At 32.4% G+C, this 57,671-nt stretch carries 45 protein-coding genes and 1 tRNA gene (1 of these 46 running past the window's edge); 31 read left to right on the top strand and 15 right to left on the bottom strand.

Annotated elements, in window-relative coordinates; genetic code table 11:
• The first annotated feature begins 335 nt into the window (after nt 1-335).
• Nucleotides 336-5,180 (top strand): RecQ family ATP-dependent DNA helicase, encoded by a 4,845-nt coding sequence (locus NLJ00_RS10190; protein WP_256637469.1) that lies wholly within the window; start codon nt 336-338, stop codon nt 5,178-5,180.
• Nucleotides 5,181-5,207: 27 nt separating this feature from the next.
• Here NLJ00_RS10190 and NLJ00_RS10185 read toward each other — a convergent pair whose 3' ends face one another.
• Nucleotides 5,208-5,525, bottom strand: a complete 318-nt coding sequence (locus NLJ00_RS10185; protein WP_256637099.1) for a hypothetical protein — start codon at nt 5,523-5,525, stop codon at nt 5,208-5,210.
• A 70-nt stretch (nt 5,526-5,595) separates the two neighbouring features.
• Nucleotides 5,596-6,069 carry an inner membrane protein YiaA gene (gene yiaA, locus NLJ00_RS10180; protein ID WP_256637098.1) on the bottom strand — a complete coding sequence of 158 codons (474 nt, stop codon included), beginning with the start codon at nt 6,067-6,069 and terminating at the stop codon, nt 5,596-5,598.
• Nucleotides 6,070-6,196: 127 nt separating this feature from the next.
• Between yiaA and NLJ00_RS10175 the strand changes: the two genes are divergently transcribed.
• The 4 genes from NLJ00_RS10175 to NLJ00_RS10160 all read left to right on the top strand — a co-directional run bounded on the left by NLJ00_RS10175 (nt 6,197) and on the right by NLJ00_RS10160 (nt 9,347).
• Nucleotides 6,197-7,708: a tetratricopeptide repeat protein gene (locus NLJ00_RS10175; RefSeq protein WP_256637097.1), complete on the top strand. Its 1,512-nt coding sequence runs from the start codon at nt 6,197-6,199 to the stop codon at nt 7,706-7,708.
• A 90-nt stretch (nt 7,709-7,798) separates the two neighbouring features.
• Nucleotides 7,799-8,563 (top strand): ThuA domain-containing protein, encoded by a 765-nt coding sequence (locus NLJ00_RS10170; protein ID WP_256637096.1) that lies wholly within the window; start codon nt 7,799-7,801, stop codon nt 8,561-8,563.
• 27 nt (nt 8,564-8,590) lie between these two features.
• Nucleotides 8,591-9,121, top strand: coding sequence for a hypothetical protein (locus tag NLJ00_RS10165; RefSeq protein ID WP_053470569.1), 531 nt, complete (start codon nt 8,591-8,593; stop codon nt 9,119-9,121).
• A 154-nt stretch (nt 9,122-9,275) separates the two neighbouring features.
• Nucleotides 9,276-9,347: transfer RNA gene (locus NLJ00_RS10160), tRNA-Glu, on the top strand.
• A 48-nt stretch (nt 9,348-9,395) separates the two neighbouring features.
• Here the strand turns inward: NLJ00_RS10160 and NLJ00_RS10155 are convergent.
• From NLJ00_RS10155 to NLJ00_RS10105, 11 genes are all read right to left on the bottom strand, one after another.
• Nucleotides 9,396-10,682: an HlyD family secretion protein gene (locus tag NLJ00_RS10155; protein WP_053470570.1), complete on the bottom strand. Its 1,287-nt coding sequence runs from the start codon at nt 10,680-10,682 to the stop codon at nt 9,396-9,398.
• Nucleotide 10,683: 1 nt separating this feature from the next.
• Nucleotides 10,684-12,876, bottom strand: a complete 2,193-nt coding sequence (locus NLJ00_RS10150) for a peptidase domain-containing ABC transporter (RefSeq protein WP_053470571.1) — start codon at nt 12,874-12,876, stop codon at nt 10,684-10,686.
• A gap of 42 nt (nt 12,877-12,918) precedes the next feature.
• Nucleotides 12,919-13,722 (bottom strand): tetratricopeptide repeat protein, encoded by an 804-nt coding sequence (locus tag NLJ00_RS10145; RefSeq protein ID WP_053470572.1) that lies wholly within the window; start codon nt 13,720-13,722, stop codon nt 12,919-12,921.
• Nucleotides 13,722-14,870: a hypothetical protein gene (locus NLJ00_RS10140; RefSeq protein WP_053470573.1), complete on the bottom strand. Its 1,149-nt coding sequence runs from the start codon at nt 14,868-14,870 to the stop codon at nt 13,722-13,724. The genes NLJ00_RS10145 and NLJ00_RS10140 overlap by 1 nt, the downstream gene beginning before the upstream one ends.
• Before the next feature lie 52 nt (nt 14,871-14,922).
• Nucleotides 14,923-15,063 carry a hypothetical protein gene (locus NLJ00_RS10135; RefSeq protein WP_165590666.1) on the bottom strand — a complete coding sequence of 47 codons (141 nt, stop codon included), beginning with the start codon at nt 15,061-15,063 and terminating at the stop codon, nt 14,923-14,925.
• A 7-nt stretch (nt 15,064-15,070) separates the two neighbouring features.
• Nucleotides 15,071-15,208: a hypothetical protein gene (locus tag NLJ00_RS10130; RefSeq protein ID WP_165590667.1), complete on the bottom strand. Its 138-nt coding sequence runs from the start codon at nt 15,206-15,208 to the stop codon at nt 15,071-15,073.
• Between the two features lie 18 nt (nt 15,209-15,226).
• Complete coding sequence (locus NLJ00_RS10125) at nt 15,227-15,367, bottom strand: hypothetical protein (RefSeq protein ID WP_165590668.1); 141 nt, start codon at nt 15,365-15,367, stop codon at nt 15,227-15,229.
• Nucleotides 15,368-15,398: 31 nt separating this feature from the next.
• Nucleotides 15,399-15,560, bottom strand: coding sequence for a hypothetical protein (locus NLJ00_RS10120; RefSeq protein WP_165590669.1), 162 nt, complete (start codon nt 15,558-15,560; stop codon nt 15,399-15,401).
• Nucleotides 15,561-16,461: 901 nt separating this feature from the next.
• On the bottom strand, nt 16,462-17,115 hold the full coding sequence (locus NLJ00_RS10115; protein ID WP_123959147.1) for a hypothetical protein: 654 nt from the start codon (nt 17,113-17,115) through the stop codon (nt 16,462-16,464).
• Nucleotide 17,116: 1 nt separating this feature from the next.
• Nucleotides 17,117-17,659 carry a hypothetical protein gene (locus NLJ00_RS10110; RefSeq protein ID WP_053470575.1) on the bottom strand — a complete coding sequence of 181 codons (543 nt, stop codon included), beginning with the start codon at nt 17,657-17,659 and terminating at the stop codon, nt 17,117-17,119.
• 12 nt (nt 17,660-17,671) lie between these two features.
• Nucleotides 17,672-19,291 carry a hypothetical protein gene (locus tag NLJ00_RS10105; protein ID WP_180860439.1) on the bottom strand — a complete coding sequence of 540 codons (1,620 nt, stop codon included), beginning with the start codon at nt 19,289-19,291 and terminating at the stop codon, nt 17,672-17,674.
• Between the two features lie 576 nt (nt 19,292-19,867).
• Here NLJ00_RS10105 and NLJ00_RS10100 point away from each other — a divergent pair.
• The 26 genes from NLJ00_RS10100 (at nt 19,868) to NLJ00_RS09975 (ending at nt 56,636) form a co-directional block, all read left to right on the top strand.
• Nucleotides 19,868-21,583, top strand: a complete 1,716-nt coding sequence (locus NLJ00_RS10100; protein ID WP_256637095.1) for a helix-turn-helix domain-containing protein — start codon at nt 19,868-19,870, stop codon at nt 21,581-21,583.
• 134 nt (nt 21,584-21,717) lie between these two features.
• Nucleotides 21,718-21,873 carry a hypothetical protein gene (locus NLJ00_RS10095; RefSeq protein ID WP_165590670.1) on the top strand — a complete coding sequence of 52 codons (156 nt, stop codon included), beginning with the start codon at nt 21,718-21,720 and terminating at the stop codon, nt 21,871-21,873.
• 19 nt (nt 21,874-21,892) lie between these two features.
• Nucleotides 21,893-23,596 (top strand): S8 family serine peptidase, encoded by a 1,704-nt coding sequence (locus NLJ00_RS10090; protein ID WP_082356374.1) that lies wholly within the window; start codon nt 21,893-21,895, stop codon nt 23,594-23,596.
• Nucleotides 23,593-25,797, top strand: a complete 2,205-nt coding sequence (locus tag NLJ00_RS10085) for a lantibiotic dehydratase family protein (protein WP_053470579.1) — start codon at nt 23,593-23,595, stop codon at nt 25,795-25,797. Before NLJ00_RS10090 ends, NLJ00_RS10085 begins: the two co-directional genes overlap by 4 nt.
• A 2-nt stretch (nt 25,798-25,799) precedes the next feature.
• Entirely contained in the window at nt 25,800-26,666 is an 867-nt protein-coding gene (locus NLJ00_RS10080; protein ID WP_053470580.1) for a thiopeptide-type bacteriocin biosynthesis protein, read from the top strand.
• A 394-nt stretch (nt 26,667-27,060) separates the two neighbouring features.
• Nucleotides 27,061-27,663: a DUF4255 domain-containing protein gene (locus NLJ00_RS10075; RefSeq protein WP_256637094.1), complete on the top strand. Its 603-nt coding sequence runs from the start codon at nt 27,061-27,063 to the stop codon at nt 27,661-27,663.
• Nucleotides 27,660-28,496 (top strand): hypothetical protein, encoded by an 837-nt coding sequence (locus NLJ00_RS10070; RefSeq protein WP_256637093.1) that lies wholly within the window; start codon nt 27,660-27,662, stop codon nt 28,494-28,496. The genes NLJ00_RS10075 and NLJ00_RS10070 overlap by 4 nt, the downstream gene beginning before the upstream one ends.
• 21 nt (nt 28,497-28,517) lie before the next feature.
• Nucleotides 28,518-30,614, top strand: a complete 2,097-nt coding sequence (locus NLJ00_RS10065; RefSeq protein ID WP_053470583.1) for a phage tail sheath C-terminal domain-containing protein — start codon at nt 28,518-28,520, stop codon at nt 30,612-30,614.
• Nucleotides 30,615-30,642: 28 nt separating this feature from the next.
• The gene (locus NLJ00_RS10060; protein WP_007806487.1) at nt 30,643-31,071 is read left to right on the top strand and encodes a phage tail protein; all 429 of its coding nucleotides are present in this window, start codon (nt 30,643-30,645) and stop codon (nt 31,069-31,071) included.
• 2 nt (nt 31,072-31,073) lie between these two features.
• Nucleotides 31,074-31,520: a phage tail protein gene (locus NLJ00_RS10055; protein ID WP_007806489.1), complete on the top strand. Its 447-nt coding sequence runs from the start codon at nt 31,074-31,076 to the stop codon at nt 31,518-31,520.
• A gap of 7 nt (nt 31,521-31,527) precedes the next feature.
• Complete coding sequence (locus NLJ00_RS10050) at nt 31,528-31,689, top strand: DUF5908 family protein (RefSeq protein WP_256637092.1); 162 nt, start codon at nt 31,528-31,530, stop codon at nt 31,687-31,689.
• Between the two features lies 1 nt (nt 31,690).
• On the top strand, nt 31,691-32,386 hold the full coding sequence (locus tag NLJ00_RS10045; protein WP_256637091.1) for a CIS tube protein: 696 nt from the start codon (nt 31,691-31,693) through the stop codon (nt 32,384-32,386).
• Nucleotides 32,387-34,132, top strand: coding sequence for a type VI secretion system tip protein VgrG (gene vgrG, locus NLJ00_RS10040; protein WP_256637090.1), 1,746 nt, complete (start codon nt 32,387-32,389; stop codon nt 34,130-34,132). It abuts the gene before it with no gap.
• A 204-nt stretch (nt 34,133-34,336) separates the two neighbouring features.
• Nucleotides 34,337-34,627: a PAAR domain-containing protein gene (locus tag NLJ00_RS10035; RefSeq protein WP_053470586.1), complete on the top strand. Its 291-nt coding sequence runs from the start codon at nt 34,337-34,339 to the stop codon at nt 34,625-34,627.
• Between the two features lie 2 nt (nt 34,628-34,629).
• Nucleotides 34,630-35,040, top strand: a complete 411-nt coding sequence (locus NLJ00_RS10030) for a GPW/gp25 family protein (RefSeq protein WP_053470587.1) — start codon at nt 34,630-34,632, stop codon at nt 35,038-35,040.
• A 13-nt stretch (nt 35,041-35,053) separates the two neighbouring features.
• Nucleotides 35,054-38,464, top strand: a complete 3,411-nt coding sequence (locus NLJ00_RS10025) for a baseplate J/gp47 family protein (protein ID WP_256637089.1) — start codon at nt 35,054-35,056, stop codon at nt 38,462-38,464.
• Entirely contained in the window at nt 38,452-41,154 is a 2,703-nt protein-coding gene (locus NLJ00_RS10020; RefSeq protein ID WP_256637088.1) for a hypothetical protein, read from the top strand. Before NLJ00_RS10025 ends, NLJ00_RS10020 begins: the two co-directional genes overlap by 13 nt.
• Before the next feature lie 11 nt (nt 41,155-41,165).
• Complete coding sequence (locus tag NLJ00_RS10015) at nt 41,166-44,618, top strand: hypothetical protein (RefSeq protein ID WP_256637087.1); 3,453 nt, start codon at nt 41,166-41,168, stop codon at nt 44,616-44,618.
• Entirely contained in the window at nt 44,602-46,353 is a 1,752-nt protein-coding gene (locus tag NLJ00_RS10010; RefSeq protein ID WP_256637086.1) for a contractile injection system tape measure protein, read from the top strand. The genes NLJ00_RS10015 and NLJ00_RS10010 overlap by 17 nt, the downstream gene beginning before the upstream one ends.
• Nucleotides 46,354-46,364: 11 nt before the next feature.
• Entirely contained in the window at nt 46,365-46,943 is a 579-nt protein-coding gene (locus NLJ00_RS10005; protein ID WP_180860407.1) for a hypothetical protein, read from the top strand.
• On the top strand, nt 46,940-47,767 hold the full coding sequence (locus tag NLJ00_RS10000) for a DUF6734 family protein (protein WP_256637085.1): 828 nt from the start codon (nt 46,940-46,942) through the stop codon (nt 47,765-47,767). The genes NLJ00_RS10005 and NLJ00_RS10000 overlap by 4 nt, the downstream gene beginning before the upstream one ends.
• A 19-nt stretch (nt 47,768-47,786) precedes the next feature.
• Entirely contained in the window at nt 47,787-48,647 is an 861-nt protein-coding gene (locus NLJ00_RS09995; protein ID WP_180860401.1) for a DUF6734 family protein, read from the top strand.
• Nucleotides 48,648-48,687: 40 nt separating this feature from the next.
• Nucleotides 48,688-50,220: an eCIS core domain-containing protein gene (locus tag NLJ00_RS09990; protein ID WP_235992110.1), complete on the top strand. Its 1,533-nt coding sequence runs from the start codon at nt 48,688-48,690 to the stop codon at nt 50,218-50,220.
• Nucleotides 50,221-50,229: 9 nt separating this feature from the next.
• Entirely contained in the window at nt 50,230-54,486 is a 4,257-nt protein-coding gene (locus NLJ00_RS09985) for an eCIS core domain-containing protein (protein WP_256637084.1), read from the top strand.
• 11 nt (nt 54,487-54,497) lie between these two features.
• Nucleotides 54,498-55,205 carry a hypothetical protein gene (locus tag NLJ00_RS09980; protein ID WP_256637083.1) on the top strand — a complete coding sequence of 236 codons (708 nt, stop codon included), beginning with the start codon at nt 54,498-54,500 and terminating at the stop codon, nt 55,203-55,205.
• A 126-nt stretch (nt 55,206-55,331) separates the two neighbouring features.
• On the top strand, nt 55,332-56,636 hold the full coding sequence (locus tag NLJ00_RS09975; RefSeq protein ID WP_256637082.1) for an ATP-binding protein: 1,305 nt from the start codon (nt 55,332-55,334) through the stop codon (nt 56,634-56,636).
• 5 nt (nt 56,637-56,641) lie between these two features.
• Here the strand turns inward: NLJ00_RS09975 and NLJ00_RS09970 are convergent, their stop codons facing one another.
• A complete protein-coding gene (locus tag NLJ00_RS09970) occupies nt 56,642-57,337 on the bottom strand; it encodes an XAC2610-related protein (RefSeq protein ID WP_256637081.1) in 696 nt (231 codons plus the stop codon).
• Nucleotides 57,338-57,380: 43 nt separating this feature from the next.
• On the bottom strand, nt 57,381-57,671 hold the 3' end of the coding sequence (locus NLJ00_RS09965) for a hypothetical protein (RefSeq protein WP_256637080.1). The gene runs 435 nt beyond the window's last position; 291 of the gene's 726 nt are visible here — the last part of the coding sequence; its start codon lies off the right edge, out of view — the gene reads right to left on this strand; the stop codon is at nt 57,381-57,383.

Below are 57,671 nucleotides of genomic sequence, written 5' to 3'. Positions count from 1 at the left end.
ATCTAGATGATTTCTATTAAAATGAACTGAAAAAGTTTGAAGGCAACTATTTTAATTTTAGAAGAACAATATACGAATTCAGTTTTTAATTCTAAAGTTTTTGTCATAATGGTTCCTGCAATAAAAAAGCTCCAGATTTCTCTGAAGCTTTTTATTTTACTTATTATTGAGAGGACCTATATCCATCTCTTAAATCCATTTAACATAAAAAATCTTATTTAAACTATTTCAAATTTAGAAATTAAACCCTAAATTAGCTATCTATCATCCTCGCCTTTAAATATTTGCGTCTTTACATCTTAATAAAAAACCAAAACATAATCTTATTGAGTTTAATGCTAATAGATGAACAAAATAATACCCGTTTAATTACCTTCATTGATACCGAAATTGAACCAGTAAAGGGCAAAATCCTTGATATAGGAGCAATTAAAGATAACGGTAATCAATTTCATAAAGCATCTTTAGGGGATTTTGTCCAATTCCTCAAAGGTGACGATTATATATGCGGACATAACATTTTAAATCACGATATAAAATATATAGGCAAAGCAATTTATGATGCTGGTATTAACCCTTCAAACATAATTGACACTTTACATTTATCTCCTTTGTTATTTCCAACTAAGCCTTACCATTCCTTATTAAAAGATGATAAACTTCAGACTGAAGACACAAACAACCCGTTAAACGATTCTATTAAAGCAAGAGATTTATTCAATAGTGAAGTTGCCGCTTTTTGGCAAACGGATAAAACACTTAAAGAAATTTTTTATCTCCTTTTAAATCGTACAAAAGAATTTGGAGCTTTTTTTCGGTTTGTAAATTATAAAAATATAAGCTCTGATCCAGAAGCTGAGATTAGATTAAAATTCCGTGGTGAAATTTGTGAACAGTCGGATTTAGCTAAAATAATTTCTGAAAATCCTATCGAACTGGCATATTGCCTGTCTCTGATTAATTCATTTATAATCCATAAAAAAGTTCATTCCATTACACCTCCATGGGTTCTTAAAAATTACCCCGATGTGGAACGTGTAATGCTATTATTACGGAGCAAACCTTGTGTAATTGGCTGTATTTACTGCAACAACGCGCTTGACATCTATAAAGGATTAAAAAAGTTCTTTGGTTTTGATTTTTACCGAACTTATGGTGGCGAACCGCTTCAGGAAAAAGCCGTTAAGGCTGCTGTTAACAACAAGTCTGTACTGGCTGTTTTCCCAACTGGCGGTGGAAAATCAATTACATTTCAGGTTCCGGCACTTATGAGTGCTGAAAACTCTAAAGGGTTAACTATCGTAATTTCTCCGCTTCAGTCGTTAATGAAAGATCAGGTTGACAATCTTGAAAAAAACGGAATAACGGAAGCAGTTACCATTAATGGCCTATTAGACCCTATTGAAAGAGCTAAATCATTTGAAAGAATTGAAGATGGTTCTGCCTCTATTTTATATATTTCACCTGAATCTCTCCGTTCAAAAACTATCGAAAAACTAATTTTAGGCCGAAAAGTTGCCCGTTTCGTAATTGATGAAGCACACTGTTTTTCATCATGGGGACAAGATTTCAGGGTTGACTATTTATATATTGGTGATTTTATAAAGTTAATTCAGGAAAAGAAAAATCTTGAAGATGCCATACCGGTGTCCTGTTTTACAGCAACGGCAAAACAAAAGGTAATTGAAGATATCCGGGATTATTTTAGCGAAAAACTATCGCTGGATCTTGAAGTGTTCACTTCAAAAGCCTCAAGGACTAATCTTCACTATAAGGTTTTTGAAAAGCAAAATGAAGATGAAAAATATCAGACCGTCAGAGATTTAATTGAAGAGAAAAACTGTCCGACAATTATCTATGTATCCAGAACACTCAAAGCTTATAAACTTGCCGAACAGCTGGCAAAAGACGGTTTTAATGCAAAACCATACCATGGAAAAATGGATAAGCAGGAGAAAACCGAGAATCAAAATTCCTTTTTAGGTGGTGAAACACAAATTATGGTAGCCACTTCTGCATTTGGTATGGGAGTAGACAAAAAAGATGTGGGTTTGGTCATTCATTATGAAATTTCAGATTCACTTGAAAACTATGTGCAGGAAGCTGGGCGTGCAGGCAGGGATGAAAATATTTCAGCTGATTGTTTTGTACTTTTTAACGAAGAAGATCTTAGTAAGCATTTTATTCTGCTAAATCAGACCAAACTCTCCATTAAAGAAATCCAGCAGGTGTGGAAAGCGATAAAGAACATTACAAGATTTCGTTCTAAAGTATCCAATTCAGCATTGGAAATCGCCCGCAAGGCAGGTTGGGACGATAGTGTTTTAGAAATAGAAACACGTGTAACTACTGCAATTGCTGCCCTTGAAGATGCAGGATATTTAAAACGCGGACAGAATATGCCGAAGGTTTTTGCCAACAGTATTTTATCCAAAAATACCCAGGAAGCTATTGATAAAATAAACTCTTCTGGAAGATTTGAAGAAAAGCAAAAAGACCAAGGTGTACGTATTATCAAGAAACTCTTTTCAAGTAAAAGCAGAAAACAAATCAACAACGAAACTCCAGAATCAAGAGTAGACTATATTAGCGATCATTTGGGCATTGTAAAAGAAGAAGTCATTAATGTGATAAACTTGATGCGTGAGGAAAATATCCTGGCAGATGCTAAGGATTTGACTGCCTTTATAAAGAATGCAGATAATAAAAACCGCTCTCTTTCAGTAGTCGAGTCATACAGCAAAATTGAAAACTTTTTACTCTCGGTTTTTAAAGAAGAAGAAAGTATTTTTCATTTGAAAGAATTAAATGAGCAGGCTGAAAAAAACGGCTGTGACGATATAAACACCAATAAACTAAAAACGATAATTAACTTTTGGTCTATTAAAAACTGGATTAAAAGAAAAAACTTAGACCATGCCAGAAATCATATTGCTGTTCTCTGCCTTCAAAACAAAGAGTTATTAAAAGATAAACTTGAAAAGCGGCATGAACTTGCAGCATTTATCATTGATTTTTTTTATGATAAAACTATCACCGAAACACCAAAAGACCAGATGGATAAAGATGAAAGTTTGGTTGAGTTTTCTGTACATGAACTAAAAACTGCATATGATACTAGCTTAAGCCTTTTCAAAAAAGAAATAAGCATTTATGATATTGAAGATACGTTGTTCTATCTTTCGCGAATTGAGGCAATAAAGATAGAAGGCGGTTTTCTTGTAGTTTATAATAGCTTAACGATTGAGCGAACGGAACAAGATAATAAGAAAAGATATACTAAAGACGATTATCAAAAGCTCAACCAGTTTTACGAGAGCAAAGTCCAGCAAATTCACATTGTAGGCGAATATGCCCAAAGAATGATTACCGATTACAGAAACGCGCTTCAGTTTGTAGAAGATTATTTCCAACTGAATTATGGTTCATTTTTGAACAAATATTTTAAAGGCAGCAGACAAAATGAGATTAAGCGGAATATTACACCGGCAAAATTCAGACAACTTTTTGGTGAGCTCTCCCCTACACAATTGAAGATTATTAATGATAATGAAACACAACATATAGTTGTTGCTGCCGGTCCCGGAAGTGGAAAAACAAAGGTATTAGTGCATAAACTGGCTTCGCTACTTTTAATGGAAGATGTTAAGCATGAGCAGTTACTGATGCTGACATTTTCAAGAGCTGCTGCTGTCGAATTTAAAAAACGCTTATTAAAACTGATTGGTAATGCAGCGAACTTTATTGAAATTAAAACATTTCATTCTTACTGTTTTGATCTTTTGGGAAAGGTTGGCACTTTAGAAAAATCGGCGGATATTTTAAACACAACGGTTGAAAGAATTAAAAATGGTGATGTTGAGGCTAATAAAATTACGAAGACTGTTTTAGTAATTGACGAAGCACAAGATATGAATGCAGATGAGTTTGCTCTTATAAACGCATTGATGGAACAGAATGAAGAAATGAGAGTTATTGCTGTAGGAGATGATGACCAAAATATTTATGATTTCAGGGGAGCAAGTTCCAAATATATTGAACAATTCATTTATGATAACAAGGCCGTAAAACATGAGTTAGTCGAAAATTACCGCAGTAAAAGTAATCTGGTTGCATTTTCGAATCAATTTGTCCAGCAAATTCAACACCGCCTAAAAGAAACACCAATCATTGCTAATCAAACAGATAATGGAAAAATCAAAGTTGTTAAATATCAAAGCAGCAATTTGATTATGCCTCTTGTAACTGATATCGTTAACGCAGATCTTTCCGGAACTACATGCGTACTCACAAAAACTAACGAAGAGGCGATAAAAGTTACAGGGATGCTTTTAAAAAATGGCATCAAGGCAAAATTAATTCAATCTAACGATGATTTTAGTTTATACAATCTTGTTGAAGTTCGATTTTTACTAGATAAAATAAATGTTGGTGCTGATATTTACATCATCAGTGATGAAGTTTGGGACAATGCTAAACAAGAGCTAATTAACACCTTCCGTAACAGTAACAAATTAGAGATTTGCCAGAATATCATCAAAGACTTTGAAAGCACTAATCCTAATAAGAAGTACAAATCTGATTTAGAAGTTTTAATTCGGGAATCTAAATTAGAGGATTTTTATAATGAAAATGGTGAAACAATTTTTGTATCAACCATTCATAAAGCCAAAGGAAAAGAGTTTGATAATGTATTTCTTTTACTTGAGAACTTTAATCTGGCTGCAGATGAAGCTAAACGACAAGTATACGTAGCAATGACCAGAGCTAAACGCAATTTAAATATTCACTTAAATGCAAATAATCTCAATCATTTGACTGTAGAAAATCTGGAACAAATAGACAATTTTGAATTTTACACTGCTCCTGATAAAATTGCTGTACATGCCACTTTTAAAGATATCTGGTTAGACTATTTTATTAACAGACAAATTTTAGTTTCTCAACTAGCGTGTGGAGAAACGTTATATGTTAAGGATGATGAATGCTTAAATTCAAATGGACAATCTGTGTTGAAATTCTCAAAGTTATTTATTAAGAAAATTGAGGAAATGAAATCAAAACACTATGAACTAAAAAATATAAAGGTAAATTTCATATTGTACTGGCATAAGGAAGGAGCTTCTCAGGAAACCAAAATAATCTTACCTGAACTTTATTTTGAAATTAGTGAACAATAAGGTGAAAACTTATTAAAAAAACAGCTATTACATCAAAGAAAATATACCCCATCCAAAAAGAATGAAAGCGATTACCATCAAAATTTTAGACGTCTTTTTTATATAACCTCCCTTTTTAAATTTAAAAAAGATAATTGCAGCAATTCCCGATGCGATTATATCAATAATAGTCAAGTAAAAACCATTAGCAATAAACTTAGGAAACAAAATGAGATAAGCTGTCTTGGTTTCTTCAAATTCCGTGTATTTCGTGCAAATATATATCCAGCAAATTTTATTTAAGATGCTAATTATTAGCAGCAATACACCAAAAATATAAATAAGTGATTTGTATTTAGATTTCATATACATAGGTTTTAAAAGTTAGAAAACCTCAAAACTGCACAATTTGTGACAGTAATGAGGCCCGCTAAAACTATAGGTTAGTCGATTCAAATTGTTTGAGATCTCTGGTATTTTTTTGTACTGCAAGAGCTGAAAACAGTCCTAATACAAACGACATTCCGAAAAATCCCTTTTCACTGAGTAATAAACTGGCATTCCAAAGTCCGATTATTAATAATACTATAGAAGCAATAGTACTAAACCAGCTTATACTGTAATATAAATCGGTTACGGGGATTCCTTCCAATCTGTCTCGCACGCTTTTTTGTACTGATATCACAGAGAAAAGACCAAAAAGGAGAATGGTAAAATAGTATCCTTTTTCATTGTAAGCCATGGCCGAATTGTAAAGTCCAATACAATAGGAAGTCATACCTATAAGTAATGTCATCCAGGATGCGCCAACGAAAGCGGCGCTTGGCTTTAAAGGATTATTCCCATAATTTGATTTTGCATTTTTTAATTCTGAATTGTTGTTTGATTCATTTGATTTTAGCGGTTCCATAATTTTATGTTTTTATAATTATGAGGCAAATGTCAGCATGAAAAAGGAGTTCTAAAAACTAATTTATTTACAAAACTGATGATATAAAAATACATTTTACTATTTTTATCCTGATAAAATCTTATTTATGAATGCTCTGGAGGAAATATCGAATATGATGAATGATGCTGATAAAAAAGCATTTATACAGTATCTATCAAAAAAGAACAAACGCAAAGACACTGGCAACATAGAATTATTCAATTCGTTAAAAACTGACGATATAAAATTTAATAAAAAGATTTTAGAAGATAAAAAAACTACCGATGCTTACCATGCTCTTAGAAAAAGACTTTATGATAATATGATTAATTTCATGGCTAATCGAAGTTTTGAAAATGATAGTTCAGAAGAAAATACAATACTTCGTTTTATTGTCGTAAGTCGGTTATTTTTTGAACATAAACTTATAAAAACAGCTTTTAAATGTCTTGCAAAAGCCGAAGAGATTGCACTGAGTATTGAGCATTTTAGTCTTCTTAATGAAATTTATCTGACTCAGATACAATTTGCACATTTCAATCTATCTGAGCCAATTGAAAAAATAATAGAAAAATTTAAAGCAAATAAAAAACAGCTCGAATATGAGGAACAGCTCAATTTAGGTTATGCCATTTTGCGTCGTGAACTTGCTGCTATTTATCACGAAGGCCGAATAGTAGATTTTCAGGCACTAATAAAAAATACTATTGAAACACACGGAATATCATTAAAGCAAGGATTAACTTTTAAATCTTTATATCAAATATTATTTATTGCTAATGAATATGCTTCGATAAACAACAATTACTCACTTATACAGCCTTTTGTTGTTAAAAGCTATAGGTTTATTAGCCAAAAAACCGATCTGACAGAGAGACATTTATACTATCATATATACATTTTGTATTTTATAGCTAACTTCTATTTCCGAAATGGCCAGTTTACCGAATCTTTAAATTATCTTGAATTGATGCTTACAGAACTTCAGAAACAATCTGGCAAATATTATCAGCGTTTCTGTCTTAGGTATTTTTTATTATTAGCCTTCAATGAAAATTATCTTGGTAATCCTCAAAAAGCAATTGAGATTGCCGAAAAATCCCTTTCTTCAAATAAAAAAGCAGATCCTAATGACAGTAATGACATTCGTCTTATGCTTATCGTTTTTTATATACAGCAAAATGCCGGGCGTAATGCCGTAAAAGAAATGGCAAAATTAAACCATACCGACAGTTGGTACGAAAAAAAAATGGGCATGGACTGGACAATAAAAAAGCATGTTGTCGAAATCCTTCTGCATACTCAGCAAGAAAATATTGAACTGGCTTTATCCCGAATAAAAAGTTTTAAACGACGTTATAAAAAATATCTTTTAACGGTAAATGAAGAACGTGTTATTCAATATCTTTTGTTTGTAGAACAATATGTAATGAAACCTGAAATTATTCAAACACAAAAATTTCAAAATGCAATAGAAGATTTTATAATTACTGCTCAAAATGGTCCTAAAGATATTTTAATCATGAGTTTTTTATCCTGGCTGCTTGCAAAAGTGAGGCGAAAAACGATTTATGAAACAACTTTAAATCTCCTCACAACGTATTTTCCAGCGAACTGACAATCCGAAAAAAATTAAAAACCTTCATCATATAAAATACAGGTACCAGAAACTATTTTTTTCTATCTTCCCAAAATAAATTTTTGCAAAATGAACCAACAGTTTTTAATAAAAAAATCATTTTTATTCAGTTTCATTTTACTGACAAGCTATTTTCTAGTTTCTTTCCACTTAAAAAATACAAAACAAACCGCTCCTGCTAAAATCAAAAAAGTACTGGTTTTTTCTAAAACTAATGGGTTCAGACATGAAAGCATTCCTGCCGGAATTGAAGCGATAAAAAAACTTGGACAGGAAAATCATTTTCTAGTAGATGCTACCGAAGATTCTCTGGCAATTAATTCAAAAAATTTAAAGCAATACAAAGCCGTTATATTTTTAAGCGCTTCTGGTCATGTTTTAGGCGAAAGTCAGAAATTAGCTTTACAAAAATTTATAGAAAAAGGAAAGGGTTTTGTAGGCATTCATTCAGCTACAAACTGCGAACCAGACTGGTCTTGGTACACACAAATGATCGGCGGAATTTTTGAAGGGCATCCCGAGCCGCAAAATGCTAAACTAATAGTTGTCAATCATGAACATCCATCTACAAAATATCTTCCGGCAATTTGGGAACGAAAAGATGAATGGTACAATTTTAAAAATTTGAATCCAGATGTAAATGTGCTTATCAAAATTGATGAAACTTCGTATAAAGGCGGTAAACATGGCGATAATCATCCTTTGGCCTGGTATCACGAGTATGATGGCGGCAGAGCGTTTTACACCGCTTTAGGACACAGCCCTGAAAGTTACAGCGATCCTCTTTTTGTGCAGCATTTGCTTGGAGGCATTACATATGCAATGGGGAAATAAAATTTGCTAACCAATATTTAAATAAATATGAACCTGAATCTGAAAATTTCATTTCTTTCTATCTTTTTAATTTTAACCATTTTAGGCTGTTCTGATAAAAAAACAAAACACATTCCAGAAAATCCTTATTTAAAGCAATTAACCGAAAAGCAAATTGGAGATAGCAATTACTATATTTCTATCCCAAAAAAATATACAATTAAAGAAAACAGAGGGCCTGATTTTTCTGTTTATTATTTCTATCCTACAGACACGACAGCTACAGCAGCTTTTTCAGGCGGTTTCTATTTTGGGAATCATCCAAGTCAGTTTGAACCAGGTGATAGTTGTAAAACAGAAAAAATGCAGCGTAAAATTCTAAACAAAAATGCCGATTGGACAGTCTATAACTGCAAAGACAAATATTCGATCCAGTCGATTATTGAAAGCGGAAGCAATGAAGGCTGGAACCAATATATTCACACTTTTGCCAGTGCAAATTCTGCCGCAGACTTAAAAAAAGTATTTCTGATTTTGGGAACAATGAAAAAGAAAGAACCAGGCAAACAACCAAAATAGTTTATTAAAAACAAAAAAGTCAGATATTTTTGAGACGTTCATAATTTCTAAATTACTGACTTTAAACTTCTTCAAAATAATTAAAAAAGTTTTTCAAAATCCTTTTGCACATTTCAAAAATTAGTTCCATTTTTGCACCCGCATTAGCAAAACAGGTCCGTTCGTCTATCGGTTAGGACGCCAGGTTTTCATCCTGGTAAGGGGGGTTCGATTCCCCCACGGACTACTTAGAAAAATAAAAGCTTCAGAGAAATCTGGAGCTTTTTTGTTTATACTATCTTTGAAATATATCTCTAAATTGATACAAAAGTCTTTCAATCAATCTTAAATCTTCTGTTATAATATCTGCATTTCCCCGCATTTCTTGCTGAAAAGGAATTCTTTTTTTGTAAGAGCTCTCTAATCCTTTTGGCAATGCAACATCAATTAATAGATTTCCATCTTTATCTGGAGTTAATGAAATGGCTTGTATTTTTCCTTTTATTATTCCAAATTCTCTATCAGGAAAGTTTACCAGCTTTATATTGACGTTTTGACCTTCCCTAATCTTACCTGAATTTAGCGCAGCAGCTTTTACTTTTCCAACATATCCGTTTTCTTTATTTGGAATAATAGCAAAAATGGTTGATCCAACTTCTACAGATTGATTTTCAGACCAAATTTGCAAAAAACTGATTTTGCCATTTATAGAAGATCTTAAAACATAATTTAGCTCCCAGTCTTTTATCGCTTTTTTTAATAGGTATAATGCCTGAATTTTGTTGTTTTCAAGATTTATAGATTCTTTACTTTCGTTTATATGTGTTGTTTTACTATTTCGGTTTAATTCATTTAATGAAGATTTTAACTGCGAAATTGTACTAAGAAAACTTTTGTAGCTTTTTTGAGCTTGTAAATAAAGTAATCGCTGTTTTTCTACTTCCTGCGAAGCATATATTCCTTTTTGAAATAAAACTTCATATCTGTCTAGTTCATTTTTCTGAAGGACTAATTCATTTTGATTAATTTCTTTTTGTGACTCTAATAAATTTAAGCGTTCTCGCAGTTGAATTGACTCATAGTCTTGAGCGTTACCTTCAATACGATATGGCTGAAGCTTCATATTTAATTCGTCTGCAACATATTCTTTCTTAAAATTTGCAAATGCGCTCTCTACCTCTCCAAGCTGAACTGAATTTAATTTATTAAATGGAAATTTAACTCTGTTTATGTCTATTGTATCTAAAATACTTTTTAACATAAATACATCCCGATAATTTGCAGAATTTTCAAGAATAGCTAAAGCAGTATTTTTTGTAACAAAGATTTTATCTTTAACTAAAATAGCCTCAATTCTTCCAGATGTTTTAACAACTAGTTTTTGAGGAGGAATATTTGTTGTTATCACAATTTGCGAGGATATAATATCCGGATACTTAACAAACCACGATATTAAAAACAAAATTATTACAAATAACAGTAATATAGTATTCCCCCACTTTTGAATTGCTTGCGGTGGATCTGATAAAACATCTCTCACCTCTTCACTGTATATTTTTAAACCATCATTTACTTCTTCCATTTTAATTTCCTAGTTCTAATTGATTTTTAACCAATGAGTAGTACTTTCCTCTTAGTTGTGTTAAATCATTATGATTGCCTTGTTCTACTATTTCGCCGTTTTCGAGAACGATAATATTATCTGCATTTTTTACTGTACTTAAACGGTGCGCTACAATTATGGCTGTTTTTCCATGAATAAAATTACTTAGGTTTTCCATAATTACTTTTTCATTATTTGCGTCTAGCGCACTTGTTGCTTCATCAAAAAACAAATAAAATGGATCTTTATAAACTGCTCTGGCAATCATAATTCGTTGTTCTTGTCCACCGCTTAGACGTATTCCTGAAGTTCCTAATTCTGTATTATATTTGTTTGGCAGTTTTTCAATAAAATCCTCAATATTGGCAACAAAGGCAGCATTGTTTAGCTTCTCTCTATCAATAAATTCATTTTGCTCAGATTCTGAAATATTTCCGCCAATACTATCATTGAACATAAATGTATCCTGCATTACAGCGCCACAATTCAAACGCCAGTAATCATTATGAATATCATTTAAATTAATTGGCCCAATATTGATACTTCCTTTCGTAGGGTTATAAAACTTTAGTAATAATTTCATTAAGGTTGTTTTACCGCTTCCGCTGGCACCAACAATTGCAGTAGTCTTTCCTTCTGGAATAACACAATTAATGTTTTTTAAAATTAAAGGCGAAGATTTTCCACCATAACGATAGGATAAATCTTTTAAAATTATAGACTTATCATTTGGCAATTCTTTTGCTTTATGTGCAGAAACGACATCTTCATCTTCTCTTAAATGAACTTGAGATAAACGTTCTAAACTAATTTTTGCATCTTGCCAGGACTGGATAAAAAGAACAAAATTCCCTAGGGGCATATTAAGCTGCCCAACTATAAACTGAATTGATGTCATCATACCAAGTGTAAGATTTCCATCGACTACTGCTTTAGCAGAAAGAAAAGTAATAATGATATTTTTGAATTCATTTATAAAATTGGCTCCAATAGTTTGGTATTGGGCTAACTTTAAAGTGCTCAAAGATGTTTTAAATAAACTGATCTGGTTAAATTCCCATTTCCAGCGGTTTTTTCGCTGCGAATTATTTACTTTAATTTCTCTGACTCCATTAATAATTTGAATTAATGAGGTTTGATTTTGAGATAATTGATCAAATCTTTTAAAATCTAATTCAGCTCTTTTTTTTAAGAAAAAGAAAGTCCATCCCACATACAAAACCGCTCCAATTATAAATACGAGAAAAATCGTTAAATCGTAATAAGCAAGAATTGCATTAAAGAGCACAAAAGTGACCATCGAAAAAACCATATTCAAACTCGACGAAGAAATAAAATTTTGAATACGGGTATGATCTGTAATTCTTTGTAAATGTTCTCCTGAATTTCTTGTTTCGAAATAATTTACAGGCAGTTTCATCATTTTATATAAAAAATCTGAAATCATTTTTATATTAAACCTGCTGGTTATATGTATTAGAATCCATTCTCTAAAAACACTTACTAATGTTTGCGATAAAATCAGTACAAACTGCGAAATAAGTATTAGGTAAATAAAAGGAATATCTTGATTATTAACACCTACATCAACTATAGACTGCATTAAAAAAGGCAGAATAAATTGAATAATAGTGGCAACAAATAATCCAATAAATATTTGATAAATCAGCTTTTTATACGGTCTAAAGTAAGGATACAAAAAAGAAAATCCTTGGGAGCTTTCTTTTTCGTCATCCTGATCCTTAAACTTAGTATTTGGTTCTAATATTAAAATAAATCCTGTGGCATCTATGGTATCTGTCCATGCGGTTTTAAAATCTTCATGAGAATAAACCAGTAAACCTTGAGCCGGATCTGCAATCCAGATTTTTGTTTTAGATGTTTTGTATACTACCACAAAGTGCTTTTGTCTCCACGGAACAATGAAAGGTGTTGGAGCCTCATTTACTAAACTTTCTAAAGAAATACGCATTCCCAGAGTCCGCATTTCTATTTCTTCTGCGGCCTCGGCAATTCCTGCCATTGTTACGCCAAGTTTCGTAATGTTTGCTTTATCTCTTAAAAATTCTCTCGAAAAGGTTTTGCCATGATATTTGGCAATCATTCTCAAGCAAGTTGGTCCGCAGTCTTTATTGTCTAATTGCCTAAAATGCGGAAAATTTTTATTAATCATGTATGTGTAATTCTTTAAACTAAAATGCTAAAGGCTTCTATATTAAAATTTCCATCTTACCTGGTATGGATATGTTTCGTATATAGTATTATCTTCATTTATGGTATATCCAAGTTTTGCATCTTCTTTTGCATCTTTAAACAAGGCTTTAACCTCCTCATCTTTAGCTCCTAATCTTGCCAAACATATTGCTCTGTAATATTTTGCATCTGAAAAATTGGGATAAATCTTCAATGCTTTATCAAATAAGGCAATTGCTTCATCCCATTTTTTCAACTCATATTTTGCAATTCCATAGTAAAATAAAGCTGTAGGATGTTCTAAACTTTGTCTATTTTTAAATAAATCGTCGTTATATTCTTTAAATATTTTTTCAGCTTTTTCGTACTCATTCAATTGTAAATAACACAGCCCTATGTAGAAGCTGTATTTATGATCCATTCTGTAACCGTCGCCATATTTATTTATACAATCCTGAAAGTCTGCAATTGCATCTTTGTAGGTTTTAACAAAAATGCATTTTATAAAAGCGCGATAAGACTGCCATTCTTGCGGATCGTATTGAACCGCTTTATCAACATACTGCATTCCTATTTCATATTTTCTGGCTTTAAAATAAGGCATTGCTTTTTCCTGCCATAAAGAAGCAATTGTACTGTCTTTTTTTAAACCTTCATCTAAACAGTTTTGCCATTCGGCCATTTGAAAGTTATAATTATAGTGTTCTGCACAATTCGTTAGATGCTCTAAAATTATAGCGTCTTGTTTCTTCTTTATTTCCTGATTAAGTTGAGGATAAATAAACTGCGAAATATGAATTAAAATAATTAATAAAATGTTTTTCATTATGATTGAGTTTTTTCTAATGTATTTAAAGCATCAAAATTTTTAAATGCGAAATTATAAGTCTGATTATTATAATCAAACCCGCTTATTGTAGTCTGCCATTTTTGAACAGCTTCAGAATATTTTTGCCTTATGATATCATATATCTCTTTGCCTTCATTTGTTAGAACATTTTCTATTCCACTATACAAATCATTTATTTTTTCAAATCGATTCAAGTCATTAGAACATTTATTTAGATAAAAACCTATTCTTCCAATAGCCTCTTTTTCTTGTCTTTTATTAAATCTGTTTTTTGCCAATGAATTATCCAAACAAAGTAATGTAGTGTAGTAAGTATACAATGCATGAAGAAGTATATATACCGTTCTGTGATCTTTTAATTTTAAGAGATCTTCTACATTTTGTTCCTCATCTATTTTAAATATAGCTTTACGATTATGGAATAATGTTGTCAAAATAATATGACCGGTTTGATGGGCAATATCATCTATAAAGAAAACTTCATCATAATCGTCCTGATAAACATTAAAAAATGCAACTCCGTGTGCTTTTATAGTAGCAAACGAATTAGTATTACCGGGATCTGTTTTAAAAAGCAGTATTTTTTTGCAGCATTTCTCGATTATTTCATAATATTCTTTTGAATCTTCTTTTATAAAGGAAACTGCATTAGTTAAATACGATATGTTTTTCTCCAATAAAGAATTATCAAAAGTTATATCAAAATCTGGTATCACATTTCCAGACCCATCTGTAAAAACATTTCTAAGCAAATTAATTGAATGCCTGAACACTTCAATGTTTGAATTTTCAATTATATGTATCGGTTCAAAAAAAGCCGGTTCATTTTTTTTAAAATATCCCAATTTTGGCAGATACGCAATCTCATTTTCATTAAAGGAATAATTAATTTCCAACTCTTCTTTATTTACAAAATAGCCTTGCATAAACTCTGTCAAAAATTTATTTGGCAAAGAATTATCCATTTTATAATTAAAGTACGAGAATAATAACGGTTCAAGAAATAATTCATCATCATCAAAATTTATTTTTTCTAATAAGCCTGGATTTTCTTTATAGATTAATAATTTGATGGTATTTATTATTTCTGTTTGATTTGCATTAATTTCTTTATACTTTTTCATTGTCTTTTTTTTATTTCAAGAGGCTGATAAAATCAACCTCTTGAAAAAATAATTATTTTTGATAAATGATCAAATCTCCTACTTGGGCAATTACATGACAACCACTTGCATTACCACCTACGATTGAATTTAATAATTCATCAGAAGCTGTTGCTTCTGCTTTAACTTTTAAAGCTTCTAAACTTAATTTCATAGTGTTTTTATTTATATATGATTAAATCTCCTACTTTGGCAATTATGTGACAGCCACTTGCATTACCCCCTACGATTGAATTTAATAACTCATTTGAAGCTGTTGCTTCTGCTTTTTCTTTTAAAGCGTCTAAACTTAATTTCATATTGATTGATTTATATAATTATTGAATAAGGTGTGGTCTTTTTGCTAATTCAGTAAATTCGTGACAATCGTCCTGAATTCCACCGCTTATTGTACTTAATAGCTCTTGAGAAACAACTGCTTCTGCTTTTTCTTTTAAACTGTCAAAACTTAATTTCATAATTTTTTGTTTAAATTGTTAATGTATTTTATTAATATGGTAACTCATAAGGTCCAAAGTCCCCCAACCAGTCCGTTATAACGTCACCACCTGTATGGCAATCACTTGCCTTTCCTCCTGAAATTGACTCCATCAATTCTGTTGAAGCAACTGTTTGAATTCTTTCCTGAAGAGCTTCTAAACTTAATTTCATAATTTCAAATTTTAAATATTAATAATATCGGCATATAAAACTTGCCATAGTTTTGCTTGCAAGCGCTATTTAGATACATTTCTTTTACAACTGGCCATTTGTAAAATACTTAGTAATTAAATTGTACGAATTGTTTATTTCAAAATCTTTATGCTATTTACTTTGGAGATCAATAATGAAGTAAAAAATGATATGACATCAGAAACAGTTATCATAAATAATTTCTAAAACAAGGCATGTCAGATTTTCAAGCCAAAACTATATAAACGTGTTATCTGTTACAAACTATGTAAATCGGAATTCGGGAATTCCGATACGTAATTCCTGAATTTCTCACAACAAAAAACATAAATATTTAAAAACCAATAAGTTAAGACAAAATGTTTTTATATTATTTAAAGAGTAATTCTTGTGAAGATGATTTTTTTTGAAAAAATTACTGTACATAAGAATATTAGATTTTATTAATATCGAATATTTAAAAAGAGAAACATAAAACAACTTCAACATTTAAAATCTTAACCCAAAATAAGATTTATTTAGCCTCTTACTGAATTTAAAAATTAATTGTAACTGTAAGGATTTAGATTAATATAGACATAGAAAATAGCGATCTGGATATTATTTGCTATTGGAAAATAAATTTGATTTTAAAGAAAAAAACAGATCCGTTTTTCAAAATAAAATCAATTTTCACCTTTTTAATTTACGCTGCGAAAATCCATGCTTACATCAATTAAAGCATTCTGTAACGGACAAAAAAATAAAAAACCTATTTTATTATGAAATAGGTTTTTTTGTGGTGTTCGTACTTCTAATGCAAAAAAAGAGACAACCCAAAAGTTGTCTCTTTTATAAATGCTTTAAGCTATTTCTCTTCCAATAACTTAGACGGGGATTTTTAACTTTTTTTCTTTTTTAAATTGAAATAATAATTAAATCCAAGTCCAAAAGTCCATTTGGTGGTTATTCTGCTTTCACTTTCACGTACTTTGTCTAATGCTTTTCCTAATTCAACTCCTTGAAGATCAAGAATAATACATAGAGAGTCAGGATTTTCATCTGAAAGGTTAAAATTATAACCTATCCCAATTCCAAAGGATTGGTCCCATACTTTTTCAATTTTAGTATCATTTTTAACTACTAATCCTGCATTATTAAAAGTTTCTCTTTTTCCATGTGCTTCAATATTAGAAATTGAATATTTAGGAAGAATTACAAAATAAGAACTCAGTTCATCTGTATTTCCTAAAATTATTTTAGGGCAAATACTAAAATTTACAGCAGTAGCAGAGCTTGAATATTTTTCGTAAACTATATTGTTTTCAGTTTTTCTTTCAAACTCTTCAGGAGCACCTATTATGCCGCTTACTTCAATCTCCGGTCTCAGGTTTTTCAGTAATTTAAATTCCCCCCCAGTTTTTAAACTCAGAAAAACCGAACTCGAAAAATCAGTATGCAAATAAGTTACAAACCCTGCATAAGGACGCACAATTTGCGAATTGCTATAATGATAACATAGTAAAAGCACGATTATTAATATCTTCTTTCTCATATTATTTACCAATTACCCACCCTAAAGTGAAGTTAGCAACGGGAGCAAATTCTGTATTATATTTATCAACATTTATGCCTGCTCCCAAATGCAGTTCCAAATTTAGTTTCCCATTGTATGTACGTTGAAGTCCCCATACTGGTGCCAGGGTAAATGATGGAGCATATTCGCCAAAGTTGTTATTGGTCGAGATTGGCTTAAAATTATAGGTTGCATTTAATGCTAAAAAATTCCCTGAATTATAGGCTGTTCTTTTACCTTTATCAGCTCTTTTTTCTAAATTATAATAATGACGAAACTGTTCATTAATCATAGGATAAAATGACCAGGTCGATTCATAATAATAACTACTTTTTCGATATCCAAATCCCAAACTTACTTCTGAATAGAGTGTGTTTTTTTCTGTAAAACCATGTTCATAAACAAAGCCCGGAAATAAAACATTTACCTTAAACTGATTCTTTGATACACTGGTAGTTGCATCCTGAGAATGAACATTTACTATAAAAGCTAATAGTAATAAAAAACTAAACCTAATTTTCATATTTTAAATATATTAATTACTTAACAATAATCTTCTTCCTCTCCATTCTCCATTGTGAAGAGCTGCTCCATAAAGATCTATAGAAACATTTGAGTATGAAGTTGCGCCCTTAAGCCCGTTTAAATAATCCTCAGTATTTTCATAAGTACTTTTCCAGGTAAGAAGAAAATTAAAATCAAAATAATTGGTGATTGCATTATCGTCATTTCGGCTCCATTTAACATTTTGCGTTTTAAAAGTAACCGTATTACTCAGAGAAGGAGCCTTAAGGACATTATATTTTAAACTTTCATTTTTTATTTTGTCATTTAATAGCACTTTATCAACTGTTGATGGCATCTTAGTAGCAAATGCTTTAGCCAGCACATCTATAGCTTTATTTAATTCCTTGGCTGTAAGTAAATCATATTCATTATTGTGAATAAATATTGTTAAACCTTCCTCTGGATCTCCGGTATCAAAAATAAATCTAGGACCATCTGTTGGTAGTTTAGTAATAATCTTTCCATCAATATTGTATTTTACACCTTTATATTCAAAAAAAACTGTACTATAATTATAACTTCCCTGATTATAAACAGGAGTATTAAACTTGTAATCATATTGTACATCATTTACCCCTAATTCTATAATATCTGCATACGATTTTTCCCAATAGGATACTCCTAATGTTTTTTCTCTTTTTTGAAGTCTGGCGCTGCAGCCAACCGATGAAAATAAATAATAATTTTGATTCCAGAAACTTACTTGTATACGTCTGTTATCGCTATAATAATCTTCAGCTTTATCAGAAGCACCAAAAACTTTTTCCCAAATACTATTTTTTTCTATGTAAGAAATCTCAAGATTTTGTTTGATTAATTTTGGACTTGTAGTAACAGGTGGAGCTGGTGGAGTATATCCGCCTCCGCCGCCTCCGCCACTTCCAGGGTCGATAGGCTGAATATAAGCCGGTGTAGGCAAAAATTGATTAATTCCATCATCAGCTACTACAACTTGAGGCATTGCTTTACCAGTCATCCTCGTTTTTGTAAATTTACTCATTCTACTAGTAACACTGGTTTTATTTAAATAATCGTACAACTTTTGTTTGTTATTTACGTGGCAAAAATAAAGCCCTGTTTCTGTATATTTATACAAGCTGTCACCAACAATGATTTCTCTGTTTTCATTTAAAAGAGAAGAAAGTACCGGGTCTGAAATCAATTCATCATCCAGAGCAACTTCTTCATTTGCTCCTGGTTTTGAGGTAATTCCAAATTCAACATTTCTCTTTGCAATTCTTTTCTTTTTTTCTAACACAAATTTTTGGACACCTTCGCTATCACCTTCACGGAAAAGAGGCGTTAAGGATTTAAAACCTTTGTTCTGGATTTTTCTGATTTTATCATTAAAATTGTTTTGGTTAGCGACATTTTCTTTGTATGATTTAAAAATGGTTAACAAACTTGCTTTACTTTCAATTTTAACTGTATTATCATCAACTACTTCGATTTCTTCAAGCGCTGCGCTCGCATCATTGCTTTCGGTTTTGTCAAAATCATTTTCGCAGCTGGCTAGTGTAATTATTCCTAATAAGGCAACCAAACATACTAAATTTCCCGCAGAAAATTTTAAATATTCATTTTTCATAATTTTATATTTCTTTAGTATTACTGATTATTAAATTAATTATACAGGTTTCCCTGTCCAATTATCACAACTGTTGTTTAAATGTTTTTCTCTTACAACTGGCCATTTGCAAAATATTACACATTGCATTCAAACTTTTATTAGCTTTTTAATCTCTACAATTCAATCTATTAGCTATATTTTTTAAGATTATTTTCATTTTGAAATTATATTCCAAGATATCAGACCTTGTTTTATAGACTAATATTAAATGTCCGGACAATTAATTGATGACTAAATAATGTGGAAATAGATAGAGCTAAAAAAATCTTAGATTTAGTAAAAACAGTTTTTTCTTTATTACCAACTTGGATCAAAATAAAATCTTGTTTTTTCTGCAGCCAAAACTATATAATGCTCTTACACTGCACAAACTATGTACATCTGAATTCAGGAATTTCGGCACGTAATTCAGGAATACAGTTAAAACAAAAACATAAACAACTGAAAGACAATACAATATAAAAATATTGTTTTTATTAAATTTCGACTTGTGTTTCTGAACTTATACTATATTTTTGTACGAAACTGATCTTTATGCCTTATTCTAAATTTCTATTACCACTATTTTTATTATTATTTTCTAGCCACCTACATTCGCAGACGATAAATAAGAATTTAACAAAACTTTCATTTGAAGATTTAAAGGAACTTTATTGGAAAAACGAAAACAAAAGTGTAAAACAGCTGCCTTATGCAAATGCTTATTTAAACAAAGCGAAAAGCGAAAATAAACCTGTCGAAAGAGCAAGAGGATACTTTTTACTTTCATTATTATCAGAAAATGAAAAAGCTATAGTTTACTTAGATAGTGCTATTTTTTATACAAAAGAGCTATCAGATCCAAAATTCCCTGCTTATGCCTATTCAGGAAAAGGTCATATTTATAAAAAACAATTTAAGTATAAGGAAGCAATAGATAATTTTTTAATAGCTGAAAATATTGCTAAAAAAAATAATCCGGATTTATATTATGAGACAAAATTTACTATTGCAGCCTTAAAATCTGAAGAATTAGGGGAAGTAAAAGAAGCTCTTGTTTTGTATAAAGAATGCTACAACTATTATAATGATAAAAAAGTCAGATCAACAAATTATTCTTATCCGTATCAATTGGTCCTTTTTGGTCTTGCAGATGCATACAAAGCTTTAAGTATTTCAGATTCTGCAACTTATTATAATAAAAAAGGATTTATTGAAACAAAAGCAACAAATAACCAATTATTAAATGCTCTTTTTACCTTAAATGAAGGTGCTAATTTAATCTTCAAAAGAAAATTTGGAGAAGCTCTGGATAGTATTAATAATGCTCTCCCAAAAGTTATACATTATAAAGATAAAGGAAATACATTGGCTGGTTATTATTATACCGGTAAAGCTTATGCCGGTTTGAATAATAAAAAAGAAGCTATTAAAAATTTTATTAAAGTAGATTCTTTATATAATGTTACAAAAAGAATTACTCCTGAATTTATGAGTGGTTATCCTTATCTAATTTCTTATTTCAAAAATAATAATGATAAGGTAAATCAATTAAAATACTTAACAAAGTATATGTATATCGATAGCATTCTACAAAACAATTATAAAGAGCTGACAAAAAAATTAAACATCGAATATGATACACCCAATTTAATGCAGGAAAAAGAAAACCTCATTAAATCACTTAAAATAAACAATACAAAATCGTATTGGAGCATTGGTTTTTTAATTTTTATAGTATTATTAATGGCTGGTTTTAGCATTTATCAATATAAACTTAAAAAAAGCTATCGCTCTCGTTTTGAAAAAATAATGCAGCAATCTGATGAAAAAATTGAACTAAATAATAAACTCGAAGAAATTGGAGTTTTCGAAGAGAACAAATCGAAAACGGATACTATTGGAATAAATGAAGATATTATTAATCAAATATTAAAAAAATTGACTGATTTTGAAACTTCAAAAGGTTTTTTAGATTCGAATATTACAATTCAGACTATATCTGAATCTTTTGACACCAATAACAAATATGTGTCTAAAATTGTAAATATTTATAAAGAAAAGACGTTTATACAGTATATAAATGAATTAAGAATTGAACATGCTTTAACTTGTTTGAAGCAGGATCATAAACTTAGAAAATATACTATTCAGGCTCTGGCAATTGAATTTGGTTTTAATAATGCAGAGTCATTTTCGGCTGCTTTTCATAAAAAAACAGGCATAAAACCAACCTATTTCTTAAAACAGCTGGAAGAGAACAACAAATAATAAAACACTAATAATCATTGTTTTAAAAACTAATTATTATCGAAATTCCTGAATTCCGATAAACATAAGCCACAATAAGCCGCATTTTAAGAATACACCTATATATTTGCAAAAACATATTTAATCAACAAACCATGAAAACAAACAAAAAAGAAATCAAAAAATTTGATTTAGAAAAATTTGAAGTTGCAAAATTAAAAAACCTAAGAACTATTGTTGGCGGAGATGCACCCGGAGATGATAAAACCATTACAGATGTTGTAACTGGAGGAAACAATAAAAACACCTAATATATTTTAAATTTTCCTCATGAAATTTCCCCCATTTATTTTCATACTCATACTATTCATATCAGGTTGTAAGTCTTCACAAGAACCTGTCACATCTTCTATACCAATTATTAATAAAAATAAACTAACGTCTCAACAATTAGAAACATGGTATCAAAAAGATTATTTAAAAGACAGTATACCTGGAATTTCATTGAATAAATGGTATAGTGAAAACAAAAAAAAATCTAAGCAACAGGTTATCGTTGCTGTTATAGATACACAATTAGATATTAATCATGAAGATTTAAAAGGTCAGTTTTGGATCAATCAAAAAGAAATCGCTAATAATAATATTGACGACGACAATAATGGTTATGTAGATGATATAAATGGTTGGAATTTCACATCAAACAAAAAAGAAGATTACGTTACCTGGGGAAACTTTGAATCTGTTCGATTTATAAGGCATTGGGATCCTGAATTTAAAGGAAAAACAGAAGACCAGATTAAACCAGAAAATTTAGCTAATTACAAAGAATACCAAAGAGCATTAAAAGTTAACGAGAAGGAAAACATTTATTACAACAGATGGTTAAGTGGTTTAAACCACAGTGTTAAAATTTTCCCTTTGGTAAAAGATACCTTAAAGCATTTTTTTCCAAAAGAAGACTATACTTATAAGCAATTAGACAGTCTTTATAAAAAACATAAAATAAATGATAAAACTTACAGACAAAGGCGAGAAAGTGATGATCGTGATCTGGGAGCTTTAATATTTTATATGATGATTAATATGGAAGATGGCGAGAGCACTCTTGAAGCTCTTAAAAAAAGTGAGGCTGAGTTAGATTCGATAGTAAATAAAAATTTAAATAAAGACTTTAACGACAGACTTGTAATTGGTGATAATCCAAATGTTTTAGAAAAAGGATACGGATGCGGAAATGTAAGTATCTCTAAAAAAGGAATTAAAAATCTTAAGGGACATGCCACAAAAGTTGCCGGCATAATAGCGGCAAACCGTCAGAATACCATAGGAGTAAAAGGTGTGGCAGAAAATGTAAAAATTATGCCTCTTAATATTTCTTATTCCGGAGATGAAAATGATAAAGATATTGCAATGGCAATTTATTACGCTGTAGATAATGGTGCTAAAGTCATTAACATGTCTTTTGGAAAAGAATTTTCAGTACATCAGGAATGGGTTTCAGATGCCTTTAAATATGCTGAAAAACATAATGTTTTATTAGTACACGGATCAGGAAATGAACGTTTCAATGTTGATGAAAATCCTTATTACCCAAGCGATAATACCTTTGATGGTAAACCTGAAGTAAGCGGTAATTTTATTAATGTTGGGTCAGTTTCGGCACGATTAGACAAAACATTTGTGTCGAATTTTTCAAACTACGGAAAGCAAAATGTAGACTTGTTTGCTCCTGGCGAACAAATTTATACAACAGCTATGGATAATGAATATAAATCAGATTCTGGAACTTCATTGTCTGCTCCAATAGTTTCAGGAGTAGCCGCTCTTATATGGTCTTATTATCCTAAACTTAAAGTACAGCAGGTCAAACAAATCATAATAGACTCAGGAACAACATATAACCTCGAAGTTATTGTTCCGGGAACAAAAGACAAGCAAACTTTATTTACAGAATTATCTAAATCAGGCAAAGTTTTAAATGCATATAATGCTATGAAACTTGCAGAAAAAGTAAGCAGGCAGAAAAAATGAAACCTCATTTTGAAATAAAAAGCTTTTCGAAATTTGTACTTCGAACCCCTTTGTTTCCCCTGTCAAATTACCTTGAATTATTAGAAAATTATTCTTTAGAGAAAGCATTCAGATTATACAATACACCAATAATTAGAGAAGCAATAAATTTAGCTTCACCAGAATTAGTAAGTGGATTAGATAAATGGGTGTCTGGAACTTCTACATTATCTAATGATAAAAAAAAAGCGTTCGAACTTACTTTTCTAAAGTATATGGCGAGAATTTCGTCACGATGTACACCATTTGGTTTGTTTGCAGGATGTTCTGTTGGAAATTTAGATACTGAAACAAATATTATTTTAGATACTGAAAATAATCACAGCCGTTTTACGCAATTTGATATGCATTATTGGGTATCTCTACTGCAGGATATTGCAAAAAGAAAAGAAATTGCAGTTTATCTTAAATTTTTTCCAAACTCTTCTATTTACGAAGTTGGTGAATTTTATCGTTTTATTGAATATAAATATGCCGAAACAAAACGGGAACATATTATTTCAGCAATACGTAAATCAGATTTACTAAAGAAAATTCTTTCTGAAGCAAAATCAGGAATTACTATCTACGAAATGATAGCGTTTTTAGCAGAAGATGAATCTGAAAAGGAAGAAGCATTTGAATTCATTTCACAATTAATAGTTTTTCAATTTTTAGTCAGCGAATTGGATGCCGTGATAACCGGAGACGATGAATGGAAAAGAACTTTCTCCATTTTGGAAAAAATTCCACACTTAAATAATGAAATTATTTTTTTTAAAGACCTTCAAAAAAACCTTTCTCATCTGGATAAACACTTGGTTACGAATCAGGGAAGTTATGAAAAAATCAGGGAAACGATCAATAATATTGGAACTCAGTATGAAGAAAAATATCTATTTCAGACCGATCTAAATGTTTCAGCTCTCAATAATAAATTAAATGCCGATGTTTCTCAAAAAGTACTAAAAGCAATCCGATTTTTAAACGGCATTCAGACTTCCAGGGAATTAGTAAATCTTGAAAATTTCAAAAAGTCTTTTATCAAAAGATATGAATCTTCAGAAATGCCTTTAAGCTTTGTATTAGATACAGAAATTGGGATTGGTTATCATGAAAATCACGAAATGAATGATATTCATGAAATTCTCGAAAGTTATTCTTTTAAAGCAAAAAACACATCTGAAAAAAATGAGGTATGGACAAATACTGATTTTATTTTACAGGCGAAGCTTCAAAATAGTATTCTGAATAACGACGAAATTATTGTACTTTCAGAAAAAGATTTTCCGGATTTTGATGCTGATTTTAAAAATTCTCCTACAACTTTTTCAGTAATTGTAGAAGTTTTTGATGAAAACAATATTGTTCTTACATCAACAGGAAATACAAGTGCTTCAAAATTATTAAGCAGATTTTGCAATGGAAACAAACAAATTCACAAGCTTACAAAAGAAATTATTCAAAAAGAAGATGAATATCACGATGATAAAATTTTAGCCGAAATTGTACATATTCCAGAATCAAGAATAGGAAATATTATAAGAAGGCCAATTTTACGAGACTACGAAATTAGTTATTTATGTGCTCCCGGTGTTTCGAGAGAAAACAATCTGGATTTAAACGATTTATCGATTTCGATTAAGTCGGGCAGAGTTATACTTCGCTCTAAAAAACAGAATAAAGAAATTCTTCCCTGTTTATCAAATGCACATAATTTTTTAAATAATTCTTTACCTATTTATCATTTTTTATGTGATCTGGAACGACAAAATTTAAAACCAGTTTCTACTTTTAATTGGGGAGTTTTAGCATCGCAATATAATTTTTTCCCAAGAGTAATTTATAATGAAATTATACTTTCAAAGGCAAAATGGATAATTAAAAAAGATGAAATCATTGGTTTCTGTAAAATAGATAAAGACAATTTAATCTTATTGTTTTCCGAATGGCGAATAAAGCGTAATATTCCACGCTATGTAACCTTAAGCAATTCTAACAATACACTTTTGTATGATTTTGAAAGTGAAATTTCTATTGAATTATTTTTAAAATCAGGAAAAAATCAAGAAAAAACTATTTTGGAAGAATTCTTGTTTACAGAAAAATCAGCAGTTCAAAATACTGAAGATGCTGTTTTCTGCAATCAAATTATACTTTCTTATTACAAAGAAAAAGCATAAAAATGCAAAGAGATTTTTGTCTGGGCAGTGAATGGTTATATTATAAAATTTATACCGGTGTGAAAACATCTGATTATATTTTATTAGAAAAATTAAAACCTGTCATTTTAAAATTAGAAAAAAAGAAGATCATCCAAAAATGGTTCTTTATTCGTTACAGAGATACAGAAGAGCATCTTCGTATTCGTTTTTTGATAAGCGATACAAAACATCTAACTAGAGTTATTAAATCTTTTTATTCTGTTTTTAATGAGCTATTAGAGCAAAATTTAGTCTGGAACATACAAACAGACACTTACAAAAGAGAAATAGAAAGATATGGCGAAAATACAATGTTAGATTCTGAATTCCTTTTTTGGGAAGACAGCAAAATGATTTTACGCTATATCAAACTTAAATCTCAATTTACTAAACAGGATACTCCGCTATTATTTAGCTTTTATGCAATTGATTCTTTTTTAAATTCCTTTAAATTATCAGATATGGAGAAGTTATCATTGATGGATAATTTACAAACTTCTTTCAAAATAGAATTTGAGACAGATAAAGAACAGAAAAAAGAAATGTCTAAAAGGTACCAATCATTATATCCTCAAATAAATGATTTTTTATCGACTACCTCAAATGATAATTTGAAAGAAATTGCAAAAATTATAAATAAAAAATCTAAAAATATTGCTGAAAAAACTTTAGAGATCAAAACTAAAATTGAAATTCCATTAGAATCTTTTTTGGCAAGTCATATTCATATGATGATTAATAGACAATACACTTCAAAACAAAGAATGTATGAACTTATTATTTATGATCATTTGTTTAGATTTTATAAATCGAAAAATTATCGAAAACAAAATATTATTCTCTCCTAAAAAATAGAACCTCACCATTTTAATTTTAGTTTTTGCATACATTAGCTTTTTAAATGCATCTTTCAAATCTAAAATTTGACCACTTTTAATTCTTTTCTTTCCTAAATTTTTGAATGTTCTTTCAATCCCCTGATATTACTAAGGATTAAAACAAAGCCTTAATATCATCACAACTAACTAAAAACCAATATTTTAAATAAATAAAAAAAGGGGAATTTTCCCCTTTTTTGGTACCCTTGCATTTATCTAATTTAGTCAAATCTTATCAGCCTTGTTTTCATACCAAGTTTAAAGCACAGTCAGAAGCCCCCATTTCTAATTATAATCTGCGCCTGAATCATATTCTTATTCAGTAAACATTTCATTTAGTATTTATAATAAATTTTATCAAAAGATGATTTTTGAAGTAATACAAATAATTTCAGAACAAGTAAACAACTATCTCGACGAAATTGGGTTAGAGAAATCTGTTGTTCCTGAGAATATTGCTTTTTTAGAATCACAAAAAGATGATGTTGGCGACCTGTTAAAAGATGGCGTGGCACTTACCGTAATTAATTTAGCCGAAGAAGCTACTTTAAAAAACTTCCCAAATCATACTATTGAAAATACTAAAACAATTTATAGAAACAGTATCGTCAATTTAAATCTGTATATCCTTTTTAGTGCCAACAGAGATAAATACGTCAATTCACTAAAGGACATTTCAAAAATTATTGAATTTTTTCAGGGAAAAAGACTTTTTACTCAAGCCAACACTATTTATAACAGAAGCAGCAGTGCAATGAGCAATGTAGACAACTTTAGATTTACGGTTGAACTCTACACTCCCACTTTTGAAGAACTAAATTATATCTGGGGAACATTGGGAGGTAAACAGCTTCCATCTGCTTTATATAAAGTGAGTATGATACAAATTGAACGCAATATTGTGCAAGCAGAAGGACAAGTTATTGGTGAATTTTCAGGAACAACCAAAAGAAAAGAACAATCATGAGTTTTGCTGCTACATATCAATTGCTATTTGAAGTAACGCTTCTTCATAATTATTTTTTGAATAACGGAGAAGAAACTTTTGCAAGTATGACAAATGCTGATAAAGAAAAAATGCTGCAGTCATTTAATACAGATGCATTTACAGCAATAACACCAACTCTGGAAACCAATATTGTACTTAAAAACTACAAAATGATATTCAAAAAAACCAAAACAGGTTTCGGAGTATATGTTAAAGTGAAAGATGAACTGGACCCATTTATAAAAGTCCCTGTTGATTTGAACTTAAAATTTTTAATTAAAATAAACGATTATCAATTTGAAAATTATACTAATCTTGATTTTGCTCTTACTCAGGCATATCTTTTCAGTAATGTAAAACCATTAACTGAACCCGTTTCATTTGAATATCTTCCAAAAATAAATGACAACAAGCTAATTTCAAATGTGTATTTAGTATCTGAAGAAACCACTGTCAATTTAATTTCAACACTGCAGCCGTCAGAACAACAAAATGTCTTTGGAATTATTTCGCTCACAGCCAAAGGCGACAACAGTTCAGGAAACATCATAAATAATTTGGGCAAAATGACAAGCCCAAATTTTAAAATTCATTTTGATAATCGGAAAACACTTTGGAAATATATCAACCGTAAAGCAGGAACCGAAATTAAAACCAATGCCGCAAAACCATTAACGCGCTCCGGTTTTGTTGAAATTGACCCGCTTACCGATTTTACGCCTTCACAACCGGCAGAAAGTCAATACCCAAATCCATCTGTAAAATCAATAACAAAAATCAATAGTGATTACTATTCGGAAATATTTATTTAATAATTAAAAAACAAATCAATTATGGCAACAACTTACAAAACGCCTGGAGTATATGTTGAGGAAATCGTAAAGTTTCCTCCTTCTGTTGCCCAGGTAGAGACAGCGATTCCTGCTTTTATTGGCTATACAGAAAAAGCCACGAACAAGATTAATGGAGATTTGAAATTGAAACCAACAAGAATAACATCTCTTTTAGAATACGAACGCTTTTTTGGCTTTGCTAAACCAGAGACAACAATTAGTGTTACCATTAATGATGTTTCAACAGATAATGGAGACACAAGATCTATTGTTGTAGATCAGCCAACTTCAAAACAGCCTTTTTTGATGTATTATTCCTTGCAGTTGTTCTTTGCAAATGGCGGTGGTCCTTGCTACATTATTTCGGTAGGGCGTTATGGAAATGATTTAGATGAGGCAGACACTCAGATTACAGCAATCAATAACAGTACTGCATTAAACGACGGATTAGCAGAATTAGAAAAGGTAGACGAACCAACACTAATTTTATTTCCTGATGCAACAAAAGTAAGCGGTATAACTACAACTGATTTCTACGGATTATACAATAATGCATTAATGCAATGTCAAAACCTGCAGGACAGATTTACCTTAATTGATACTTTAAGTTATGATGAATCTAGCCCAACAGATACTAATATAGATGATTTAAGAGATAAAATTAGTTCTGAAAAAGATACTATTAAATACGGGGCAGTTTATTATCCTCACTTAGAAACCATATTGGATTATGCTTTTGACAGCAGTAAAATTATATTAAAACATTTCTCCTATACGGCAAAAGCGTATGACCAAATCGCTGCAGGACTGGCAACTATCGAAAATCCAACAACAGGAATTGATGCTACTGTAGCTAAATTGATTGACGTTGATACTGTTCCCGGAGATATTTCCGGTCAAATGAGTGATTTACTTTTACAGATGTACAGCAATGATGCAACCGGCTTTGATTTAGGCGGAACTTTTGTTAGTAATCCTGCAAAAAAAGGAGCTTTCTTAGATAAACTAAATGCTTTGTTAATTTCTTTAGAAAGTTTATCTCTTTTAAGGAATTCGCTTAACGACGAAGCAAATGCAGCAATCAGTACAATTGATGAAGATCCCGTTATTGCAAACAACATTACAAGTGCTCTGACTGCATTTAATGCAAATTTTACTGCTGCAAATAAAATTGACTCTGTATATAAAAACTTAAAAACATTAAAGAAAAAAATACAGGATGAGAATACACCAGCTAAAATGCTTAAAATTATATCTACAGATACTGTAAGTTTTGATAAGGAATTAAAAAAATTGGTAAACTATACTGATTTGAATACTCAAACTGCAATTACGATAGTTACAAATAGTTTTTCCGGTATTAAAGCAAACCTTCTTTCACTTGTAAATGCTATTAAATCTGTTAGCGGAAAAGATGTAAATAATGGTGCATTAAACGGAAGAAAATTAAGCACTTTAGAATCTATCGACAATGCGACTTTTAATAAGATACTTACTGAAATTTACAACCTGTCAATAACACTTCCACCAAGCTCTGCTATTGCGGGAGTTTATGCCAGAGTTGACAGAGACAGAGGCGTGTGGAAAGCTCCTGCAAATGTAAGTTTGAACTATGTAATAAAACCAACCGTACAAATAACAAATACCATTCAGGACAATTTAAATATTGATACTGTTGCAGGTAAATCTATCAATGCTATCAGAACCTTTACCGGCAAAGGAACCTTGGTTTGGGGGTCAAGAACCTTAGCCGGTAACGATAGTGAATGGCGTTATGTACCGGTTCGCCGCTTCTTTAATATGGCCGAAGAATCTATTAAAAAAGCAACAGAACAGTTTGTTTTTGAACCTAACGATGCCAATACCTGGATAAGAGTAAGAGCTATGATTGAGAATTTTTTAATTCTTCAATGGAGAGCCGGAGCTTTGGCAGGAGCCAAACCAGAACAAGCTTTTTATGTTAGAATCGGACTGGGACAAACCATGTCTGCTATGGATATTTTAGACGGTAAAATGATCATCGAAATTGGTCTGGCAGTAGTTCGTCCGGCTGAGTTCATCATTCTTCGTTTCTCTCACAAAATGCAGGAATCTTAATTAAATCATCATTAAAAAAATATAGATCATGAGTTATCCATTACCAAAGTTTCATTTCTCAGTTGACTGGGGTGGAACAAAAATAGGTTTTACAGAAGTTTCCGGATTAGATGTAGAAACTGAAGTTATTGAGTATCGTCAGGGTGCAAGTCCGGAATACAGCAAAATTAAGATGCCGGGCATGCAGAAGTACTCTAACATTACCATGAAAAGAGGCACTTTTAAAAGCGACAATGAGTATTATGCCTGGTGGAATACAGTAAAACTAAACACCATCGAAAGAAGGGATATTACCATCAAATTACTTAACGAGGAGCACGAACCAGTGATTACCTGGAAAGTAAAAAATGCATGGCCGACAAAAGTACAGTCGACTGATTTAAAAGCCGACGGAAACGAAGTGGCTATCGAATCAATTGAATTGGTTCATGAAGGTTTATCTATTCAAAATGACTAGTCATGGCTAATTATTATCCACCCGTAGGTTTTCATTTTCTGGTTGAATTTGATCAACTGGGCACAAAAGAAAAAGACCATCAATTTCAATCCGTATCAGGACTTTCTGTAGATCTTGAAACAGAAGAAATTGTTGAGGGTGGAGAAAACAGATTCAAACACAAACTACCCGTTAAAACCAAATATCCCAATTTGGTTTTAAAAAGGGGGATACTTATTGACTCTGACGTAATTGAATGGTGCAGAAAAGCATTGGAAAATTTCGAGTTTAAGCCCGTCGATTTAACTGTAAAACTCTTGAATCAGGACCATGAGCCTTTAATGCACTGGAAAGTGATACATGCCTATCCCGTAAAATGGGCAGTGGAAGATTTTAGTGCTTTAGAAAGCAAAATTGTTGTTGAGAGCTTTGAGCTTGCTTATAATTATTTCACGCTTCATAAAAAATAATTTTATCATGCCAATTGAAATCAAAGAGCTTCACATTAAAATAAACGTGAGCGAAAATTCAAATTCGGGTGCAAAACCACCTCCTGCATCATCTGCTGCAGAAAAAGACAATGTGGCTGAGTGTGTCGAGCAAGTAATGAAAATTATAGAACGAAAAAAAGAACGCTGATATGACAACGACTAATGGTGAATTAAAAAAACTGAAGATCATTGCTTACAGCGATCCTCAATTCAACAATCCAATTTCGGATATTGAAGAGTTCATTACTCTGATGAATCCCGAAAAATATACTTTTCATTACAAGATAGAGCAAGATACAACGCAAGCTGCCGGAACAAGCAGTCCTGCGCCAAGATTTACAGCAATTGCTCCGGAGGAATTAGAACTGGATTTTGTTTTTGACCGAACAGGTATAATTGCCGGAAAGGAAACTACCGAAAATGGTGTTATTGAAGACATTGAGCATTTTAGAAAAGTAATTTTAGAATATAATGGTACCGAACATAAACCAAACTATTTAAAAATTGCCTGGGGAAGTTTGCTGTTTAAAGGTTCTCTCACAGAAATGACTATTGAATATAAACTTTTCAGGCCAGATGGAACACCCATTAGAGCCATTGCAAAAGGAAAATTCAAAGGAGTTGTTGAAGATGAGTTAAGAGCAAAACAGCAAAATAATCAATCACCTGATTTAACACATACCAGAATTGTAAAAGCTGGCGATACGCTTCCTTTAATGTCTTTTAAGATCTATGGCGATTCAAAATATTATCTCGAAGTAGCAAGAGCCAACAAGCTTATCAATTTCAGAAAATTAAAAATTGGTCAAAAAATATTTTTCCCTCCATTGCAAAAACAACAATAGATGAACAATAGCGGCGTCATACAAACCAGTAAAAGTGCAGATTTAGTAACGCACAAATTGCTCATTGAGGGAACTGAGCTGTCTGGTATTTACCAAGTAATAAGCATTGTAGTTCATAATGAGGTGAATAGAATACCGATGGCGCAAATTATTTTGACTGATGGAGATGCTGCCTCACAAGATTTTAAATTGAGCAATGAAGATTTGCTCATTCCGGGAAAAAAAATAGAAATAAAAGCTGGCTATCACAGTGACGAAGAAACCATTTACAAAGGAATAGTTGTAAAACATTCCATAAAAATAAAAGACAATTCGTCCTTGTTAATAGTGGAATGCAAAGACGAAGCTGTAAAAATGACCATTGGCAGAAAAAGCAAATATTTTTATGACGTAAAAGACAGCGATGCTTTTGAAGACATTATAGGCACTTACGGATTAGAAAAAGATGTAGAAAGCACTAATTATAGCCACAAAGAGCTAGTGCAGTACAATACTTCCGATTGGGATTTTATTGTCTCCCGTGCGCAAGCCAATGGAAAATTATGTTTTGTTGAAAACGGCAAAATCTCGATTAAAAAACCAGATTTGGCTTCTGAAGCAGTTGAAACGGTTTCTTTTGGTTCGAGTATGCTCGATTTTGATGCCGAAATTGATGCTCGAAATCAGTTTGCCAAAGTTTCATCCTACAGTTGGAATGCATCCAATCAGGAATTATTAGAAATCGAAGCCAAAGATCCCAGCGTAAGCCTAAACGGAAATTTATCTCCTTCGGATTTATCCGATATAGTAAAGCTTGAAAATTTGGAATTGCGCCACGGCGGTCACGTTACCGATACCGAATTGCAAGATTGGGCTGATGCTAAATTATTATTTCAACAACTATCAAAAGTTCGCGGAAGAGTAAAATTTCAAGGCATTCCCGCAGTAAAACCCAACACGATTATTACACTTGAAGGCGTAGGAGATCGTTTTAATGGCAAAGCATACATTACAGGAATTTTCCATGAAATTGCAAACGGTAATTGGACTGTAAACGCGCAGTTTGGATTAAATCCAGAATGGTTTTCTGAAACTTATGATGTCAATACACCGTCGGCTTCAGGAATAATTCCATCCATAAAAGGACTTCATATTGGTATTGTAACCCAACTTCAGGACGATCCCGATGGTGAAGACCGAATTTTGGTAAAAATACCAATTATCAATAACGAAGAACAAGGTATTTGGTGCAGAGTTGCTGCCCTTGATGCAGGTGACAACAGAGGAACTTTTTTTAGACCTGAAATTGAAGACGAAGTAATTATTGGCTTCATCAACGAAGATCCTAATGATGCGATTGTATTAGGAATGCTCCACAGCAGCGCAAAACCTGCTCCGCTAAAAGCAGCTGATGATAACCATCAAAAAGGGATTTTTACAAGAAGCGAAATGAAAGTGCTCTTTGATGATGATAAAAAATCGATAGCCATTGAAACTCCGGCAGGCAAAAAAATAACACTCGATGAAGACAAAGGATCTATAGTTATTGAAGACGAAAACTCTAATGTGATTACCATCGACAGCGCAGGAATAAAGATGGAAAGTGCGGGCGATATTTCAATAAAAGCAACAGGCGATGTAAAAATTGAAGGCACCAATGTAAATCTAAAAGCAACCGCCCAATTTAAAGCCGAAGGCAGTGCTGGCGCAGAAATGTCGTCGGCAGCAGTAGCGATTGTAAAAGGCAGCATTGTTCAGATAAATTAAATTATTTCTATTGCTTTCCATTAAAAATCTTTTAACACATAGAAACATAGGTTTTTATGTCGAAAAAAGAAAGTAAAAGAAACAAGTTTCCACACATAGCTAAACTATGTGCATTTAAATTAGTGAAACGCCTTTTTTTTAAAGCTACAGAAAACTATGTTTCTATGTGTTAAAATAATTACAACTAACTTAATAATTACAATTATGGGAGCACCAGCCGCAAGAATCAACGATATGCATGTTTGCCCAATGGTAACAGCAACTGTTCCTCATGTAGGCGGGCCAATATTGCCGCCAGGCGCACCTACAGTATTGATAGGCGGTCAGCCAGCAGCCTGTTTGGGAGATATGATCACTTGTACAGGTCCACCTGATAGTATTATAGCAGGCTCAGCCACAGTGCTTATTGGAGGAAAACCAGCCGCAAGAATGGGAGATTCAACTGCGCATGGCGGAACAATTGTAATAGGATGTCCAACCGTTTTAATAGGTTAATTATGGAAAGTAAAGAAGCTTTTTTAGGTACTGGATGGAGTTTTCCGCCAGAGTTTAAAAAGAACACTAAAGCAGTCGTCATGACATCTGATGAGGCGGATATTAAAAGCAGTCTGGAGATATTGCTTTCTACCAAAATCGGAGAACGTATTATGCTGCCCAGATATGGCTGCAATATGGATGAATTACTTTTTGAAACATTAGACAGAACACTTAAAACCTATGTTTCAGAACTCATAAAAACGGCCATTTTATATTACGAACCCCGAATTGATGTTGACAAAATTGACATTACACAAGGTGATGATTTAGAAGGAGAATTACTGGTCATAATCGATTACAGAATAAGAAGTACAAACTCAAGAAGCAATCTTGTTTATCCATTTTACAAAGGAGAAGGCACTAATATTTAAAAGTTTATAAGCTATGAGTACCAACAGCCAAATAGACAATGTTATTTTTAAAAGAAATGGGGTCAATCAGGAAGAACGTTTTAGTGACGCACTAGAGCCGGGCAACCTGAAACTTCATGATTTTACTATTGAAGACTGGCTGTTATTTGCTTATAATTTTGCAAAACAAGTCAACTTTTTCGACACAAATAATGATAAAACTCCAGAAGGAGATTGGCAGGAATTTTTTAGCTATTTCGGTTTTTCAAAAAATGATCATCCGGATGGAATTCCAAAAAGAACAGATAAAGAATATGCTGTTTTAAAAGAAAACATTACCAAAACATTATCTACTTCCAATATCAATCAGGACCTTACGCCTCACATGACATTGTTTGTGTGTTTCCTGAAATTATTCGAATTGTCCCAAAACAAACTTAATCTTATTACAAAAAAGCATTTAGACTTTTTTTATAAAGACATACTGCAAATCGAAAAACTGCCTGCAAAAGCAGATAAGGTGAGTATCATTTTTGAGCTGGCTAAAAAAATTGCCGAAGAAAAAATAGCCGTAAATACAGAACTTGATGCCGGAAAAGATCCTGATGGCAAAAAATTAATATACAAAACCACAGAAGAATTTATTGCCAATAAAGCTAATATCGCATACCTAAAAAGCGTGTATAATGACGTTGATTTGGGCGAAATAAAATGCAGTCAAATTGCCAATTCCCTTGACGGAAAAGGAGAACCACTAAAAGAAGAAGCTCCATATTGGTTTCCTTTTGGATATACATCAAATGAAAAAAAGTACCCGGAATTAGACGATGCAAAATTAGGTTTTGCAATAGCTTCAGAATTATTTAATCTTAAGGAAGGCGATAGAAATATTGACATCACAATTACTTTTGATCAAAATTTAACTTTTCATAATCCATTTAATACAGATGATCTTTTAAAAAACATCAGCATTCTGTACAGTGGAAAAAAAGGATGGATTGGAAATTTTAAGCTTAGTACAGCTGTTGCTTTTAAAAGTGGAAACCAATCTTCCAGCATTGGCACCAACAAATTAAGATTGGTTTTTCAGGTACCTAAAGATGACCCGGCAATTGTTAACTACGATAAGAAAGTTTTAGGCGAATTTTTCTCGACAGAACTTCCTGTAATTCGATTTTTAATCAATACACAAGATGTAAAAGGGCATACTCTTTTTAGAGCTTTAGTAACAAAAACAATCACCAGCATTACTGCAAAAGTTGAGGTTAAGGATGTAAAATCGCTATTATTAGAAAGTGATAACGGTTTACTTAATGCAGCAAAACCCTTTTACCCTTTTACACCTCAACCTGAAAAAAACAGTTCCTTTATAATAGACTATCCCGAAATCTTTTCTAAAAAATGGATAGATGCAGATATTAACATCAAGTGGAAAAACACTCCATTATCATTTGAAACTCATTACGCAGCCTACAAAAATAGTTTTCTTGAAACCATAAGTAAACAGATTTTTCTTGATGCCATTTTCATCAAGGACAACGTTAAAAAAATAATGCATGCCAACCAGCCTGAAGATGGAATTCCTAAAAAAAACAATTCAGAAATAAAAGCTCCTATAGAAATTAATGATGCAATAGAAGCTGTTGAAGAAACACCCGAACCACCTGAAATAAACCCAAATGATCCAATTGTTGAAGAGGGCTATTTTAAAGCAACATTATCTGTTTTAAACAAAGAAGTTTGGGATGAACAAAATAAAATTGTCAATTTATTTGATGATACTGATGGTGATAAAGTATATGAATGTAATATCAATGTAAAAGGGAACACTTATGGCATTGACAAAAGCGGACCTATACGATTGACATTAAATCAATCATTTTTACATTCGTTATTTCCAAAAATATATACTTTGGCCATAATGAATGTGGCGACAGACCCAACAACGCCTATCCCAAATGAGCCTTACACACCAGTTGTAGAAAGCATAAGCCTGAATTATTCTGCTGAGGAAACTACTGATTTTAGTATTTCTGCGTACGAGTCTAACCGAATAAAATTATTTCATGAAGCTCCTTTTGGTCAGCGCGAAGAGCATTCTTATTTGAAAAAACAAGCCATCAATAAAGAAATTTTAGAGACCGGCACGCCAACTACAAATTGTCTGGTTCCGGATTATTGCGATGGAGGCGAATTTTATGTAGGGCTTCAGGATGCCGAAATACAACAGCAAATTTCATTATTATTTCAAATATTAGAAGGAAGCGAAAATATAAGCGTTCCCACTTTTACAGGAAAACAAAAAGTAGAATGGTATATATTATGCGATAATTATTGGAAAAATCTTGATAAGGAAATTTTAGCAAATGGTATCGATAACTTTTTAAAATCGGGTATCGTAAAATTTAGCATTCCAAAGCAGGCAACTAATGACAATACATTGTTTCCAGCCGATACCATTTGGGTAAAAGCAAAAATGCACAAAGATTATGATGCAGTTTGCAAAGTTATCGATGTAAAAACTCAGGTTGTTACCGCCCAGTTTTTTGATAACAACAACAATTTAGCTCATTTAGACAGCACATTACCTGCCAAAACAATATCAAAATTAATTACCAGAGTTCCGCAAATTAAAAGTATTGAACAACCCTTTAATTCATTTGATGGAAAACCATTGGAGTCTGATCCCTCCTATTATCTGCGTGTAAGTGAACGCCTGCGTCACAAAAACAGAGCTATAACACTTTGGGATTATGAGCATCTTATTTTACAGGAATTTCCATCTGTTTTTAGAGTAAAATGCCTTAACCATACTTTTATTTCGGGTACAAATACCTCGTTTTTATCGCCGGGAAAAGTAACGCTAGTAGTAATTCCGGATATTATAGACAAAAATGTATTCGATATTTATGAGCCAAGAGTAAGCACAGCCACATTGAACAGCATAGAGAGTTTTATTAATTCTAAAAACTCAATGCAAGTGTCTGCAAAAGTTATTAATCCTGATTATGAAAAAGTTATAATAAAACTGGATGTAAAGTTTTATCCACAATACGATGAGAATTTTTACAAGAAACAGCTCAACGAAGATCTTATAAAGTTTTTATCTCCCTGGGCATTTGATACCTCTAAACAAATCATATTTGGAGTTGAACTGCAGCGAAGTATAGTAATTGAATATATCGAAAATTTATATTACGTAGATTTTTTATCTACGCTTGAAATGGCAATATATATCGATAAGAAAACAGATAAGGAACATCCTAAGCCATTAGAAGATACAGAAAACAACAAGGCTAATGTACATCTTTTAGACTTTTTAACTACGCTGTCCCCATCAAGCCCAAAAAACATTTTAGTCTCTGTTAAAAACCACATTATCAGCACTGACATAATAACTTGTACAATAACAACCCCAGAAGAACCTGAAAAATGTCGATACTAAACCAACATATCACCATTCCTAAAAAATCAGCAACCGAGGACGATTTGGATTTCTTTTATTTGAGAAAAAAAGGAATCGAATACATCGAGTCTTTTGGCAGTAAATTTTGGACTGATTTTAATGAGCATGATCCGGGAATTACGATGCTGGAGATGCTTTGCTACGCCATTTCTGATCTTGGAATGAGACTCAATCTCCCAATAGAAAATATCTTAGAATCTAATGACATTAATAAAGGCATTCCAAAACAGTTTTTTAAAGCTTCTGAAGTATTATCATCAAGTCCAGTCACGCAAAATGATTATAGAAAACTATTTATAGACATAAAAGGAGTTAGAAACTGCTGGCTTGCAAAACATAAAAAAACAGTGTATGTGGACTGCAAAAAAGATAAACTTTCTTATGATATTAAGGATTATGAAAACCTGCCAGATAATTTAAGAAAATCTTTTGAGCTCAATGGTTTATATGATCTTTATGTAGATTTTGAAAGCTCAAAACCTTCAGAAATAGAAGCTGTTAAAGAAAAAATAAGAAAGCAGTATCATGCAAACAGAAACCTTTGTGAAGATCTTGTTGAGATAAAAAAAGTGGTAGACTACCCTATCAAAATATGTGCAGATATTGAAGTAGATACGGAAGCCGATGAGGAACTGGTTCATGCAAATGTGATTGACGCTCTGGAAAGTTACTTATCGACAACGGTCAATTTTTATTCTCTAAAACAAATGATTGACAAAGGATATTCAACTTTGGAAATTTTTGACGGTCCATCTTTAGAAAATGGTTTTATTGATACTAAAGAATTACTTACGGCCGATTTGAGAAACGAAGTGCGTCTTTCAGATATCATGAGAATAATAATGTCGGTTCCGAATGTAATCTTAATTAAAGATATTTCTTTAGGAAATTGCGGAGGTGATGATCTCGAAAACAAATGGCTTATTTGCCTTTCACCTTACGAAAAACCTGTTGTTTGTGCTAAAAGTGTTTTTAATTACAATAAAGGATTATTACCCTTAAATATCAATCAGGCTCAGGTAAAAATTTATTTAGACGCCATAAAAGCCGAAAAAGATAAAGCGACAACAAACGCCAGTCTGGATAAAGAATTAGATATTCCAAATGGCGAATATCTTAACACCGATTTTTATACCACCATACAAAATGATTTCCCTGAAACCTATGGTATTGGCGAAGTGGGACTTCCTTCCAGATCATCTGTTGAACGTAAAGCTAAAGCAAAACAATTAAAAGGATATCTTTTATTTTTTGATCAGATATTAGGAAGTTATTTTAAACAATTAGGTCAGGTAAGCGAATTGCTTTCGGTAAGCGGAAATTTGACCAGAACCCTTTTTACGCAAGTCGTTAAAGATATTGAAGGCGCTGATGACATTGTAAACGGATATGAAAATTACAACGATGAAACGATTACAGCACTGCTTTTTGATCAGCAGGACAACAATATCGAGCGAAGAAATAAAATTTTAGATCACCTCTTGTCCCGTTTTGCCGAAAATTTTTCAGAATACGTATTTGTGAACAAAACCATTTACGGCAACACTACAGATCAGGTAGTATTGCGCGACAAAGAAAACTTTTTGAAAGATTATAAAGTAGTAAGCAAAGAGCGCGGCAATGCTTTTGATTATTACAAACAGCCTATTGCCAATTTGTGGAATACTAATAATGTTTCTGGGGCAGAAAAAAGGATTTCGAGACTCATTGGTATTAAAGATTACAGTCGCAGGAACCTTTCTAATTCATTTGTCGAAATGTACAATTTTATTGACACAGACAATCAATCTGTTTACAGATGGCGTATTGTAGACACTAATAAGGAAATTGTACTTTCTTCAACAGCAGAATATTTCGATACTTCGGCAGCAAATAAGGAGCTTTATTTTGCCGTACTGCAAATTATTCAGACTCGGGAATATAAAATAAAAGAGGCATTTAAAAACGGTACAATAACAGATTTATCTATTGTTGACAATATTTTAATTCAAAAGTCAGATGCCGGAAAATATTCTTATGATATTATAAATCCTGCCATTAAAGACAAGAAAAATCCAAACCGCATTATTGCCCGCAGATTTGAATATTATACTGATTTGAAGGATTTAGAAAAATCGATTCTCGACTTGATTCACTTCATGAAAGAAGATTTTACCGAAGAAGGAATGTTTTTGATAGAACATATGATGCTTCGCCCGGATGTAAATCTTACAACCGTAAATCCGGATACTTTCATGCCTATCTGCGCCGATGAGTGCGATAATTGCGAACCCATAGATCCCTACTCCTACCGTGTGAGCGTAGTGCTGCCGGGATATACATTGCGATTTGCCAATACCGATTTTAGAAATTATATCGAAAAAATAATTAAGGAGGAATTACCCGCTCACGTTCTGGCAAAAATATGCTGGATTGGATATAGGGAAAAAGATGTAAAAGACCCCGCAGAAAACCAGCTTGTTCAATTTGAAAAAACATATAAAGACTATTTGTTCGCCAAAACCGATTTGAATCAAGAGCAGCCAGAACCTCAATTAATCAGCTTTATTAAAGCGTTAACCGTTCTCGACAATGTTTACCCAACAGGACGACTGTTTGACTGCAGCGATGAAAACGAGCGATTGTCAGATAAAATTATACTAGGAAAAACGAATTTAGGATCACTATAAAAACTATTGCCATGTCAGCAAAACTTTCAACAATAACAACACAATACCGTCGATTCACAAAGAATCAGGTACTTACAGAAGGAAACCTTAATGAGGTAGTAGATTTTTTTGACGATCAGGATCGCCTGTCCCGCATTTACCTGAGTGGCGTTGGTATAGTTTGTGGACTTTATCCGGCTTATGATCCGGATAAAAAAACCATTTCAATAACGCAGGGAACCGGTGTTACTACTGATGGTGATCTTTTTAAATTATATCAGGCAGATGTATTGGGAAATAAAAAAATCGATTTTGACTCCAGAACCTATACGCATTGCAAAATTTATGACAATACAAAAGCAGCTTATAAACCTTTTTTTTATGATGGGTCAAACAAGCAATGGCCTCTTTTTGAACTCTTGACAGAAGAACAGCAAAAAAAAGAAAAAGACCCTTATTTTTCTTTAGCAGAATTTGCTGCCAATACAAAATTTGAGTTTAAAGAAGCCGTAATTCTTTTGTATCTGGAGTCCTATGAAAAAGAATCTGACCTATGCGTAAGTCTTTCTTGTGACAATCAGGGATTAGAAATTGTGGGCAATTATAAAGTTTTAATTGTCAGCAAAGACGTTGCCAAACAAATAATGAATCATGACAGTATGATTGGCAAAATCAATTATTCTAATTTATACTATACATTACCTGACCTAAAATCAAACAGAATTGTACTAAAAAAAGAAGATTTTGTCCATCTTGATGCTATAAAACAAACTTTTACCAAAGGAATTTTCAAAAACAATGTTGTTAAGAATTTGCAGGAGGGCTACAATAAGTTGCTGAAAGGCTTAAATATGCCAATCATTTCAGATGCTATTCAAAAAAAGATAAGCGAATTATTTAATTTTGAAGGAAACCCGGTACTTCCTCCCGATTTTCAATACCTATATGATCTGCTTAATGATCTTGTTGATACTTACAACGAAACCAGAGCATTGCTGCTTACTATAAACGATAGCTATTGTTCTCCAGATATTAATGCTTTTCCAAAACACTTAATGCTGGGCGAACTAATAAAAACAGAACCTTGTTTTGAATTCCGTCATGCTTTTTACAAATCGCCTTTGCTTACAGGAGAAAGCCTTAGCACTTGTAATGACTGCCTTGCAGATGATGCCGTTCCTGCTGAAGATTCAGAAAAAAAGAAAAAAGAGGAAAAAGCAGATGAAATAAATATATGCTACGGCGAAGACACAGCCAGACAAAGAATCTACAGTCTTATACTGCGAAGCGCACAATTATTAGAAAACTACAATCCTTTATACGATGTTATAAAAATTACACCCTCTTTGCAAATGGGTAAATTGGGCAAAAAAGCCATTCCGTTTTACAATAATGTAAACGATTCGCTTATTAACGCCTGGGATTTTGATAAAACCATTTTAGGATTACAAAAAAACAATGTTAGTTACCACGACGATTTATTGAACACTAAAAAACCGCTCGAAATTCATCTTGACAGTGATTTTTATAGAATTGAAGGACATCAGGGACGCAATTACAAAGAAGCCTTAAAAGATATTCAACAAATTAGATTAGAAAACGGACTGGGATTTAATATAATGATCCTGGCAGTAAATGCTGATGAACAGGATAAAACGATCCAGAAGTTTACCCAATATTACCTCAACAAAAATCATGGTTACGAGCATAAAGCAGGCGTAGTTCCCGGCGGTACATTTATAATGATATATCTGGAAGAAAAAATACCTTATTATAATAAAAGCCGCAGACTATCTTTAACCGGTGACTTTGAAAAATTTGCTGAAGGCATCCCTATTTTAAATCCGGTTGTTGCTGATTTTTCGCTGCCGTATTTATGCTGTGACGAAAATAATATAGGCCTTACTTTACCTGTAGACAAAATTTGCTTTGACAGCAAAACACCACCTCTGCCTTTTAAAGTATCTCCAGCTGGAGGTTATGTAAAAGCCAATGTTAGACCTGATCAAAACGGAGGAGTAACAGTAAATGAATATGGATTACTTGTTTTTGATCCAAATTTAGTAAGTAAAGAATTAATAGGTCAAACCATAACATTTACAGTTAATAATTTTGATACTGAATGTGCCATTACCATTTTTGAAAAACCAAAATTCGATTTTGTCGCTGTTCCTTTAAAACCTTCAGGAGTTAACGAAACCATAGTTACTTTTACCGTAACCGGAGAAAATATTGAAGGCAATAAATATATCTGGGATTTTGGGGATAAAACCACTCTTGTAGCAGATGATAAAACAGAAATAAAACACACCTACAAGTATAATAGTGAATCGCAGAAAAAATTCACATTTGATGTTACTCTTAATGCAGATAATGGCAATTGTGGTTTTCACATCAGTCATCAAGTAAGTTTTGAAATTGAAGACTCAAAAGTACTGGTAGATGGAAAATTGGTAAACAAAGTATCTTTTTGCAGAAACGATAAACCGGTGATCCTTACCCTTGAACCAAATATAAAAGGAGCCGTTATTTCTGGAGACGGAGTTACTGTAATAACAAAAGGAGGACAAGTGCAGTTTAATCCAGCTGTTGTAGGTGCGGCTGTCAAAAGCGTAACTATTTTAATAGACGGCAAACCATCTAATCTTGTAATTTCACTTTTAGATCTGGCTACAGCCAATTTTACATTTGTTATAGATCCAACGGGAATGTTAACCTTAACCAACAATTGCCAAAACGCCGATAGTTACACTTGGGAAATTGATAAAGAAATAATAAGTACAGACAAAAAAGATCCAATAAAAAGACTAACTTCTTCATTTAATGAACCTTCTATTTTAGTTTCATTAACTGCCGAAAGTAAATGCGGTCCAATAACCGATGGTCCAAGGTCAATTGAGATTAGAAAGGCGCCTCAAGAAAATAGATGTCTTGACAATGCAGACCTGTTTGTAAAAGATTCAATTGGCATTACTTCTAATTTAAAAGAAACTTCTGTTTTAAATAAATTCAATAAGGATACTATTAACTTCATTTCTGAAACGGAAAGCAGATTTGCAGAAGTTCAAAAAGACCTTGATAGTTACATCATCGGTAAGTCAAATGATAGATTATCTGATTTATTTACACAGGAATATTTCAATTCTATATCTACGGTTGTTGCTGCTGCCATTAGACTTCAAAATTTAAATCAGATTGCTGCTGTACAAACACTTATAAAGCTAAATACTTCATTGTATTACACTATTTTAAGATGTCAGGATCCGGAAACGCTTAAAGGATCTGAAAAACTGATTATCCCGGCAGGATTACTTTTTAATAATTTATTTAAAAGTTTCGCAGAAATAAAATTCAATGCAGATAAAGACGGATCATTGAAAGACTTTTTAGCAAGCATGCTAAAAGTATTCCCAAAAGTCGATTTTATACTGACTAATTTAAATATACAAATAGGAGACCTTACATCTGATGGTAAATTCAAATAAACATATAATCAATAAAGTTTTCCTTGAGATAAATACCAATTCTAAAGAAAAAGGGTATTATCTCAAGGACAATATTGATGCGTTTTTGCAAAAGGAAATATTCTCGTTTTTAGAAAATTATTTTAATGAATTAGATTCAAAAAATCCTTCGCACAGCATACAATTAGATAAACTTAATCTTGATATTTCCATCAATCAAAATTTGGATTTTGAAGATTTTAAAGGGCAAATCCTAAACAAAATCACAAAACAAGTTGAAGAAGTTTTTGAAAAAAAAGATGCAAATATAGAAGGCTATAAGGTCATCAAACCACAAGAAAAAGAAATAGAAAGCTTTTTTTATTTCCTGGAAACTGGCACAAATGCCTGGTGGACAACCTTAAATCCTGATTTCAAAATAGTAGAAGACACTACGCTTGATAAAATCTTAAGTGAAGAAACCTTTCTTTTTAAGTGGGCAAATGCAGTCCAAAAACCAATTGTAAGAACAAGGTTTATCAAACAATTTAGTGACAGCCAAATTGTAGCAATTATTAAAAAAGGAATATTGCTTAAAAAAAATAGCGCTGACAGCAGTACCAAAATAATCAGGATTGAGAAAATAAAAAAACACATTGAAACCAGTATTACAAAAAATCAATTGATTCCTAATCAACGATTTTTAATGTGGGAAATAGTTGTTTTAAGTCTTTTGGAAACAAAAAATGCAATTGTAAAACAAAAGCTTTCCAAATTGATTTACAGTGTATTTGAATTTCATAAAAAGAAGAACTTTTTAGAACACAAAGAACTTTTTCTAAAAGAAATTGAAAATCAGATTGAAAGCCAAAACGAACTGAAATTGCTGGCTAATCTTGATGCTATTGTTTTGATTATCGAAAAAAAATTAGACAACATTATTTTAAAAGAAAAAGAAACAGGAAAAGAAACTTTTCTCAAAAACCAAGCTTCAGTAAAAACGGAGAAAGAGTTACAAAAGGACACAGAGACAGAAATAGAAACTGGAACAAAAATAGAATCAGAAAAAATTCAGGAAAATAATGAAAAGTCAACGCCCGATTCGGATTTGATTTTATTAAAAAACAAAGAGGCGTCTGTTGACAGCGACGATAAAAATATCGAAGCCTTATCCAATAACTCAAAAGAAAAAGCTCCAGATAATCACGAAGAAATGATCGATAAAAAAGAGCTTTCTCTTGAAAAAGAAGAAAAAGAACAAGAGATATTAGCTGCAGATATTAGCGAATTATATCTTGACAATGCGGGTTTAGTATTGATTCATCCATTTTTGAAATCCCTTTTTGATAATTGCAAACTGCTCAATAAAGACAATACTATAAATAATCCCGAAGTTGCCACGCACCTTTTACATTATATAGCCACAGGAAAAGAACAGGATTATGAGAACGCTATGGCTTTTGAAAAATTCTTATGCAATATTCCAATAGCCCAGCCTATTGAAAGAAACATTGTACTCTCTGAAGAAATGAAAAAAGAAGGAGAAGCAATGCTGCAAGCGGTATTAAGTAATTGGGATATAATGAAAACATCATCGGCAGAATTGCTGCAAAACGAATTTTTGCAGCGCCCCGGAAAACTGAATATTAATGGAGACGACAGTCCTGTAATAATTATAGAACGAAAAACACAAGATATTTTATTAGACAAATTAAGCTGGAATTTGAGCATTATAAAATTGGCCTGGAAAAAACGAATCATATATGTTAACTGGTAAAAATTAAAAGTATGAATATTGAGAATGCCTCTTTTTTAGAATACGATAAAAAAAATATTTTTATTGAACAGCAAAAAGCGTTAGGATTTGTATTCGATAATCTTGATTTGTCAAAAATCGCCTTTTGCGGAGGAATCGCAGATTATTTGAACCTTCGTCAGTACTATCAAATGCGTGTAAATGATTTGGACATAATGTATGAAAACGAAGAAGATTTAAACCCAATTAAGCATAAAGTTGACATAAAGAGATACACCTCTAAATTTTACAGAACCAAAAACGGAGAAACATTGGTTTATAAATTCAAAATTTATGGCAAGGAAATAAATGTAGATAATTTCCCCAATGATTTTTCGAGATTAAGCCTTACACAATCACCTCTTTTGGGCAAAATGGTATGGCACTCCTCATTTAATGAAATGAAAAAATTTCATAACAATGAGATACATCTAAAAACCTCGAAAATAGCAGGAATAAATTACGAATGGAGACGATTATATAAACACAGCCGAAAAGCTTCTTTGTACAACAATGTAACTTTTCTGGAAGAGAAAAACTTAATTCATACTATTAAAAAAAATATTTTATGAAGGAAGAGCCTAGAATAATTTACAGCTTAGATGCATTTCCTGTTAGTAATAATCGATGGAATCAAGGGAATAAATTTAAAGAAACGATTTATTCGACTGCATTAAGTATACTATACAGCCATTTATGGTATCAGGATATCGAACTTTATGCTGATGACACAGCGTATAAGTTTCTTTATATGCTTCCCTGCAGAGTTACTAAAATTAACAGCAATAAAGACAAAGTTATTTGGATGAAATCGAAAATTGATGTGATGGAAAAACAAACCAAACCTTTTGTGCATCTTGACAATGATGTCTTTATAAAGAAAAAAATAAATTTTGATTTTGATAAGGTAATTGTTGAACAAAACGATTACGAATTATACGGCATGTACCAATACCGTGTAGATTTTTTTAATAAATATACCCAAAATTTAGACCATTGGAAACCAGATTTAGGATATGCATTTAACTGTGGTGTATTAGGTTTTAGAGATTTGGAACTTCGGGACCAGTTTTTAAAAGTTTTTTATGATTTAGAAGAAATTTTTATAAAAAATCATAATCCAAAAATAGCAAAAATAGAGCCCTGCATTGTTTTAGAACAATATAATCTTGCGTCATTATTAGCTCATCATAATATTAAACCAACGTTATTGCTGTGGAAAAAAACATTGTTCGAAAATTTTCAGCTGGCAGATAAAATGGGTTACTCACACATTGTAGGTCAAAAAAAATATAGAAGTGACATTGTTCAGGAAATAGAAAACAGGCTTTTTAAACTGTTTCCGTATTGGTACAAAGAAGTAAAGAATGCATTAGAGAAAGAAGGTATCTTTTAAAAACTATAAATAGCTGTATATGAAACAAACACACAAGATCATTTATAGCCTTGATGTACTTCCTATTATGAATAACAGATGGGATATGGGAGACAAACTAAAGGAAACGATCTACATGACAGCTCTAAGTATATTATACAGCCATATGTGGTATGATGAAATTGAACTTTATGTAGATGAAATAGGCTTTAAGTTCCTGTATATGCTTCCTTGTGCTGTTACCAAAGTGAACAATGACAACAAAATAGAACTTTGGATGAAATCTAAAATTAATGCCATGGAACTGCAGACAAAACCATTTGTTCACGTAGACACTGACATATTTATTAAGAAAAAAATAGATTTTAGTTTTGATGATGTAATAGTAGAACGCAAAGAAGATACTTATGAAATTCATTATAAGAAGCAGGTAGAATTTTTTAATAAATACACCAATAACTTACCTTATTGGCATCCCAATTTAGGCTATTCCTATAATTGCGGAATTTTTGGTTTTAACGATCTCAAACTCCGTGATGAATTTATAAAAAGCTATTATGATTTAGAGAAAATATATCTTGAAAATCAAAACAACTTTTCTGCATTGAAAGAAGAAGGTTATGAAACCTGCATTTTAATAGAACAATATACGCTTGCATCGTTACTGAACTATAAAAACAATAATCCTGCAATACTATTAAAAGGAGAAAACATAACAGAGCAAGGAAAATACGCCGATACTATTGGGTATTCTCATTTTTTTGGAATGAAAAAATATGAAAAATATGTTGTTGATGAAATTGAACTTCGGCTCTCTAAAATATTTCCGTATTGGTATATGCAAATCAAAAGCGCATTAGAGAAAGAAGATGTTATCGCGAATAATCCGCAGTTTGTTTAGTCAAACAAATTATTAACCAAAAATGGTAAAATAATATATCATGAGAGAATTTGAACACAAAAAAATAGCTAACCCCTCTTCTTCTCCTTTTTTTGGACCAAAAATTCAAAAAAAACTAACCACAGGCACTGTAGGAGACAAATACGAAACCGAAGCAGATAATGTTGCTGATAAAGTCGTGAACAAACGTAAAACGGGAGGACTCTTGCAATCAAGAAGTGAAGAAGCTATTCAGCAAAAACCTATTTCAGAAACCATTTCAACAGTTCAAAAACAAGATCTGGCACAAGAAAAGCCTTTGCAAAAAAAGGGCAAGGAAAAAGAAGAAGACAAAAAAGTTCAAAAGAAATCCGATAAGGAAGAAGATAAAAAAGTACAGAAAAAAGGAGAAAAAGAAGAAGACAAAAAAGTCCAAAAGAAATCCGATAAGGAAGAAGATAAAAAAGTACAGAAAAAGGGAGAAAAAGAGGAAGACAAGAAAGTACAAAAAAAATGTGCCGAATGCGAGGGCGAAGACAAAAACGTTCAGAAAAAAGATAAAAAAGAAGAAGAAAAACCAGTTCAAAAGAAAGAGCAAAATTCAGAAACTGAAATTCAGAACAATGACTTAGAAAAAAAGCTCGACAGCTCAAAAGGAAGCGGAACCGGATTAGACAAAAAAACCAAAAAAGAAATGGAATCTGGCTTTGGCTCTGATTTCAGTAATGTAAAAATTCATACCGACGCCAGTGCTGTTCAAATGAGTCAGGAATTAGGCGCGCAGGCTTTTACCAATGGTAATCATGTTTACTTTAATGAAGGGAAATACAATCCAAGTTCTCAGGAAGGAAAACATTTATTAGCGCATGAACTAACCCACACGGTGCAGCAAACCGGAGCCAAACAAAAATCAGGAACAATACAAAAATCATCTATTGAAAACCATCCTGAAGATTTACAAGCTGAGAGACCCCAAAATCCACAGTTTAAAGGCAACCCTCCGCTTGAAAAAGCCAATGATAATCAAATGCTGATCTCTACTGGTCAAAAAGGGAATTATGTTGCGGAATTGCAGAAGGGGTTGTTGGAAGCAGGTCAAAGTTTACCAAAATTTGGAGCAGACGGAGATTTTGGAAGCGAAACACGAAATGCGGTAATAGGCTTTCAAACAGATAACAATTTGAATAAAATTGACGGTCTTGTTGGCCCGGAAACTATAGGAGCGTTAGACAATGTACTGGTCGCTGAAAAAGGAGGCAAAAAAGAACCTCCGCCATGCAGCAGGAAAGATTTCGTTGCTATTCTGGGAGGTACATTCACTAATCAAATATCAGGTACTTTTTTTGCAGAAGAAGGATGCGAGAATCGTTTAAAAATCGTCGCACAAGATTTACATGATAATTCAGAAACAGGCGGCTGCAATGCGTTTGAAGTTAATGTAGATGGAAAATTGCGAGATACAATTAATCCTACAACAAAAAAGAAAACAACTTTCGTTTCATTGCCCGGTTTAAAAAAAGGAAAACATACAATCTCTTTGACAATTCCTCCATTTTGTAACGCACTAATAAAAGCATCTGTATCAATTAAATAAAATTTATTCATGCCAGTTTTAACCAAAAAAACAAATACGAATCCTTCGCACTCTGCGTCACATCATGACAAAGGGAAGGAATCTTTTTTTGGGGTACAGGCAAAATTGAATATAGGAAAATCTAACGATAAATTTGAAGCAGAAGCCGATAGAGTCGCAGACAAAGTAGTTGCCAATAAACAAACAGCAAAAACAGACACTTTCTTTTCGCCATCGCCGGTAATGCAAAAGAAATTGGCGGTTGATGTTCAAAAGCAAGAAGAACAAAACAAAGAAATTCAGCAAAAAACGGCAGCCGAAACCATAACACCAGTTGGGCAGTTAAATGGTGAATCAATCCAAAATAAACTTGATTCCAGAATGCCAGAAAAGCGAGAAATTAATCCGGCTTTTTCTTCAAAAACTTTAATTCAACATAAACTCGAAGATAAAATCCAGAAAAAAGAGGAGACAATTCAGAATAAGACAGAAGTCAAAAAAACAGAAACTACCTCAAAAACAAATACACTTTCACTCAAACCTTTAATCCAAAATAAAAATAAAGGAGAAGAAGAAAATGTACAGCAGAAAAAAGAAGAAGAGAAACAGGCTAAAGACGACGAAAAACAAATACAAAAAAGTGCTGCTGCCGATGCGAATCCTGGCGACAACTCAAATTTAGAATCGAATTTAAACAGCAGTAAAGGCGGAGGTTCTCCACTATCCGGAAAAGTAAAAACCGAAATGGAATCCGGCATTGGAGCTGATTTCAGCAATGTCCGTATACACAATGACTCTAACGCTGTTCAAATGAATAAGCAATTGGGAGCTCAGGCTTTTGCAACCGGAAACAATATTTATTTTAACGAAGGAAAATACAATCCAAATTCGAAAGAGGGCAAGCATTTACTCGCTCATGAATTAACACATACTGTACAACAGGGAGCTGCCATTAGAAAAAAACCGGAACCTATATCCCCTGCTCCCGAAATGGTTCAGGGTTCGTTCCTGGATTTAGTTCCAGACTGGATCATCAATGAGGCACGACACGTTCCGGGTTATACTCTTTTCACCGTTATTATTGGTTATGATCCGCTGCGACAAGTTGATGTAGAACGAACTCCAATTAATCTGGTTGAAGGCTTAATGGGTCTTGTTCCTTTTGGAACTGCTATATTCGACAAGCTTCAGGAATATGGAATTTTGCAGCAGGTTTTTGACTGGGTAGAAGGAAAATTAAGCGAACTGGGATTAACGATCGACAGTATTTTAGATTTAGTTGAAGAGGTTTGGGACGAAATATCATTCCCTTATACCGGTATAATTGACTTAGTTACTGAAAAATTTAATGAAGTAGTTAACAGAATAACTTCTTTTGTAAGTTCAACAGTAGATCAGGTTATTACCTGGATAAAAGAAGCCTTGATTGGTGTGGCAGAACCTATACTGGCAGAAAACAAAGCCTGGTCATTAATCAAAAAAATAATCAAATACGACCCGTTACGCGATGAAGCAGTCAATGCCACAACGGTTGAAATATTAGAAGATTTCTTAATACTTATAGACAAGCAAACAGAGCTTGAGCAAATGCGTGAAAAAGGCACGCTGCAAAAAACTGCCGACTGGCTTGACACTCAGGTTGGAACTTTCAATTCATTGTTAGGTGAACTTCGCGGACTCATAACTGCAGCCTGGGATGCTATTCAGCCTGCAAATTTGGTCAATATTGCTGATAATCTTTCAGCACTTGCAGCCCAAGCTGGAGGATTCCTGCAAAGGGTTTGGGATTTTGCCTCAGGCGTGGCATTAAAAGTATTAGAACTTGTTAAGGAGTCATTATTAGGATGGCTGTCTTCTCAAGCTGCAACTGTAAGAGGTTATTCACTTATTAAAGTAATTATTGGAAGAGATCCTTTTACACAAGAAGCTGTACCTCGCACAGTTCCAAATCTAATACGAGGTTTTATGAGCCTCATGGACGGTGGAGAAGAACAATATGCACAAATGGTTGAATCTGGTGCAATAGCCAAAATTGTAGGCGAAATTGAAGCTGCAGTAGCGACGCTCAACATGACACCGCAATCTATAATTCAATTGTTTACCGACATTTGGGATTCTATGAGCATCAATGACCTCATCCATCCTATAGATGCTTTCTTGAGAATCATTGATAAATTTGGAGAACCTATAGGCCGATTAATTGCGTTTGTCGCAGAAATTGTCCGAATCGTTATTATAGCCATTCTCGAAATCATGAATTTCCCATTTGACCTCATCGGAAATATCATTACAAGAGCATTAGAAGCTATTGATGACATTAAAAAAGATCCAATTGGTTTCTTAAAAAATATACTGCGAGCCCTAAAACAAGGATTCATACAATTCTTTGACAATATTGTAACCCATTTAATAAATGGTGTAACCGGCTGGTTAATGAGTGAGTTAAAAGATGCCAATATTCCGGTACTTAGTGATTTCTCTTTGCAAGGTGTTATTACCTGGGTAATGGAAGTGTTGAATATCTCGATGGAGAAAATCTGGGAAAAACTCGCCGCACATCCTCGTATTGGGCCTGCAAGAGTTGCCAGAATCCGCAGCATGATTAATACACTCGAAGGTATTTGGACATTCATTAAAGATGTTCAGGAACGAGGTATGGCTGCTATTTGGGATAAAATACAAGAACAGCTTAGTAACTTGTGGAATACCGTTCTCGATGCCGTGAAAAACTTTGTCATGGAACGCATTGTGAACAGAATTACAGCCAGACTTTTAAGCATGTTAGACCCAACCGGAATTATGGCGGTGATAAACGGTGCAATGGCGTTCTTTAATGCGATACAAAGTTTTATAAAATACTTGCGTGAAATGCTCGAAGTTGTCAATTCATTTGTCAACGGTGTAGCTGATTTAGCCCGAGGCAATGTCACCACAGCCGCAGATTACCTCGAAAGAACTATGGGACAAGCTATGCCGGTTGTGATAGGTTTCTTAGCGAATCAGGTTGGATTAACCGGAATTGGGGCAAGAATTGGCGAAATGATTATTTCTGTACAACAAATGGTTGATGAAGCGCTTACATGGTTGGTGAATAAAGCTGTTGATACGGGAATGGCCTTATTAGACAGAGTGATGGGAAGAAGTGAGCCAGAAGCTGCAGCAGCAACACCATCGGGACCAGTTGCAGGAGCTTTAGCAGAAATTGATACAGAATCGGAAAAAGAAAAAGACGAAGGACAAATAACTCTTGAAGAAGCTCAGGCTATCAAAAATAAAGTGAATACTGACCAGGCGTCTGTTATAAATATTTCTTCTGTAACTGATGGCGGGGAAACTTGGGATTATAATTATGTTCAAAGAGCAGTTAAAAAAACTTCTAAAAGAGGTGCTGCTGCAGGCATACGATTACGAGCTGAACAAGCCGGATTAACAGGCGTTACTTTAAACTATATCGAAACTGCTCATAGAGCATTTGGAAATGTTCTCTTTTCAAGAGCTCAATTGGAAGGCGCCATAAATATTGGTTCGAGTACAACACGAGCGCATCTAAGTTCATGGAAAGAAAAAGGATTGGTAATTTCTTTTTCAACATCAACGAGTGATACTGAAGGGCAATATACTTTTGATCTTTCTCATACCGAAGACAGGGTAGCTTCGAGAAGAAGCGGTGAAACCGATTTTGATGCCTTAATTGCAAAATATCGTATCATGTATACTAACGTTCTTAAATCCAGAAGAAATTTACAATGGGATCCAACTTGGGCAGACACCGAAAAACAAAGCAAAATTGACACCTACAGAGAAAACTTCAGAGATTTAATTGTTGATAAATATGCAGACAGTCTTGAAGACTTAGATAATGATGTAATAAAATCAACCGATATTCCTGCTGAATTGAATGCTGTAAGAGGGGTAATTTTCGAATTATGGCTTGTGCGCAATCGTGTCATGACAAGAACTCCAAGACCAATGTTTTTCAAGAACTACTACAAGTCAAAAAAACTCACACAAGACAGAGATGCTGACGGATACGACGGTTCTAATCTGGTAGAGGCAAAAGCAATTAGCGTAGACCGTGGTCCAAGTGGTGAAGAGCAGACGCAAATGGAAGATTACAAAAAAATAATAACTGCACCAAAAATACCTTGGGTAAAGGAACCAGACGATAAAAGAACTTTTGATAAAGTACAGTATAATTTTACACGAGAGTCTGTCAAAGATTTATGGGTACCTCACTTGAGAAGGGTTATTGGTGGATCAAAATGGGAAACAAATGTTCAATCATAAAAATCAGTCAAATGGAAATTATCCTGCGTTTAGAAGATTTTAAACTAAAAAAACCGAAAAAAAACTGGATTGAAAAAAGTAGTTTCATTTCAACAATTATCAAGCACATTGAAACATCTGTTTGGGGTAAAAAATTAAACTTTTTTTATCGATTCAAGGATGATGAGGTAAGACCTTTTAAGTCCTTTGATGAAATTATCAGCTCTGTCCTTGAGAACAAATACGACACTTATGTTCTACAAAATTCAACAGCTGGGACTCCTTCATGTGGTTTATATCTTAATGTAAATGATTCTGGTTTCAGTTTAATTATTTTCGAAAATATAAGTCAGGACAAACTCGATAAATCTGTTATAGAGCACATGATAAATTTGACCCTTGATCTATACTCTGAATTTCATACAGATTTCTTAATAGGATATAGATTAGGAATCGAATTATATGAGTTAAAAGGATTCACTCCAAATGATACTATCATAAATGATTATTGGGAGACCTATAAAATAGTCGATTTTTTAAGTCTTGATTATCATATAAATTCCGAAGTAGGAAAGCCGGATGATTTTAAAAAATTCTCAGAGGGAAAATTTGAACCAAATGTAAAAAAAACAAAAAAAGATGATTTACTGATCATTAACTGGAATAAAAATATTGATGATAAAGTTAATCAATCAATGATCTACCGTGATGAATGGATTCATAAAAACTTAAAATCTTGACATCATTGGTTGTAGTTCTGGTTTAATTTATTTGCTATGCAAAATGAAAACAAAACCCTGTCATGAACAGAATCAGAAATTTTAAACAATCAAATAGATTTTTTTCAATCGAATTATTAATATAAAATGGAAAATGTATTCACTTATCTAAAAAACCAATTCGTATTTCAGCTTGATAACCTTTTTCAGACCGAAAACCCAATGGAAAAACCTGTTTTGAATCAAGTTAATTCGAATGGGTTTATAAACGAATTCATCATTGAAAATAACCTGACAGAAATCGATACTCTTTTGTTGGGACTGGCTCTTGCGCCACACTTGAAACCCGATTTTTTAAGTTCGATTATTGCCGAATATTTACCGAATGGCGGTGAATTACCCGAATTTGGAGGAATAAAAACCAAAAACCATCGCGGAATTTTACCAACTGGCGAAACGGCTCAGTTTTTAATTGCGGGAAATGATCTCGATAAACGAATTTCATTTTATGACTATCTGCTCAATCAGTCTTTTCTTTATCAAAAAAGAATCATCAAAATAGAAGCTGTTCCAAATGGTGAACCTAAACTGAGCGGTTTATTGATTTTAGAAGATGAATACATCGAGAAATTCATTACCGGAAAAATTCTAAAACCGCAGCTTAGCAGTATTTTCCCTGCGCAATTAATCGAAACCCAATTAGACTGGGACGATTTGGTACTCAATTCTTCTACTTTAAATCAGATAAAAGAAATAGAAACATGGCTTAAATTCAATGATATTTTACTTCATGAATGGAATATGAAATCTAAAATAAAACCCGGTTTTAGAGTCATGTTTTACGGTGCGCCGGGAACTGGAAAAACGCTTACCGCTTCACTTTTAGGAAAATATACCCAAAGAGATGTTTATAGAATTGATTTGTCGATGGTGATTTCAAAATACATTGGTGAAACCGAAAAAAATCTTTCTTCCCTATTTGACAAAGCGACGGATAAAGACTGGATACTGTTTTTTGATGAAGCCGATGCCGTTTTCGGGAAAAGAACAAATGTGAGAGACGCACACGATAAATATGCCAATCAGGAAGTTTCGTATTTGCTGCAACGTATCGAAAATCATCCGGGATTGGTTATTCTGGCTTCTAATTTTAAAGCAAATATTGATACCGCTTTTACTAGAAGATTTCAATCTATAATTGAGTTTGAAGTACCATCTTACGGCGAACGTTTAAAATTGTGGCAAAATAATCTGCCAAAAGGAATTAAGATTGCGGAAGATGTAAATCTTAGCGAGCTTTCAAAAAAATATGATATTACAGGCGCCAATATTGTAAATATAATTCAGTATGCCTGTTTGAGAACTTTAGAAGATCAAAACAAAAGTATCAACCTGAATCATTTGCTTCAGGGAATTAAAAAGGAATATGCTAAAGAAGGGAAAATGATGTAACTTAGTTAGTTGATAATAGTATATTCTTTTGTGATAACCACTTTACCGTTTACTATTTTTTCATATTTATCTTTATAATATCCAACTGAATCGTTTTGACTAAGATCTAATCTGGTTATAATTTCAGAATATTTTATTGTACCGTTTTTATTAAAATAATGCTTTTTTCTAATTTCATTATCTATAGTAAATGAACTTGTCGAAAGTTTTCTATTAACCTTATCTACTTCGTCTATTGTATTGTCTGACAGCTCTTCTGAAAATTCAAATGATTTTGTTTTTTTATTAAACAAATATATGTTTACCAAATCTGTCATGGCAGTACTTCCACTGCTTGTGATCAAAAAATCTTTAAAACCATCAAAATTTAAATCCTCAAAATGTTCGTTAAAATAATCCTCTGCATTAACATCATTTCCTGATTTAAAATAATCAGAATAGCTTAATAAAATCCTTTGTGTTTTATAGTCTCTTAATTCTATTGTAATTGCTCCTGAAACAGAATCAATTTGTTTCCAGTTACATTTTATATTATTAAGGTTAAAAGGCGTACTTACTTTTACAGAAGTATCTATCTTAGTTTGGTAAAGTTCTTTTACCGAAACCTCATCTTTGCGATCTTTTTTTAAAGAAACATTTTCCGCCGTATTTCTACAGCTCATTAAAAGTAAAATAATAAATATCGAAATAAGGTTTTTCATTTTTAGATGTTTTTAGAACTGAATCTAATAGTGATGTTAAATTCTAACAGCTTGTAGGTGCATAAAAGACAATGAATTTTTCAACTATCGCGTTTGTTTTACTATTCTTTGCTCTAATTTTATAAATGTATCTTGTTGTAAAAAAACTGGTTTTTATTTTATCAAGAGATTTAATATTTTTGATTTCATCTAACCATTCAGAACCGCAGTGTTTCCCTACAGCAGTTTTGAGTTCATCAATAGTAAAATCTATTGGGCGGTCTATTCTATCATCAATCATTGGGAGCTGCAAATCATTTTTATTGACTTTAAATTTAGTCCATTCAGAAGTGTA

Origin of the sequence: Flavobacterium panici (assembly GCF_024499525.1) — a bacterium.
GTDB classification, from domain to species: Bacteria; Bacteroidota; Bacteroidia; order Flavobacteriales; family Flavobacteriaceae; genus Flavobacterium; species Flavobacterium panici.
The sequence above is the reverse complement of the archived record's forward strand: the minus strand, read 5'-3'. Positions and strand labels throughout refer to the sequence as shown.

Excerpts from the sequence above, each read along its gene's own strand:
- NLJ00_RS10080 (WP_053470580.1), top strand. The coding sequence starts at position 25,800 with ATGCAAAGAGATTTTTGTCTGGGCAGTGAATGGTTATATTATAAAATT.
- vgrG (WP_256637090.1), top strand. The coding sequence starts at position 32,387 with ATGAACAATAGCGGCGTCATACAAACCAGTAAAAGTGCAGATTTAGTA.
- NLJ00_RS10135 (WP_165590666.1), bottom strand. The coding sequence starts at position 15,063 with ATGAAATTAAGTTTAGAAGCTTTAAAAGTTAAAGCAGAAGCAACAGCT.
- NLJ00_RS10140 (WP_053470573.1), bottom strand. The coding sequence starts at position 14,870 with ATGAAAAAGTATAAAGAAATTAATGCAAATCAAACAGAAATAATAAAT.
- NLJ00_RS09970 (WP_256637081.1), bottom strand. The coding sequence starts at position 57,337 with ATGAAAAACCTTATTTCGATATTTATTATTTTACTTTTAATGAGCTGT.
- NLJ00_RS10035 (WP_053470586.1), top strand. The coding sequence starts at position 34,337 with ATGGGAGCACCAGCCGCAAGAATCAACGATATGCATGTTTGCCCAATG.
- NLJ00_RS10165 (WP_053470569.1), top strand. The coding sequence starts at position 8,591 with ATGAACCTGAATCTGAAAATTTCATTTCTTTCTATCTTTTTAATTTTA.
- NLJ00_RS10000 (WP_256637085.1), top strand. The coding sequence starts at position 46,940 with ATGAAGGAAGAGCCTAGAATAATTTACAGCTTAGATGCATTTCCTGTT.
- NLJ00_RS09995 (WP_180860401.1), top strand. The coding sequence starts at position 47,787 with ATGAAACAAACACACAAGATCATTTATAGCCTTGATGTACTTCCTATT.
- NLJ00_RS10170 (WP_256637096.1), top strand. The coding sequence starts at position 7,799 with ATGAACCAACAGTTTTTAATAAAAAAATCATTTTTATTCAGTTTCATT.
- NLJ00_RS10030 (WP_053470587.1), top strand. The coding sequence starts at position 34,630 with ATGGAAAGTAAAGAAGCTTTTTTAGGTACTGGATGGAGTTTTCCGCCA.
- NLJ00_RS10085 (WP_053470579.1), top strand. The coding sequence starts at position 23,593 with ATGAAACCTCATTTTGAAATAAAAAGCTTTTCGAAATTTGTACTTCGA.
- NLJ00_RS10110 (WP_053470575.1), bottom strand. The coding sequence starts at position 17,659 with ATGAAAATTAGGTTTAGTTTTTTATTACTATTAGCTTTTATAGTAAAT.
- NLJ00_RS10185 (WP_256637099.1), bottom strand. The coding sequence starts at position 5,525 with ATGAAATCTAAATACAAATCACTTATTTATATTTTTGGTGTATTGCTG.
- NLJ00_RS09990 (WP_235992110.1), top strand. The coding sequence starts at position 48,688 with ATGAGAGAATTTGAACACAAAAAAATAGCTAACCCCTCTTCTTCTCCT.
- NLJ00_RS10050 (WP_256637092.1), top strand. The coding sequence starts at position 31,528 with ATGCCAATTGAAATCAAAGAGCTTCACATTAAAATAAACGTGAGCGAA.
- NLJ00_RS09985 (WP_256637084.1), top strand. The coding sequence starts at position 50,230 with ATGCCAGTTTTAACCAAAAAAACAAATACGAATCCTTCGCACTCTGCG.
- NLJ00_RS10115 (WP_123959147.1), bottom strand. The coding sequence starts at position 17,115 with ATGAGAAAGAAGATATTAATAATCGTGCTTTTACTATGTTATCATTAT.
- NLJ00_RS10025 (WP_256637089.1), top strand. The coding sequence starts at position 35,054 with ATGAGTACCAACAGCCAAATAGACAATGTTATTTTTAAAAGAAATGGG.
- NLJ00_RS10100 (WP_256637095.1), top strand. The coding sequence starts at position 19,868 with ATGCCTTATTCTAAATTTCTATTACCACTATTTTTATTATTATTTTCT.
- yiaA (WP_256637098.1), bottom strand. The coding sequence starts at position 6,069 with ATGGAACCGCTAAAATCAAATGAATCAAACAACAATTCAGAATTAAAA.
- NLJ00_RS10150 (WP_053470571.1), bottom strand. The coding sequence starts at position 12,876 with ATGATTAATAAAAATTTTCCGCATTTTAGGCAATTAGACAATAAAGAC.
- NLJ00_RS10155 (WP_053470570.1), bottom strand. The coding sequence starts at position 10,682 with ATGGAAGAAGTAAATGATGGTTTAAAAATATACAGTGAAGAGGTGAGA.
- NLJ00_RS10065 (WP_053470583.1), top strand. The coding sequence starts at position 28,518 with ATGGCAACAACTTACAAAACGCCTGGAGTATATGTTGAGGAAATCGTA.
- NLJ00_RS10070 (WP_256637093.1), top strand. The coding sequence starts at position 27,660 with ATGAGTTTTGCTGCTACATATCAATTGCTATTTGAAGTAACGCTTCTT.
- NLJ00_RS10020 (WP_256637088.1), top strand. The coding sequence starts at position 38,452 with ATGTCGATACTAAACCAACATATCACCATTCCTAAAAAATCAGCAACC.
- NLJ00_RS10015 (WP_256637087.1), top strand. The coding sequence starts at position 41,166 with ATGTCAGCAAAACTTTCAACAATAACAACACAATACCGTCGATTCACA.
- NLJ00_RS09980 (WP_256637083.1), top strand. The coding sequence starts at position 54,498 with ATGGAAATTATCCTGCGTTTAGAAGATTTTAAACTAAAAAAACCGAAA.
- NLJ00_RS10175 (WP_256637097.1), top strand. The coding sequence starts at position 6,197 with ATGAATGCTCTGGAGGAAATATCGAATATGATGAATGATGCTGATAAA.
- NLJ00_RS10120 (WP_165590669.1), bottom strand. The coding sequence starts at position 15,560 with ATGAAATTAAGTTTAGAAGCTCTTCAGGAAAGAATTCAAACAGTTGCT.
- NLJ00_RS10130 (WP_165590667.1), bottom strand. The coding sequence starts at position 15,208 with ATGAAATTAAGTTTAGACGCTTTAAAAGAAAAAGCAGAAGCAACAGCT.
- NLJ00_RS10075 (WP_256637094.1), top strand. The coding sequence starts at position 27,061 with ATGATTTTTGAAGTAATACAAATAATTTCAGAACAAGTAAACAACTAT.
- NLJ00_RS10105 (WP_180860439.1), bottom strand. The coding sequence starts at position 19,291 with ATGAAAAATGAATATTTAAAATTTTCTGCGGGAAATTTAGTATGTTTG.
- NLJ00_RS10060 (WP_007806487.1), top strand. The coding sequence starts at position 30,643 with ATGAGTTATCCATTACCAAAGTTTCATTTCTCAGTTGACTGGGGTGGA.
- NLJ00_RS10095 (WP_165590670.1), top strand. The coding sequence starts at position 21,718 with ATGAAAACAAACAAAAAAGAAATCAAAAAATTTGATTTAGAAAAATTT.
- NLJ00_RS10145 (WP_053470572.1), bottom strand. The coding sequence starts at position 13,722 with ATGAAAAACATTTTATTAATTATTTTAATTCATATTTCGCAGTTTATT.
- NLJ00_RS10190 (WP_256637469.1), top strand. The coding sequence starts at position 336 with ATGCTAATAGATGAACAAAATAATACCCGTTTAATTACCTTCATTGAT.
- NLJ00_RS10125 (WP_165590668.1), bottom strand. The coding sequence starts at position 15,367 with ATGAAATTAAGTTTTGACAGTTTAAAAGAAAAAGCAGAAGCAGTTGTT.
- NLJ00_RS10005 (WP_180860407.1), top strand. The coding sequence starts at position 46,365 with ATGAATATTGAGAATGCCTCTTTTTTAGAATACGATAAAAAAAATATT.
- NLJ00_RS10055 (WP_007806489.1), top strand. The coding sequence starts at position 31,074 with ATGGCTAATTATTATCCACCCGTAGGTTTTCATTTTCTGGTTGAATTT.
- NLJ00_RS10045 (WP_256637091.1), top strand. The coding sequence starts at position 31,691 with ATGACAACGACTAATGGTGAATTAAAAAAACTGAAGATCATTGCTTAC.
- NLJ00_RS10010 (WP_256637086.1), top strand. The coding sequence starts at position 44,602 with ATGGTAAATTCAAATAAACATATAATCAATAAAGTTTTCCTTGAGATA.
- NLJ00_RS09975 (WP_256637082.1), top strand. The coding sequence starts at position 55,332 with ATGGAAAATGTATTCACTTATCTAAAAAACCAATTCGTATTTCAGCTT.
- NLJ00_RS10090 (WP_082356374.1), top strand. The coding sequence starts at position 21,893 with ATGAAATTTCCCCCATTTATTTTCATACTCATACTATTCATATCAGGT.